The sequence below is a fragment of the Streptomyces sp. WAC07094 genome (assembly GCF_036320405.1).
GTDB classification, from domain to species: Bacteria; Actinomycetota; Actinomycetes; order Streptomycetales; family Streptomycetaceae; genus Streptomyces; species Streptomyces lannensis.
Map to the genome: position 1 here is coordinate 284,301 of NZ_JAVMJZ010000003.1, position 56,534 is coordinate 340,834.

52 protein-coding genes and 1 pseudogene are annotated in these 56,534 nt (G+C 67.8%); 28 read left to right on the top strand and 25 right to left on the bottom strand.

Annotation, left to right across the window (positions count from 1 at the left end; translation table 11 throughout):
- Positions 1-517: 517 nt before the first annotated feature.
- From RCR19_RS40715 to RCR19_RS40730, 4 genes are all read right to left on the bottom strand, one after another.
- Positions 518-1,105 (bottom strand): TetR/AcrR family transcriptional regulator, encoded by a 588-nt coding sequence (locus RCR19_RS40715; RefSeq protein WP_331270134.1) that lies wholly within the window; start codon positions 1,103-1,105, stop codon positions 518-520.
- 137 nt (positions 1,106-1,242) lie between these two features.
- The gene (locus RCR19_RS40720) at positions 1,243-3,474 is read right to left on the bottom strand and encodes a SpoIIE family protein phosphatase (RefSeq protein ID WP_331270135.1); all 2,232 of its coding nucleotides are present in this window, start codon (positions 3,472-3,474) and stop codon (positions 1,243-1,245) included.
- Between the two features lie 325 nt (positions 3,475-3,799).
- On the bottom strand, positions 3,800-5,938 hold the full coding sequence (locus RCR19_RS40725) for a GAF domain-containing SpoIIE family protein phosphatase (protein ID WP_331270136.1): 2,139 nt from the start codon (positions 5,936-5,938) through the stop codon (positions 3,800-3,802).
- 199 nt (positions 5,939-6,137) lie between these two features.
- Complete coding sequence (locus RCR19_RS40730; protein ID WP_331270137.1) at positions 6,138-6,668, bottom strand: MarR family transcriptional regulator; 531 nt, start codon at positions 6,666-6,668, stop codon at positions 6,138-6,140.
- A 138-nt stretch (positions 6,669-6,806) separates the two neighbouring features.
- Here RCR19_RS40730 and RCR19_RS40735 point away from each other — a divergent pair, with 138 nt between their 5' ends.
- The 6 genes from RCR19_RS40735 (at position 6,807) to RCR19_RS40760 (ending at position 13,374) form a co-directional block, all read left to right on the top strand.
- Positions 6,807-7,769 carry a zinc-binding alcohol dehydrogenase family protein gene (locus RCR19_RS40735; RefSeq protein WP_331270138.1) on the top strand — a complete coding sequence of 321 codons (963 nt, stop codon included), beginning with the start codon at positions 6,807-6,809 and terminating at the stop codon, positions 7,767-7,769.
- Positions 7,770-7,780: 11 nt separating this feature from the next.
- Positions 7,781-8,059 (top strand): hypothetical protein, encoded by a 279-nt coding sequence (locus RCR19_RS40740; protein ID WP_331270139.1) that lies wholly within the window; start codon positions 7,781-7,783, stop codon positions 8,057-8,059.
- Positions 8,060-8,111: 52 nt separating this feature from the next.
- Positions 8,112-8,576 (top strand): hypothetical protein, encoded by a 465-nt coding sequence (locus RCR19_RS40745; protein ID WP_331270140.1) that lies wholly within the window; start codon positions 8,112-8,114, stop codon positions 8,574-8,576.
- 251 nt (positions 8,577-8,827) lie between these two features.
- Positions 8,828-10,531 (top strand): NAD-dependent malic enzyme, encoded by a 1,704-nt coding sequence (locus RCR19_RS40750; RefSeq protein WP_331270141.1) that lies wholly within the window; start codon positions 8,828-8,830, stop codon positions 10,529-10,531.
- Positions 10,532-10,670: 139 nt separating this feature from the next.
- The gene (locus RCR19_RS40755) at positions 10,671-12,440 is read left to right on the top strand and encodes an FUSC family protein (protein ID WP_331270142.1); all 1,770 of its coding nucleotides are present in this window, start codon (positions 10,671-10,673) and stop codon (positions 12,438-12,440) included.
- Between the two features lie 10 nt (positions 12,441-12,450).
- Positions 12,451-13,374 carry a LysR family transcriptional regulator gene (locus tag RCR19_RS40760; protein WP_331270143.1) on the top strand — a complete coding sequence of 308 codons (924 nt, stop codon included), beginning with the start codon at positions 12,451-12,453 and terminating at the stop codon, positions 13,372-13,374.
- A 57-nt stretch (positions 13,375-13,431) separates the two neighbouring features.
- Here RCR19_RS40760 and RCR19_RS40765 read toward each other — a convergent pair whose 3' ends face one another.
- The 3 genes from RCR19_RS40765 to RCR19_RS40775 all read right to left on the bottom strand — a co-directional run bounded on the left by RCR19_RS40765 (position 13,432) and on the right by RCR19_RS40775 (position 15,724).
- Positions 13,432-14,463 (bottom strand): aldo/keto reductase, encoded by a 1,032-nt coding sequence (locus RCR19_RS40765; RefSeq protein ID WP_331270144.1) that lies wholly within the window; start codon positions 14,461-14,463, stop codon positions 13,432-13,434.
- Entirely contained in the window at positions 14,460-15,293 is an 834-nt protein-coding gene (locus RCR19_RS40770) for an amidohydrolase family protein (protein WP_331270145.1), read from the bottom strand. Before RCR19_RS40770 ends, RCR19_RS40765 begins: the two co-directional genes overlap by 4 nt.
- A gap of 107 nt (positions 15,294-15,400) precedes the next feature.
- Positions 15,401-15,724 (bottom strand): L-rhamnose mutarotase, encoded by a 324-nt coding sequence (locus RCR19_RS40775; protein WP_331270146.1) that lies wholly within the window; start codon positions 15,722-15,724, stop codon positions 15,401-15,403.
- A gap of 404 nt (positions 15,725-16,128) precedes the next feature.
- Here RCR19_RS40775 and RCR19_RS40780 point away from each other — a divergent pair, with 404 nt between their 5' ends.
- The 6 genes from RCR19_RS40780 (at position 16,129) to RCR19_RS40805 (ending at position 24,783) form a co-directional block, all read left to right on the top strand.
- Positions 16,129-16,956: an FCD domain-containing protein gene (locus RCR19_RS40780; RefSeq protein ID WP_331270336.1), complete on the top strand. Its 828-nt coding sequence runs from the start codon at positions 16,129-16,131 to the stop codon at positions 16,954-16,956.
- A gap of 113 nt (positions 16,957-17,069) precedes the next feature.
- Positions 17,070-20,357: a discoidin domain-containing protein gene (locus tag RCR19_RS40785; protein WP_331270147.1), complete on the top strand. Its 3,288-nt coding sequence runs from the start codon at positions 17,070-17,072 to the stop codon at positions 20,355-20,357.
- Positions 20,358-20,413: 56 nt separating this feature from the next.
- On the top strand, positions 20,414-21,511 hold the full coding sequence (locus RCR19_RS40790; RefSeq protein WP_331270148.1) for an enolase C-terminal domain-like protein: 1,098 nt from the start codon (positions 20,414-20,416) through the stop codon (positions 21,509-21,511).
- 49 nt (positions 21,512-21,560) lie between these two features.
- A complete protein-coding gene (locus RCR19_RS40795; protein ID WP_331270149.1) occupies positions 21,561-22,952 on the top strand; it encodes an extracellular solute-binding protein in 1,392 nt (463 codons plus the stop codon).
- Entirely contained in the window at positions 22,949-23,881 is a 933-nt protein-coding gene (locus tag RCR19_RS40800) for a sugar ABC transporter permease (protein WP_331270150.1), read from the top strand. Before RCR19_RS40795 ends, RCR19_RS40800 begins: the two co-directional genes overlap by 4 nt.
- Positions 23,882-23,898: 17 nt before the next feature.
- Complete coding sequence (locus RCR19_RS40805) at positions 23,899-24,783, top strand: carbohydrate ABC transporter permease (RefSeq protein ID WP_331270337.1); 885 nt, start codon at positions 23,899-23,901, stop codon at positions 24,781-24,783.
- 194 nt (positions 24,784-24,977) lie between these two features.
- Here the strand turns inward: RCR19_RS40805 and RCR19_RS40810 are convergent, their stop codons facing one another.
- The gene (locus RCR19_RS40810) at positions 24,978-25,286 is read right to left on the bottom strand and encodes a hypothetical protein (RefSeq protein WP_331270151.1); all 309 of its coding nucleotides are present in this window, start codon (positions 25,284-25,286) and stop codon (positions 24,978-24,980) included.
- A gap of 91 nt (positions 25,287-25,377) precedes the next feature.
- On the opposite strand from RCR19_RS40810, the gene RCR19_RS40815 reads away from it, so the two are divergent.
- The 3 genes from RCR19_RS40815 to RCR19_RS40825 all read left to right on the top strand — a co-directional run bounded on the left by RCR19_RS40815 (position 25,378) and on the right by RCR19_RS40825 (position 27,438).
- Positions 25,378-25,980 (top strand): hypothetical protein, encoded by a 603-nt coding sequence (locus RCR19_RS40815; protein ID WP_331270152.1) that lies wholly within the window; start codon positions 25,378-25,380, stop codon positions 25,978-25,980.
- A gap of 120 nt (positions 25,981-26,100) precedes the next feature.
- On the top strand, positions 26,101-26,595 hold the full coding sequence (locus tag RCR19_RS40820; protein ID WP_331270153.1) for a helix-turn-helix domain-containing protein: 495 nt from the start codon (positions 26,101-26,103) through the stop codon (positions 26,593-26,595).
- A gap of 75 nt (positions 26,596-26,670) precedes the next feature.
- On the top strand, positions 26,671-27,438 hold the full coding sequence (locus tag RCR19_RS40825) for a GNAT family N-acetyltransferase (protein ID WP_331270154.1): 768 nt from the start codon (positions 26,671-26,673) through the stop codon (positions 27,436-27,438).
- On the opposite strand, the gene RCR19_RS40830 is transcribed toward RCR19_RS40825, so the two are convergent.
- The 4 genes and pseudogenes from RCR19_RS40830 to RCR19_RS40845 all read right to left on the bottom strand — a co-directional run.
- Complete coding sequence (locus tag RCR19_RS40830; RefSeq protein WP_331270155.1) at positions 27,422-28,033, bottom strand: MarR family winged helix-turn-helix transcriptional regulator; 612 nt, start codon at positions 28,031-28,033, stop codon at positions 27,422-27,424. The two genes, RCR19_RS40825 and RCR19_RS40830, sit on opposite strands and share 17 nt — an antisense overlap.
- A gap of 270 nt (positions 28,034-28,303) precedes the next feature.
- On the bottom strand, positions 28,304-28,615 hold the full coding sequence (locus tag RCR19_RS40835; protein WP_331270156.1) for a hypothetical protein: 312 nt from the start codon (positions 28,613-28,615) through the stop codon (positions 28,304-28,306).
- Positions 28,612-28,797, bottom strand: a complete 186-nt coding sequence (locus RCR19_RS40840; RefSeq protein WP_059132629.1) for a hypothetical protein — start codon at positions 28,795-28,797, stop codon at positions 28,612-28,614. The genes RCR19_RS40835 and RCR19_RS40840 overlap by 4 nt, the downstream gene beginning before the upstream one ends.
- A gap of 278 nt (positions 28,798-29,075) precedes the next feature.
- Positions 29,076-29,473: pseudogene (locus RCR19_RS40845) on the bottom strand (FAD-dependent monooxygenase); the annotation flags it as partial.
- Between the two features lie 238 nt (positions 29,474-29,711).
- Between RCR19_RS40845 and RCR19_RS40850 the strand changes: the two are divergent.
- On the top strand, positions 29,712-30,230 hold the full coding sequence (locus RCR19_RS40850; RefSeq protein ID WP_331270338.1) for a suppressor of fused domain protein: 519 nt from the start codon (positions 29,712-29,714) through the stop codon (positions 30,228-30,230).
- 31 nt (positions 30,231-30,261) lie between these two features.
- Entirely contained in the window at positions 30,262-31,203 is a 942-nt protein-coding gene (locus RCR19_RS40855; protein ID WP_331270157.1) for an NAD(P)-dependent oxidoreductase, read from the top strand.
- 217 nt (positions 31,204-31,420) lie between these two features.
- On the opposite strand, the gene RCR19_RS40860 is transcribed toward RCR19_RS40855, so the two are convergent.
- The 4 genes from RCR19_RS40860 to RCR19_RS40875 all read right to left on the bottom strand — a co-directional run bounded on the left by RCR19_RS40860 (position 31,421) and on the right by RCR19_RS40875 (position 34,930).
- Positions 31,421-32,218, bottom strand: coding sequence for a hypothetical protein (locus RCR19_RS40860; RefSeq protein WP_331270158.1), 798 nt, complete (start codon positions 32,216-32,218; stop codon positions 31,421-31,423).
- Between the two features lie 250 nt (positions 32,219-32,468).
- Positions 32,469-33,497 carry a peptidase gene (locus RCR19_RS40865; RefSeq protein WP_331270159.1) on the bottom strand — a complete coding sequence of 343 codons (1,029 nt, stop codon included), beginning with the start codon at positions 33,495-33,497 and terminating at the stop codon, positions 32,469-32,471.
- A 4-nt stretch (positions 33,498-33,501) separates the two neighbouring features.
- Positions 33,502-34,017, bottom strand: a complete 516-nt coding sequence (locus RCR19_RS40870; RefSeq protein ID WP_331270160.1) for a hypothetical protein — start codon at positions 34,015-34,017, stop codon at positions 33,502-33,504.
- Positions 34,018-34,477: 460 nt separating this feature from the next.
- Positions 34,478-34,930 (bottom strand): DUF5707 domain-containing protein, encoded by a 453-nt coding sequence (locus RCR19_RS40875; RefSeq protein ID WP_331270161.1) that lies wholly within the window; start codon positions 34,928-34,930, stop codon positions 34,478-34,480.
- A 954-nt stretch (positions 34,931-35,884) separates the two neighbouring features.
- On the opposite strand from RCR19_RS40875, the gene RCR19_RS40880 reads away from it, so the two are divergent.
- Positions 35,885-37,420, top strand: coding sequence for a CYTH and CHAD domain-containing protein (locus RCR19_RS40880; RefSeq protein ID WP_331270162.1), 1,536 nt, complete (start codon positions 35,885-35,887; stop codon positions 37,418-37,420).
- A 91-nt stretch (positions 37,421-37,511) separates the two neighbouring features.
- Here the strand turns inward: RCR19_RS40880 and RCR19_RS40885 are convergent, their stop codons facing one another.
- Positions 37,512-38,444: an AraC family transcriptional regulator gene (locus RCR19_RS40885; RefSeq protein WP_331270163.1), complete on the bottom strand. Its 933-nt coding sequence runs from the start codon at positions 38,442-38,444 to the stop codon at positions 37,512-37,514.
- A gap of 70 nt (positions 38,445-38,514) precedes the next feature.
- Here RCR19_RS40885 and RCR19_RS40890 point away from each other — a divergent pair, with 70 nt between their 5' ends.
- Positions 38,515-39,195: a methyltransferase domain-containing protein gene (locus RCR19_RS40890; RefSeq protein WP_331270164.1), complete on the top strand. Its 681-nt coding sequence runs from the start codon at positions 38,515-38,517 to the stop codon at positions 39,193-39,195.
- 909 nt (positions 39,196-40,104) lie between these two features.
- Here the strand turns inward: RCR19_RS40890 and RCR19_RS40895 are convergent.
- A complete protein-coding gene (locus RCR19_RS40895; protein WP_331270165.1) occupies positions 40,105-41,088 on the bottom strand; it encodes a tetratricopeptide repeat protein in 984 nt (327 codons plus the stop codon).
- Positions 41,089-41,695: 607 nt separating this feature from the next.
- Between RCR19_RS40895 and RCR19_RS40900 the strand changes: the two genes are divergently transcribed.
- From RCR19_RS40900 to RCR19_RS40925, 6 genes are all read left to right on the top strand, one after another.
- On the top strand, positions 41,696-42,706 hold the full coding sequence (locus RCR19_RS40900) for an aldo/keto reductase (RefSeq protein WP_331270166.1): 1,011 nt from the start codon (positions 41,696-41,698) through the stop codon (positions 42,704-42,706).
- Positions 42,707-42,749: 43 nt separating this feature from the next.
- Positions 42,750-43,166, top strand: a complete 417-nt coding sequence (locus RCR19_RS40905) for an SRPBCC family protein (protein WP_220296065.1) — start codon at positions 42,750-42,752, stop codon at positions 43,164-43,166.
- A 52-nt stretch (positions 43,167-43,218) separates the two neighbouring features.
- Positions 43,219-44,214, top strand: a complete 996-nt coding sequence (locus RCR19_RS40910; RefSeq protein ID WP_331270167.1) for an aldo/keto reductase — start codon at positions 43,219-43,221, stop codon at positions 44,212-44,214.
- A gap of 160 nt (positions 44,215-44,374) precedes the next feature.
- A complete protein-coding gene (locus RCR19_RS40915; protein ID WP_059132644.1) occupies positions 44,375-44,806 on the top strand; it encodes a hypothetical protein in 432 nt (143 codons plus the stop codon).
- 9 nt (positions 44,807-44,815) lie between these two features.
- Positions 44,816-45,676 carry an alpha/beta hydrolase gene (locus RCR19_RS40920; protein ID WP_331270168.1) on the top strand — a complete coding sequence of 287 codons (861 nt, stop codon included), beginning with the start codon at positions 44,816-44,818 and terminating at the stop codon, positions 45,674-45,676.
- A gap of 213 nt (positions 45,677-45,889) precedes the next feature.
- On the top strand, positions 45,890-46,663 hold the full coding sequence (locus tag RCR19_RS40925) for an SDR family oxidoreductase (protein WP_331270169.1): 774 nt from the start codon (positions 45,890-45,892) through the stop codon (positions 46,661-46,663).
- Between the two features lie 229 nt (positions 46,664-46,892).
- Here RCR19_RS40925 and RCR19_RS40930 read toward each other — a convergent pair whose 3' ends face one another.
- Positions 46,893-47,834 carry a polysaccharide deacetylase gene (locus RCR19_RS40930; protein ID WP_331270170.1) on the bottom strand — a complete coding sequence of 314 codons (942 nt, stop codon included), beginning with the start codon at positions 47,832-47,834 and terminating at the stop codon, positions 46,893-46,895.
- A 423-nt stretch (positions 47,835-48,257) separates the two neighbouring features.
- Between RCR19_RS40930 and RCR19_RS40935 the strand changes: the two genes are divergently transcribed.
- Entirely contained in the window at positions 48,258-49,445 is a 1,188-nt protein-coding gene (locus RCR19_RS40935) for a lipase (RefSeq protein ID WP_331270171.1), read from the top strand.
- A 40-nt stretch (positions 49,446-49,485) separates the two neighbouring features.
- Here the strand turns inward: RCR19_RS40935 and RCR19_RS40940 are convergent, their stop codons facing one another.
- Entirely contained in the window at positions 49,486-50,442 is a 957-nt protein-coding gene (locus RCR19_RS40940; protein ID WP_331270172.1) for an oxidoreductase, read from the bottom strand.
- A 176-nt stretch (positions 50,443-50,618) separates the two neighbouring features.
- On the opposite strand from RCR19_RS40940, the gene RCR19_RS40945 reads away from it, so the two are divergent.
- Complete coding sequence (locus RCR19_RS40945) at positions 50,619-51,041, top strand: MerR family transcriptional regulator (RefSeq protein WP_331270173.1); 423 nt, start codon at positions 50,619-50,621, stop codon at positions 51,039-51,041.
- A gap of 187 nt (positions 51,042-51,228) precedes the next feature.
- Here the strand turns inward: RCR19_RS40945 and RCR19_RS40950 are convergent, their stop codons facing one another.
- The 4 genes from RCR19_RS40950 to RCR19_RS40965 form a co-directional block, all read right to left on the bottom strand.
- Entirely contained in the window at positions 51,229-51,582 is a 354-nt protein-coding gene (locus RCR19_RS40950; protein ID WP_331270174.1) for a VOC family protein, read from the bottom strand.
- Positions 51,583-51,931: 349 nt separating this feature from the next.
- Positions 51,932-52,351: an SRPBCC family protein gene (locus RCR19_RS40955; RefSeq protein ID WP_331270175.1), complete on the bottom strand. Its 420-nt coding sequence runs from the start codon at positions 52,349-52,351 to the stop codon at positions 51,932-51,934.
- Positions 52,352-52,413: 62 nt separating this feature from the next.
- Positions 52,414-53,424, bottom strand: coding sequence for an aldo/keto reductase (locus tag RCR19_RS40960; RefSeq protein WP_331270339.1), 1,011 nt, complete (start codon positions 53,422-53,424; stop codon positions 52,414-52,416).
- Between the two features lie 529 nt (positions 53,425-53,953).
- Positions 53,954-54,832 (bottom strand): helix-turn-helix transcriptional regulator, encoded by an 879-nt coding sequence (locus tag RCR19_RS40965; RefSeq protein ID WP_331270176.1) that lies wholly within the window; start codon positions 54,830-54,832, stop codon positions 53,954-53,956.
- A gap of 181 nt (positions 54,833-55,013) precedes the next feature.
- On the opposite strand from RCR19_RS40965, the gene RCR19_RS40970 reads away from it, so the two are divergent.
- Positions 55,014-55,940, top strand: a complete 927-nt coding sequence (locus tag RCR19_RS40970) for an alpha/beta hydrolase (protein ID WP_331270177.1) — start codon at positions 55,014-55,016, stop codon at positions 55,938-55,940.
- Between the two features lie 206 nt (positions 55,941-56,146).
- Here RCR19_RS40970 and RCR19_RS40975 read toward each other — a convergent pair whose 3' ends face one another.
- A complete protein-coding gene (locus RCR19_RS40975) occupies positions 56,147-56,509 on the bottom strand; it encodes a DUF488 family protein (protein WP_331270178.1) in 363 nt (120 codons plus the stop codon).
- Between the last annotated feature and the right edge of the window lie 25 nt (positions 56,510-56,534).

The window sequence follows — 56,534 nt, forward strand, 5'->3', positions numbered from 1 at the left end:
CGTCTCCTCCGCATCGGTCACACGCCGGCGAGTCATCGCTCGCCAGGAATGCTCCTTCGACTCTAGATCAGCCGGTTGGTGATCGCTCGCATCGACGGATTAGGGCTTGTCGATCGGCTCCGCGGCACACAGAGCTTCGTCAGTTGACGCGGCGGACCTGCCAAGGGTGTATCAGCACCCCAGTGGATAGCGCCCCCACACGTCACTCGCAGCACCAGCCGCAGGGCGGGAGCGTGACGAATGCCAGTCCCGTGGCTGCTGGCCAATAAGAGCTCGTAACACGATCTTGTTGAAGCGTCCTGGTGGGGCGTGACTGGCGTGGTGATCCAGCAGTTCGTCATATGTGAGTACTCGGCCGTGGACCGTGGACGACGACCTGGTGGGGTAGATCGAGCCGTTGCTGCCGCCGTGGACAGAGAAAGCCACCGGGTCCGCGGCCGGTGGTGGACCGGCTGTGTCTGCAGGGGATTCCGTACGTCCCGCAAGGAAGCCCCGAATATCAAGGGCGTCTCAAAGGTCAGGGGCGCGGAAGATTTGCCAGCGCGGAGCGGCCGATCTCAATGAGAGCCGAGGCATCCATGTCGGTCTTGGCAAGAAATTCGATGCCCTGCAGGACCGCCAGCAACAGATTGCCCACTTCCTCTGGGCTGACATCCACTGCCAAGTCGCCTTCCTCTTGCGCATCCTTCACGCAGGCCGCCAAGAGGTTCTGTATCTCTTGGTACGTCGTACGGGCGCGAGCGGTTACCTCCGAGTCCTGCCCGTGCAGTTCGGAGGTGCTGCCAGCGAGGAAGCAGCCGCGCCGCTGGGCGTCATTTGCGTAGCCGTGGGCAGCACCGTCAAGGAGGTGACTGAGGCGCTCCAGCCCCGTGCCCGGTCCGGTGAGTATCTGCCGGACGCCGCTGAGCTGCTCGTCGCGGTAGTCGTCCAGGGTACGGAGGAAGAGTTGACGCTTGTCGCCGAATGCCCCGTACAGGCTCCCCTTACCAAGTCCAGTGGCGGCCATGAGGTCATCCAGGGATGTTGCGGTATAGCCCTGATTCCAAAACTGCTCGCGGGCTTTTCGCAGTACCTGGTTTTCGTCGAAGCGTCGTGGGCGACCCATCGAGCCAGCATACCAGTTGTTGACTCTTCGGTCCATTAGGCAGGTCGCCGCGTCTTCCGCGCCACCTCAAACGGCTTCGGTGCAACGCCGTCCGATACGAGGAGACCACCCCTCCGATATTCGGGACCTTCATGCACTCATTCAATGGGGATGGGCTGGTCCAGAAAAACGGTCTTGCCACGGCCGTTGGGGGAGGTGTTCCACTGCCCGGCCAGGGCATCCACGATGAGCATGCCCCGGCCATGCTCGGCCTCGGCGTTCTCCTCCTCGCGCAGCACCAACGGCGAGGGGACGGGAGGGTTACTGTCGGAGTCGCGTACTTCCAGTCGGATGTGGTCGTCGAAGGCCCTCAGCCGGACGTCGACATCACTTCCTGCATGTATGAGGGCATTCGTCACTATCTCGGAGACCATGAGCTGCAGGTCATCCGACATGTCTGCAAATCCCCAGGAATGCAAGTGGTCGTCGACGAAGACGCGGGCAGCCCTGACCCCGTGAAGATCGCGACGTTGTATGTACAAGCTGGCCGTCCGAGGCGCTCCGTCTTCCAACGCGCCTTCATACCGAGCCAGGAGCAGCACCGCGTCGTCAACATGCTGCTGAGGGTCCGGATCAGCTATAAGACGGTCGGCCAACGGCTCCAAGTCGGCACTCGCCTCGCTGCTGACCGCGCCCAGCAGGGACCGCGCGGACTCGCTGAGGTGCCCGGTGGCGAAATCGGTCAGACCGTCGGAGTACAGCAAAAGGACGGATCCGGGAGCAAGCATGTACTCACGACCTCGGTAGGCGTGCCGTGTAGTGATACCCAGGGGAAGGTTCGAGGGCGCGTGAAGGGTTCCACTGCTGCCGTCCGGCCGTTGCACAAGTGGTTCGGGGTGACCTGCCAGGGCTACTTCGGCCGTTCCGGCCTCGATGTCCAATTCGACGACGCAGCAGGTCACCAACAGCTGAGTGCCAAGTTCGGTAAGCAGCCTGCCGGTGCGATCGATCACCGTGGCGGGGGGATGGCCTTCGGTGGCATAGGAGGTCAGTGCGGTGCGGACCTGGCCCATGACAGCGGCGCTCTCCAGGTCATGGCCTTCCACATCGCCGACGACGAGTGCGATGCGGTCATCGGACACTTTGATCACGTCATACCAGTCTCCGCCTACCTGGAAAGCCGATGTCGCGGGCCGGTAACGGGCAGTGACGGTAAGCCCCGGCAGCTCCGAGAGCGCGGCTGGCAGGAGGATGCGCTGCAGATGTTCCGCGACCTCGCGATGCCTGGTCGCCAGGTCGACGCGCTCCACCGCTGCACCCAGCAAGCCGGCCATCATGCCAAGGACGGCCCTCTCTTCTGGCGGGAAGTTACGGGGCCCCTCAAAGGACAGGCAACATACGCCTATGATTTTGCTTCCTCCGGCGATAGGCAAATCTATTGCCTGCGTGCCTCCCGTGAGAGGCAGGTGTGCCTCGACCTGCTCACCGTCAGGACCAATAGATGGAATGGGCCATGATTTACCGGTGGAGGAGAACAGTGGTCGGCCGTGGATCGCCTGCGATGCGGGGCTGGGAGCATCGATTGGTGCGCCGTGCAAGTTCCGCGCCATGTCGAGGGAGTCCCCGCTATGCCCCAGCACCCAAAAGCGGCCCTCTCTGGACAGGGCCAGTACCAGAGCCTTCGCGCGGAAAGGTTCCATGAGACAGTGCCGTGCAGCCCGTACAACGTGGTCCATAGCCGTAGCTTGATTCAGCAATTCGGATAGACCACGCAGCGGGTACATCATGCTTATGCCGGCCGAACCGGGGAAGTCGGAAAGCCCCCAACCCGGGCTGTCCACACTCGCTTCGTACGTTGGAAGGAGTATCGGGGCAGGGCCTGCTGTGATCGCTGTACCGCTTGCTGACAGATCGGCCAAGGCGTCGGCCAGCGTTTCCGCGACCTCCTGCAAGGCCGTGCAATCTCCGCTTTCGTAGGCTCCATGAGTATCGAGCCTCAGAACCGTCAGCGTCCCGAAGCGCTGACTTCCCTTACCGACAGGTACGGCGAGGGCCACATACGGGGACGGTCGTGGACCTAGCTCCTCCGCATCGACAGGATCAGGATCGCATACTGCACCGTTGACTGAAGTCAGCGCTCGCGCTGAGGCAAAAGGTGCGTCAATATTTATGTGCCCCGGGAACGCGAAGAAGGAAGGTGGGCTGCCGACAATCGTCCCCACTTTCAGCTCGGTATGGCCTGCGTTCAGCAAGTAAACGGCTGCAGCTACGGCGTCAAGTCGATGCAGGGCCTCGCATACGGAACCATGCAAGATCTCCGCCAGATTCCTGCCTGTGAACTCGATGGCCGCTGAATCACGGCCATATCCTCCGGCTGTGCTTCCACTCATGGCGACCCCCTTCTCCAAAATTGTAAGTTCAGGGGTGCCAGGTTGCTTCGGCGTGAGACGTGCAGGCCAGCTGGAATCAGAGCCGCTCCTGCCTCGTCGCGGTCGAGCGCATTTCGGATATCGAGCTCTCTCAGCGACGCAGAAGATCTTGGAACACAATGAGCTGAGACTCGCCTGCGCCTGCCCCGCCCGCGAGATGCGGATTTTGTAGCGATGCGCTGGACAGACACCACCGCCTGTCGACTTCTGTCGCCGTCACCTCGCCGCTGCCTCCGAACAGGAATGATCCGCCGTCCCGGCTGACCTTCCTGATCAGAGCACCGGTCTAGTCCTGATCGTCTTCACGGCGGATGAGGATCAACGCCACGTCGTCGGTGCCGGCGGTGGAGCCGGGTGCCTGGCGGAGCAGTCCGTCGGCTATGGCGTCCGGTGGCGACCCGGCTGTTCGTCGCAGGTGGTCGGCGAGTTCGGCGAGGGAGACGTCGATGTCGGTCCCGGGGGTCTCGACCAGTCCGTCGGTGTAGAGCAGCAGAGCGCTGCCGGGCGGCAGCGGTGTCTCCATCGGGGTGTATAGGGCGTCCGGCTCGATACCGAGAAGCGGTCCCGGGGGCACGTCGAGGATGGTGACCTGACCCTCGGGATCCAGCAGCAGCGGCGGTGGATGACCTGCAGTGGCCAGCACGGCACGGTGGGTGGCGAAGTCGACGTGGGCGTAGAGGCAACTGGTGAAGAGCCCGGCGTCCAGGTCCGTGAGCAGCTTGTTGGCGCGGGTGAGCACCTCGTCGGGGCGGGCGCCCGCGGTGGCGTGCACGGCGGTGCGTACTTGGCCCATGAGGGCGGCGGCGGTCACGTTGTGCCCCTGGACGTCGCCGATCGCGGCGGCGCAGCCGGAGTCGAGCCGGATGAGGTCGTAGAAGTCGCCCCCGATCTCAACTCCTCGGGTCGCGGGCCGATAGCGCGCGGCGACCTGAAGTCCCGGGATCTCGGGCAGGGCCGTGGGGAGCAGCAAGTCCTGGAGCCGTCGGGCGAGTTGGTGTTGGGTGTCGTAGAGCTGGGCCCGGTCCAGCGCCTGGGCGAGCAGTCCGGACAGCGAGGTGAACAGGGTCCGGTAGCCGGAGCCGAACCGGTGCGGCTCACGGTAGCCGAACGCCACACAGCCGACCGGTCGTCCCAAGGCCGTCAGGGGCATCATGGCGAAAGCGGACAAGCGACTGCGGGCCGACCAGCCGGAGAAGGCGTGGTCCATCTCCTGCGGACTCGAGAAGTACAACGCCTCCTGCTCCAGGATGCAGCGGGCGGCGGGGGTGGCGATGTCCACCAGGCGGCCGTCGATCATCCTGGTGGCCTCCTCGGGGAGTCCCCGGTGGCCGAGAAGTCGCAGCCTGGCCCCGTCCACCGTGAGGAGGGCGATGCCTTCGGCATCGAAAGCCGACATCACGGGACTGCATACGATCTTGACGACGTCCTGCACCTCGACCGCCTGGCTGAGGACGGTGGCCAGTTGCATCAGGTGGTACAGAGACCCGACCCGGGTGGGGGCCTCGTCCGTCGTCGGCGTGAGCGCCGCGGCCTCGGTCGTACGTGCCGGGATGCCTGAGGTCGCGGTCCCGGCGGGGGCAGCGGTGCGCTTTAGACGGACGCTGATACCCGACGCGCCGGGGAAGAGGCGGAAGGACAGCCAGACATCGGGGGGCCGCAGCGCGGTGAACGAGGTCGGCAGCCGGGTGAACAGAGCCCGTCGGTAGCTGTCCTCGTACACGAGATCGCTCAGCCACGGCAGAGCCTCCCAGGGCAGCGCCCCGATCAAGTCGCCTCTCGCAGTACCGAGGAGATCCGCGGCGGCCGCGGTCACGAAGGTGACCTCACCTTCCAGATTCATCCCCAGGCCGCCGCCGGGGAGCCTTTCCGCGAAGTGGGCACCCGCACGTGCCTCGTCCGCCCTGTAGTGGTTCGCTTCCTGCCGGTGGACGACGAGCGGCCGGCGGTGGGGCCTCACAGGGCGCCCGTCCTCGGCGCACCGGTTGAGCAGTTTGCTCAGCCGGTGGGCCCCCGCGTCGACCACCTTCAGTTCCTCCGGAACGGGCTCGGGCGGGTGGGAACCGGGCCAGAGGAGGTTGAGGACGCCCCACAGGGTGTCGCCGGTGACCAGGGGTGTGTCGACGACGGCGTACGGGTACGGTGCCGCGACGGCGGACTCGGGGTAGAGCAGTGCCCGCTCGCTCGGGCCCATCCAGATCTGCCGGCGCTCACGCGCCGAACGGGCGATGGCGAAGTTCGACTGCAGCCAGATCCGTGTCCACGGGCCGACGTACTTGGCGGGAAAGCCGCTGAGGAGGGCGGCGAAGAGCATGGGTTCGCCCGGCGGGAGCAGCAGGAGCAGTCCGCCATGGGCGCCGCTCTCCTCGACCACCTGGTCGAACAGCGGGCCGAGCACCTCGGGCCCACGGGTGGGCAAGTCCGGCATAAAGTACATTATGTAACTAGTCGCAGATGAGTAAAGCATCGCAGCAGGCGGCAGTCTCACCCCGCGGCGCGTCACACCTCCCCCTGTAGGCAACCTTCGGCTCGCGCCACAATGCAGAGCGTAAGGATCGGGCGCGCCACGAACGCTGCCGACATCCACCACGACCACGTCGGGCGTTCGCCGAACGACCGTCTGCGCGTCAGATGGTCATGTGGCCGGCGACGAGCGCGCTTGCGAGCCGGGAGAGTTGGGAGCGTTGCGCATCGGTGAGATGTGCGGCGAGGGCGCGGATCTGCCGGTCAGCCTCGGCAGCGCCCTGGCGGGCCAGTTCATGCCCTTGCGGGGTCAGTGACACCAGCACGGCACGCCTGTCGTGGGGCGAGGCGGTACGACGGACGAGTTCGCGGCGTTCGGCGCGATCGACGAGGCCGGTCATGCTGGATTTGTCGAGCCCCAGATGGCCGGCGAGTTCCTGCATACCGGGCGTGCGGTCGCGCAGGACGCCGAGGAGCCGCAGTTGGATGATCGACAGTCCGTGCTCCGCGGCGACCTTGCCCAACGCGGCCTGCACCAGGAACGACAATTGGGCCAGGCTGTCCACGATCCCCAGGTCCTCGACCTGTGCCGCCGCCCCGACCCCTTCCCGATCCACCGACGAAGGCGCAACCGCGTCAGGCGCGTCGCTGCGCCGTCGCGATGCCGATGAGGCAGGGGTGAGGTCGTCGGGCATGTCCCCATCCTAGGGCGATGTAGTACGCGACACAAACCACTTGCCTTAGTACGTGACACCAACTACTTTGGTTGGTGCCACGTACTAATTGCGTGGCGGACCCTCCAGCAAACCCCACCCACCCCTCAGGGAGTCACCATGCGTGCTGCCGTCGTCCGCTCGTTCGAGAATCCGCCCCGCTACGAGGAATTCACCACCCCCCGGCCGACCGAGGGGCAGGTCCTGGTCGACATGCTCGCCGCCGGCCTGCACCCCCGGGTCCGCTCCGGCGCCAATGGCACCCACTACACCAGCGACGGGCGTCTGCCCCTGATCCCCGGCGTCGACGGGGTGGGCAGACTCCCAGACGGTCGGCGCGTGTACTTCGTGGCCGACGACGGCGCTCCCGGAACGATGGCCGAACAGGCACTTCTCGACCCCCGCCGATCCGTCCCGCTGCCCGACGACGCCGATCCGGTCACCATCGCCGCCGCGATGAACCCCGCCATGTCCTCCTGGGTGGCGCTGCGCCGCCGGACCGAGTTACGGCCCGGCCGGAGCATCCTGGTGCTCGGTGCGACCGGGAACGCCGGCCGGATGGCCGTGCAGATAGCCCGCCACCTGGGCGCGGACCGCATCGTCGCCGCAGGGCGCGACCCGAAGCGCCTGGCGCTCCTCACCGATCTCGGCGCAACCGACGTCGTCTCCCTGGCGGGCGATCCGGCCCAGTCCGCCGACAAGCTCGCAGAGGCCGCCGCGGACGTCGACGTCGTCATCGACTACACCTGGGGGGCTCCGACCGAACGGGCCATCCCCGCCCTGCTCAGCCGCAGGACCGATCGCAGCGCTCCACTGGACTGGATTCAGATCGGCTCCATGGCCGGGCCGGACATCACTCTGCCTTCCTCCGTCCTCCGCGCCGCCAATCTGCGGATCATGGGCAGCGGGCAGGGCTCCGTCACCGCCGCCGGGATCATCGCCGAACTGCCGTCCCTGATGACCGAACTCTCCAAGGGCACCCTCACCGTCGCCGCGCTGCCGCGCCCGCTGGCGCAGGTGGAAGACGCATGGACGGCTCCCACCGAGCCCGGGCAGCGTGTTGTACTCACCGTCACCGCCTGAGCGCCTTGGGCATGAGGGCGTTCGAGCTGACCCTTGCCGTCGATCCCGCCCGCCGACACATCGACCTACCACTGATCGACACGGCTCCGCACCCGGTCATCGGTTCGCGCGGCAGGCGGATCCAGCCCCGCCGACAAGAGGTGTTCGAGGATCTCGGCGTGTTCGACAAGATCGCCGTCTCCGGCCGGGCTTGCCCCGGCGGCCGACTCCACATCGACGACGCGCCGGCCGAGCGGACCGCCGTCATGATGCCGACACCGGACGCCATCGCCCTCCACTCCGTGAGGTGACGACGGTCCGGAGACGCATCACGAATCATCCGTCCGTCTCGTCATAACGGGTATGAGCATCAAACTTCGACGGACACTGCTGGCGGTCCTGGCCCTCGTGGCCGCCTACACAGGGGGATGGGCCTACTTCGCGCCGGAGAACTGGTACGCCAATTTCCCGGGCTTCGGGCTCAGCTGGCTGCCGCAGCTCGGTCCGTACAACATGCATCTCGCGATGGACGACGGCGCCATGTTCCTTGCCATGGCGGTCCTGAGCCTTTTCGCCATCCGGTACGCACACAACATGCTGGTGGTGCAGATCACGGCCTGCACCTGGCTCGTGTTCAACGTCCTGCACTTCACCTTCCACATGCGCCATCTGTCGGTCTACAACACCATGGACAAGATCCTCAACGTGGTGGCGCTCAGCCTGCTTGTTCTGATCACAGTCGCTCTCTTCGCGAGACAGTCCGAGGGAGAAGTGACGCGGGAAGAGTCTCGTAAGCCCTCCGTCGGAAGCACCTCCGGAGAACGCTGACTCCGCATCGGCGCGTATGTGATGTGTTCGATGCCTGGGAAGCTCATCCACCCCCCTCAGGTAATGCCCCTCGGACCTGCCATCCCCGTCACTCTGATTGCAACGTTCTGACCCGCTTGCTACGAAACCCCGCACGTCAGGCCATCAAATGCTCCACATGCATGAATCTCGCGGGCTTTAGGCATTGGACGCATGCTTCGTCTGCGTCGACTCTGGTTGCATCCATTCGGAGATCCGACAGGGAGTCGAGAATGAAGACGAGGTGGAACGCCGTGGAAGGGCAGCTGGAGACGAAGGCCCGCGGGCGTGCCGTCCTGGCCGATCCCCGGCTGAACCGCGGTACGGCGTTCACCCGTCAGGAGCGGCGGGAGCTGGATCTCGTGGGGCTGATGCCGCCGCAGGTCCTCACCCAGGACCAGCAGGCGGTGCGCGCCTATCAGCAGTACCGGGCGCAGCCGAGCGACCTGGCCAAGAACGTCTACCTGACCGCGCTTCACGACCGTAACGAGGTGCTGTTCTACCGGCTCCTCGGCGATCATCTCGCCGAGATGCTGCCCATCGTGTACACCCCCACAGTCGGCACCGCCATCGAGCGCTACAGCTACGAGTACCGCCGCCCCGCCGGCGTCTACCTGTCGGTCGACACGCCCGAGGACATCGAGCGGTCTCTGACGGCATCTGGGCTCGGTCCGGGCGACGTTGACCTGATCGTGGCCACCGACGGCGAGGCCGTTCTCGGGATCGGCGACTGGGGTGTGGGCGGCATCGACATCGCCGTCGGCAAGCTCGCCGTCTACACCGCCGCCGCAGGCATCGATCCGCGTCGCACACTGGCGGTGATGCTGGACGTCGGCACCAATCGTCGGGAGCTCCTCGAGGACCCGCTGTACCTCGGCAACCGGCATGAACGCGTCGACCAGACGGCCTACGACTCCTTCATCGACTCCTATGTCACCACGGCCACGAAACTCTTCCCGGGCGCCATGCTGCACTGGGAGGACTTCGGCCCGGCCAACGCCCGTCGTGTCCTGGACCGTTACCGGGAGACGGTCTTCACATTCAACGACGACATCCAGGGCACCGGGGCCGTCAACCTCGCCGCCCTGCTCGCCGGTGTCAAGGCCAGCGGCATCCCCCTGACGGATCATCGCGTCGTCGTCTTCGGTGCGGGCACCGCCGGTATCGGAGTCGCCGACCAGTTGCGCGACGCCCTCATCGCCCACGGTCTCTCACCCGAACATGCCGCCGCCCGCATCTGGGCCGTCGACCGATACGGACTGCTCACCCAAGGCCAGCACGGCATGCGCGACTTCCAGACCCGCTATGCCCGTCCGGCGGTCGAGGTGGCCGACTGGCAGGGCGCCGACGACCCGGGCGGGATCCCGCTCGCCGAAGTGGTCGGGCGGGTGCGGCCGACCGTCCTGATCGGCACCTCCGGCCAGGGCGGCGCCTTCACCGAGGACATCGTCCGCACGATGGCCGCACACACACGGCGCCCGATCATCCTGCCCATGTCCAACCCGACCCGCCTGGCCGAGGCCGTCCCCGGTGACCTGCTCGCCTGGACCGACGGCCGCGCCCTGATCGCCACCGGCAGTCCCTTCGACCCGGTGGAGCACGACGGAGTCACCTACCGGATCGGGCAGGCCAACAACGCCCTGATCTTCCCCGGTCTGGGGCTGGGCGCCATCGTCGCCGGCGCCGATCGTGTCACCGATCGCATGCTCGCCGCGGCCGCCGACGCCGCGGCCGGGCAGATCGACGACACCGGCCCCGGTGCGCCCATCCTGCCCCCCATGGACGAACTGCACGAGACGTCGGTGGCTGTGGCGGTGGCCGTGGCACGCGCCGCCGCGCGCGACGGTGTGGCGCATCGTCCCGTCGACGACACCATCGAGCAGCGTGTGCGTGCCGCCATGTGGATCCCGGCGTACCCACCGATCAAGGCCGTCTGAACACGCTCTTGCTCGCAGTGACGGGCACCCGGAGAACCGATGGGCGGTCGAGCGGAGCCGCCGACGACGAATGCCCTTCCACGGCCGGAACCACGGCCGCTCCTTGGCCATCGCACCACGAAAGGTGGAACAGCCCCGCATGACACCGGCGATGCGGACCGGCCCCGGCCCCTCATCGGGAACGCCCGCGCCGGCACGACTGCTGCGCGCCGTCGGCCCGCCGCTCTCCTCGTTGCCGCTCGCAGCGGCGGTGCGGGGGGCCGTCGCGCTCGCCACTCCGCTGCTCGTAGGCGTACTGACGGGTTGGGTCGTGCCTTCGGTGATCGCGGCCATCGGTGCCCTGTGGGCCGTGGGACAGGACGGTTCGGACCCCTACCCGTCGCGGGTGGGGCGGTTCGTCGCGCTGGGCTTGTCGGCCTCGCTGGGCCTGGCCGGCGGTGAACTCGCGCTGCGCAGTGGGCCGTCGGCGGTTGTGACGGTCTGTCTGGTCGTGGCGGCGCTGGTCGCGGGGGCGATCGGTCTGCGCGGGCGGATCTGGTCGGTGGCGGGCATGCACCTCCTGCTCGGCGTGACGATCGGCGGCGGGATCCCGGTTCCGGGGCCCTGGTGGCAGGCGCCCATCGCTCTGTTCGCGGGCGTGAGCTTCGTCCTGGTCCTGTCGGCGGCCCCTTGGCTGTGGCAGCGGCACCATATCGAGCGTGCCGCTCTCCTCGCCGTATTCCGGGCGGCGTCCACCGCGTTGGCGGCGGCCGGTACTCCCGGTGCCGCCGAGACCCGGCGGCACCTCACGGACGCCCTCGACAACGCCCACCAGACGATGGACCGACACCTGACGAGCTCCCGGCGTCAGCCGCCCGACGCGCGGGTCGAGCCGCTGCTTCGGGCGTTCCGGCTCGCCGTCCGCCTGGGCGAGGCGGTGACCACACTCCAGTGGGAGGCACGCCCGCTCCCGGCAGTCGTGAGCAGGGCGCCGCTGGTGATGTCCGCTCGGCTGCTGCCGGTGCGTAAGGACAGGGCCGTCGTCCCCGTGCTGCCGGACTTCGGGCCGCACTCACCAGGACTGCATGCCCTCGCGCAACTGAGCGTGGCGGCGGACGCGGAACGGGTGGACACCGCCTTGGCCGCCCCGGCCTCTCCACGCCCGACCCGGCAGGCACATCTTCGGTACGCCGTCCTGCTCGCCCTGTGCGTACTGGCCGCGCAGGTGTGCGCCGACCTCCTGCACAGCCCTCGCGCCTACTGGCTGCCCATGACCGTTGCCTTCGTGTACAAGCCGGACTTCGGACCGGTGTTCCGCCGGGCGTTGAACCGATGTGTCGGAACGGTCGTCGGTGCGGCGGCCATCGGGGCGGTGTCGACGGCGGTCCACGGCACGCACGCGATCATCGGCGTGGTGGCGTTCTTCGGTGCGCTGATGGCCGTCGGGGTGCGCCATCACTATGCGCTCGCCACCACGGGTCTGACGGCCGTGGTGTTCGTCCTCGTCGACCTGCTGGGTGATCACCGCGCGCTCTACGGTGCGCGCATGCTGGACACCGCGCTGGCCGCCGCCCTGGTGCTCGTCGTCCACTTCGTCGCCTGGCCCCGCTCCGCCGTCAGCCGTGCGGACAGCCGGACCCAGGCGGCGCTCGCCGCCGCCCATCGCTATCGGGACCTCTCCCCCACCGTCGGCCCCGATCGGCGTCACGCCCTGCGTCGCGCCGCCTACCGCCAACTGGCCGACGCACGCAGAGCCGCAGTTCACGCCCGCCGTGAGCCGGTCCTGCGCGGAGCGGAGCCACCGGACTGGGAGAGGGCCATCACATCGGCGGAAGAGCTCTGCGACGCCGTGACCGCGCGCGCTCTGCATGCCGCACCCGGTCCTGCGGCGCAGACCACTGTGACCGTCGCTTCGAGCGACGCGATGTGAGAATGAGGAAATGGATCTCCAGGTGCTGCGCTCCTTCCAGGCCGTGGCCGAGGGTGCGACGGTGACCGATGCGGCGGCGGAGGCGCACATCACCCAGCCGGCCCTGTCGCGGGCCTTGAACCGGCTGGAGAAGGAGGCCGGTGCCGAACTCCTCCAGCGTGTCGGCCGTGTCCTCCAACTCACCCCGGCAGGACGTGTGTTCAAGGAGTACGTCGACTCCGTGCTGGACAGCTACGACCGCGGTCTGCGGGCCGTCGCCGAGGTCGTCGACCCGGACGCGGGGGTCGTGTCGGTGGCCTTTCTGCACACTCTGGGCACATGGCTCGTCCCCAGACTGGTCACGGGCTTCCGCGAGTCAGCCCCGAAAGTCCGGTTCGAACTCCATCAGGACGGTGAGATCGGCCTGGTGCAGCACCTCCTCGACGCCACCGCGGACCTGACCATCACCAGCAAGGATCCCGGCCACCCGTTGATCGCGTGGCGTCGCCTGCTCGTCGAACCGCTCTGGCTCGCCGTCCCCGCGCGCCACCGCATGGCCCAGCGCCAACGGGTCCGCCTGGCCGAGGTCGCCGAGGAACCCTTCATCGTGCTCAAGACCGGCTACGGGCTGCGCAGCGTCACCGAGACCTTGTGCCGTCAGGCGGGCTTCACGCCTGTGGTCGGCTTCGAAGGCGAGGAGGTCGAGACCCTGCGCGGGCTGGTCGCGGCCGGCCTCGGCGTCTCTTTGATCCCCGCCTCGTCCGGGACCACGGCTGCGGAAGGCAACCCGCTCCTGCCCATCCGCTACTTGGAGGTGACCGATGTCGACGCCGCCCGCGACATCGGCGTCGCCTGGCTTGCCTCGCGCACCCTCCCACCGGTTCCACGGCGGTTCATGGACCACGCGCTGAGTGCCACCGCCGACAGTCGCGGACCACTCGCGCCCGGGGTGTGACGGGAGCGGCCCCGGAGCCCGGTGAAGCGCCGCGGCGTCGGAACGCGGAGCATGCCGTCATTCACCATGCTTTCGGCCTTGCCGGGATGTGCCCTCGCCCGTGTACACCGTCCCGGATTCCGGAGGGTCGATGGCGGCGGCTTCCAACTCCTCCCAGGCCCGGGAGGGAAGGTCCCGCCCAGCCCAACGGGCCGCGGAGCGTACTTCCTGCGGCGTACGGAATCCGGGGACGACACTTGCCACGGCGGGGTGCCGCAGCGGAAAGCGGATGGCCGCGTGCGGCAGCACCGTCGCGTGGCGGCGGCAGACCTGCGCCAGGGCGCGGGCTCGGGCCAGCAGGTCCGGAGGTGCCGATCGGTAGTCGAAGGAGGCGCCGTCCGAAGGATCGGGGTCACTGAGGAGGCCGGAGTTGAAGGGTGCGGCAGCGACGACGGAGACCCCCCGGTCGGCGCACTCGGTCAGGAGCGGCAGCGCGGTCCGGTCGGCGAGGGTCCAGCGGCCGGCCACCATCACGACGTCCACGTCGGTCTCGATGACGAACCGCATCAGGGGTGCGACCGAGTTCATGCCCACGCCGACGGCTCCGATGACGCCCTGTCGTCGCAGTTCCGCGAGGGCGGGCAGGGCCTGTGCGACGGCGGTGTCCATGTGCTCGTCCGGATCGTGGAGGTAGACGATGTCGATGCGGTCGACCCCGAGCCGAGCACGGCTCGCCTCCAGACTGCGCAGAACTCCGTCGCGGGAGTAGTCGGCCCGCCGGGTCAAGGCGTCGGGCACGGCGAAACCACCTGCCGGCAGATCGGAGCCGGTGGGGTGTGGATTCGGCTCCAGCAGCCGGCCCACCTTGGTGGAGATGGTGAATTCGTCCCGTGGCCGATGCGCGAGTGCCCGGCCCAGTCGGAGTTCGGACAGTCCGAGCCCGTAGTGCGGAGCCGTGTCGAAATGCCGTACTCCCTCGGCCCACGCGGCCTCGATGGTGGTGAGTGCCGCGTCGTCGTCGACGGCGCGGTAGAGGTTGCCCAAGGGGGCCGCGCCGAAGCCGAGTCGGCTGACGCGAACCCGGGTGCGGCCGATCGTGCGTGCGTTCATATGTCCGTTCCGTACCAGCGTGCCGCCGTGCCGCCGTACACTTGGGCGCTCTCGTCGGGGCTGAGTGCTGCCGTCAGCGATTCGGCGACGGTCACGGTGCCGGTGTAGTCGGTGGCACGCAGGCAGACGGGCCAGTCTGACCCGAACATCAGCCGTTCGGGGCCGAGTTGTTCCAGGAGTACATCGGCGTAGGGGCGCAGGGACGGTCCGTGGGGCGCCGGGGCGCGGGTCACCAGGCCGGACAGTTTGACGGCGATGTTGTCGCATTGGCCGAGTCCGGTCATGAGGGCCGCCCAAGGTTCCAGGCCGCCCGGTTCGACCTCGGGGTTGCCGGCGTGGTCCAGGACGAAGCGCACATCGGGCATCTCACGTACGGTCCTTACGGCCGCGGGCAGTTGGTCCGGACGGACGAGCAGGTCGTAGGCGAGTCCCGCCGCGCCCACGGCGGCCATACCGCGACGCGCGTCCGGGCGGTTCAGCCACTGCGGGTCCGGCTCGTCCTGGATGCCGTGGCGGATGCCGGCGAGGGCCACTCCGCCTGGATGCTCGAGCAGTTCGGAGAGGTGGTCGGTGATCCCGGGATCGGTCAGGTCGGTCCAGCCGACGACGGCCAGGATGAGCGGGTCTCGGTCGGCGAGGGTGAGGAGTTCAGGGGTTTCCTCCGGGATCGGGAGAGTCTGGACGACCACGGTGGCGTCGATGGCGGATCGGTGCAGTTCCGGTCGTAGGTCGTCCATGGTGAAGCTGCGTCGCAGCACGGGGATCGTGCGGGTCCAGGGCTGGTCGCGTACGTCCAGGTCCCAGAGGTGGTGATGAGCGTCGATGCGCACACTCGGTCCCTTGTGTCGCAGGTGTGGATGGATGGCCAGTGGTCCGTCGCGTTCGGGTTTCGCCCGGCGCCGGGGTCGCCGGTCCCGTGCTCCGTCGGCGACTGCCATCAATCGAGGTGGAAGACCTCCTCGGCCGGCGCCCACCACTCGCCGTCCGCGGCGCTGTCCAAGGGCTGCTGGCAGGGGTCGGTGAGCGCCCACCAGGCACGGCTGACCGGGTCGTCGGCGATGGCGGCGGTGTCCGCGGCGTAGTTCTCGCCGCTGTACTCCAGGTAGCTGAAGAGCAGTCCGTCCCGCAGGAAAATCGAGTAGTTGGCGATGTGGGCCCGTTTGAGCGCTGCCTGCACTCCGGGCCAGCAGTCGGCGTGCAGCCGGCGGTATTCCTCTTCCTTCTCCGGCTTCAGCCGGATGACCGCTGCGAATCGTTGCATGTGTCAGCCCTTCGAGCGCCGCCTCAGGCCGGCCCCGCCTTCCGGCGACGGCCGGGGCCGTGCCGGTGACGGAGGCGGCCGCCGGGGAGGCGAGATGACAGATGGCGGCCTCGTCCCGCCGTCTGGCGACGGGAACACGCCTCAAGTAATCAGACTCATTTGACGTCCGGAGGTTGGCCGGACCGGACGGACCATAGGCATCTCCGAGCTCGTCGCGCAATCAAGTGGACGCCACTCAACGGCTTTTATCGGTAAAATCTCTTCATGATCCCTAAGTCGGGGAGTTCCAGGGCCATATCGATGAGTATGACTCTTGCCGGGCGCTCCTCGCGGTGCCATAGTGACCCCTCAAATGAGTCTGATTCATTGTGGACCTGGAGGGTGTTCCCGTGTCTGAAGAGCGCATGGTCTCGGCCAAGAACGGCGGTGCGACCGGGCGTTACCGGCCGGGATACGAACTGGTCGCCGAGCAGCTGCTCGCCTATATCGGCGAGCAGGACCTGCGGCCCGGTGACCGGCTGCCCACGGAAGCCGGGCTCGCCGAGATCCTCGGAACCTCGCGCAACGTCACCCGCGAGGCGGTCAAGGTGCTCGCCGCCCTCGGACGGCTGAGCGTCCGACGAGGGGCGGGCATCTTCGTCGCCGAATCACCAGGCGGCCTGGCGGAAGATCACCTGACCCACTTTCAGCCCACCAGCATGGAGCACGTGCTGATGCTCCTGGACTACCGCACACTCATCGAGTCCGAGACGGCACGCCGGGCGGCGGCCCAGGCCACTCCGATCGAGGTGCGCGACATCAGGGAGCGCGCCGAACGTTCCCTGGACGCCGGCCGGGAGAACAACGTCGACGCCTTCGCCGCGGTCGACAAGCAGTTCCACGACGCCGTCGGTGTCGCCGCCCACAATGTCTTCCTGCGGTCCAGCGTCGCCAACGTCCGGCGCCTGGCCGCCCAGTCCGATGTGCTGCTCTTCCACGGTGACACACCCGGATCCCTGGAGGTGGCGGGCCATCAGCACGTGGCGATCGCAGGGGCCATCGCCTCCGGAGACCCGGACCGGGCCGCCGAGCTGATGGGCGAACACATCGCGACCACACGGCACCAGTTCGAGCGCCGCATCCGCGACCGCCTGTTCAACGTGGCGCCCCGAAACGACGCCGCCGACGCCTCGGAACACCCGGACGGCGTCGGCCCCACCGATACCACCCCGCCGGTGACTTCCGCATCCTGACCGAAGGTCCCCGGCGGGGCCCAAGGAATGAGCCGTCCATTGCCTGGACGACCCTGCCGAGTTCCGGGTCGTCCACTTCCTTCACCTCGCCAGGCGATTGGATTCCCATGTCCATGTCCTCACCTCCTCCTCGCCGTTCACGACGAAGAAGCGCGCTCGCGGCCCTCTCGCTGGCCGTTGCGGCACTGCCGCTCACAGCGGTCCAGGCCCGGGCGGCGGCAGACCCGGGGCCGCCCCCGCTGAAGGTCTACGTCTCGCCCGACCACGGCCGTGACACCGGAGCGGGCAGTGCGCGGCATCCGTTCAAGACGCTGGAACACGCACGGGACTTCGTACGTGGCATCAACCGCGACATGCACCGCGACATCGATGTCGAGCTGTTGTCGGGCACCTACCGGCTGTCCGACACCTTCACCCTGACCTCCCGCGACTCGGGCACCAACGGCCATCGCATCGTCTACGAGGCGGCACCCGCGGCCTACCCCGTGATCAGCGGTGGCACCCAGGTCACCGGCTGGGCCCCGGTCGACGCAAGCCACAAGGTGTACAAGGCGCACGTGGGCGACCTCGACACCCGACAGCTGTACGTCAACGGCGAGTTGGAGACCCGAGCCCGCGGTCAGGAGAATCCGCCCGGCTTCTCCAAGACGTCGACCGGTTACAGGATCACCGACACCGGCCTGGACACGTACAAGAACCAGTCCGACATCGAGGTCGTCAGCAAGTGGGGCTGGATGATGATGCGCTGCCCCGTGCAGTCCATATCCGGCACCGCGATGACCATCCAGCAGCCCTGTTTCCACAATGCCAACCTCCACGAGGGTCAGGAGATCCAGAACCCGACCTGGCTGGAGAACGCCCGGGAGCTGATGGACACCCCGGGTGAGTGGTACCTCGACAAGAGCGAGGGCACCCTCTACTACATGCCCAGGGAGGGCCAGGACCTCTCGGCGGCGACCGTGACCGTGCCCCGGGTGCAGGACCTCGTGGACCTGAACGGGACCGCGGGCCACCCGGTCGCCAACGTGTCCTTCAAGGGCATCACCTTCTCCTACTCGACGTGGCTCGCTCCGAGTTCGGACGACGGGTTGATCGAGGGGCAGGCCGGCTTCCGCATCGTCGGCGACGACAACCCGGACTTCGACTCCACCCGTCTGAAGTGGGTCAAGACCCCGGGCGCGGTCAACATCAGCCACGGCCACGACGTCGACTTCGAGGACAACACCTTCACGCACCTCGGCGCGGTCGGCCTCAACCTCAACACCGGCACCCAGCGCACCGGGATCAGGGGCAACGTCTTCAAGCAGATCGCCGGCACCGGTATCCAGGTCGGCGGCACCGACGTCATCGACGCCCACCCCGACGACCCGCGGGACATCACCAAGGACAACACCGTCGACAACAACGTGGTCACCCATGTCGCCGACCAGTACAACGGTTCGCTCGGCATCTTCGCCGGCTACACCGACCACACCGTCATCAGCCACAACAAGGTGTACGACCTGCCCTACAGCGGCATCTCGGTCGGCTGGGGCTGGGGGCTGACCGACAAGGGCGGCGACAGCAACTACCCGGGCAACTCGGGAGTACCCGTCTGGGACACCCCGACCACGGCACGGGACAACAAGATCACCGACAACGAGGTCAGCGACATCATGAAGTCGCAGGCCGACGGCGGCGCGATCTACACACTCAGCGCAAACCCCGGCGGGATCGTCTCCGGCAACTACATCCGGAACATTCCCGAGCATGCCTACGGCGCGATCTACCAGGACGAAGGCAGCCGCTACTGGCACACCACCGGCAATGCCTTCTGCAACATCGCCTACCAGTGGCTGCTCCTCAACCACGGCATGGACATCACAGCCGACTACAACTTCACCACCACGCCGAAGTTCAGTGCCCAGTTCAACAGCACCGACGACACGATCCTCAACAACGCCACCGTCGACGGCTGCGATCAGCTTCCCGCGTCCATCGTCGACAACGCCGGTCTCCAGCCGCGCTACCGGCACCTCGACCCCGATCCGGAACCCGGTGACCACAAGGCACCGACCGCTCCCGGCAAGCCCGGCGCCGTCACCGACTTCCCCACCGTGGCCGGCCTGACCTGGCCGGCGGCGACCGACGACACCGCCGTCACCGGCTACGCGGTCCACCAGGACGGCAAGCTCGTCAGCGCCTCCAAGGGCACCTCCGTGCGCGTGCCGAACCTGACGGCCGGCAAGAGGTACACCTTCACCATCACCGCACGCGACGCGGCGGGCAACGAATCCCAGGCGAGTCCGCCGCTCACGGTGACCATGCCGTCGGGCGAGGACCTGGCGCTGCACAAGCCGTTGACGGTTTCCTCCTACTCCGATCCCAACACCCCCGAACTCGCCGTCGACGGCGACCTGTCCACCCGCTGGGCCCAGGGCCTCGGCCTGCCCGACCCGTCCTGGATCCAGGTCGACCTGGGGGCGCAGTACGACGTCTCCGGCGTGATCACCACGTTCGAGAAGAGCAGCGGTTACAAGTACCGCATCGAGGTCTCCCCCGACGAGGCGCACTGGACCATGCTGGACGACCACACCGGCAGTGACACCACCGAGCAGACCGACTACTCGGCTTCCGCCAAGGAGACCGACGGCCGGTATGTGCGGCTCACCGTCACCGGATCCAACTTCAACGGCGGCAGCATCTACGAACTGCAGGCGTACGGTTCCGCCCTGCCGCCCAGCGGCGATCACACCGCACCGAACGCCCCGGCCCGTCCCCAGGTCACTCCGCTGCTGCCCAGCGTCGCCGACGTGAGCTGGTCGGCCGCACCGGACGACCAGGGCGTCACCAGCTACGTCGTCTACCAGGACGGCAAGCGGATCGCCGTCACGGACAAGACGCAGTTGCGGGTCAGCGGCCTGTCCCCCGAGAAGCAGTACACCTTCGCCGTCGTGGCGAGAGACGCCGCGCTCAACGCCTCCGAGCCCGGTCCCGGAGCAGCGATCACCATGCCGGCCGACACCGACCTCGCCCTCAAGGCGCCGGTCACCGTCTCCTCCTTCTCCGATCCCAACACCCCCGAACTCGCCGTCGACGGCGACCTGTCCACCCGCTGGGCCCAGGGCCTCGGCCTGCCCGACCCGTCCTGGATCCAGGTCGACCTGGGCAAGGTGACCACCGTCTCCGGCGTGGTCACGACGTTCGAGAAGCCCAGCGGCTACAAGTACCTCCTGGAGTACTCGGCCGACGGTGTCCACTGGTCGACGTTCGAGGACCACACGGCCGACTACACCGCCGCACAGGCGAACTACTCCCTCACCGACTCGCCGGTGGACGCCCGTTACCTGCGTCTGACCGTCACGGCCTCCAGTTGGAACGGCGGCAGCATCTACGAGCTGCAGGCCTACGGCGGCTTCTAGGCCGCCGCGGCCCCCTCCCGGCCTGTAGTACTCGACCACAGGAACAGAAAGCGCCAATGAAGATCACACATGTCGAAGTCCACCCGATCGACGTCCCCGCGGCCGACCCGCCCTTCTTCTGGCGGCAAGGCCTCAGCGGCAGCGCCCCGGTGGGCGACGGCGCGGTCCTGCACATCGGCACCGACGAAGGCGCCGAGGGGGTGGCGGTGTTCGCGCGGCCGGGAGCGGCCGTCACCCTGCGGGATCTGGTCGACCGGGTCTTCCGGGAGGAACTCCTCGGAGCGGACCCCTTTCAGCGCGAATGGCTCTGGCACCGTATCTGGGAACTCGACCGCATCCATGAACTGCCCCTGCCCGCGCTGGGCCTGATCGACGTGGCGCTGTGGGACCTGGCGGGACGGGTGCAGAACCGCCCCGTGTGGCAGTTGCTCGGCGGCTTCCGCGACGCCATTCCCGCCTACGCCTCCACCTCCACCTTCGCCACCACCGACGAGTTCCTCTCCGTCGCCGACCAGTGCCTCGAACTGGGCTACCGCGGCATCAAACTGCACGCGTGGGGCGACGCCCGCAAGGACGGCGCTCTGTGCCAGGCCCTGCGCGACCGTGTCGGCCCGGACATCCCGCTGATGTACGACGGCTCCGCCGGCTTCGATCTCCCCGACGCCATCTACCTCGGCCACGCCCTGGCCGAGGCGGACTACCTCTGGTACGAGGAGCCGATGCGCGAGTTCAGCATCAGCGCATACCAGCGGCTCGCCTCCTCCGTCAGCGTCCCGCTGCTGGTCGCCGAGACCTCAGACGGCGCCCACATGAACTCCGCCGACTTCATCAAGAGCGGAGCCGCCACCTTCGGGGTACGGGCCAGCACCACCCTGCGCGGCGGCATCACCGGTGCCATGCGCACCGCCCACCTGGCCGACGCCTTCCGGCTGCGCGCCGAGGTGCACGGCTCCGACATCCCGAATCACCACCTGTGCATGGCCATCTCCAACACGACCTTCTACGAGTCGCTGGTCACCTCCACCACCGTCGTCCGCGAACGTCACGTCGACGACCGGGGACTGGTGCACGCACCTGCCGGGCCCGGCATCTCCCTGCCCCTCGACTTCGGCTACGGCAACGGGCTCCAGCGGTTCGTGGAACAGCCCCGCTGACTCCGCCCCACCCGACTCCGCACGATCCCGAACCACGAAAGGCAAGACGATGACGTCTTCCCGTTTTGCAAGAACCGGCCGGCGTGCCGCATCGGTGCGTGTCCTGGCCGCGGCCTGCACTCTGGCCTCCGCCACCGTGCTGGCCGGATGCGCCAGCGCCGACCCCTCCACCGGTCCGGCCGCCAAGGGCGGCACGTCCGCGTTCAAGCCCGTCGCCCAGAAGTCCGGCGCGCAGATCACCGTCTGGGCCGACTCCACGCGCCTGCCGTCCGTTCAGGCGTACCAGAAGTCGCACCCTGACGTGAAGATGAAGATCGTCACCTACGACGGCGGTGCCGACGGCTCGACCTACCTCCAGACGAAGGTCCAGTTGTTCGACCGCACCGGCGAGGGCTGGCCCGACGTCGTCTTCGGCACTCCCACGGATGTCACCTGGGCCTCCGCCCCCACCAAGCCCGGTGCCACCCCGTTCGCCGCGCCGTTGGACGACAAGCTGGTCCCCAAGAACACCCTGGACGGCTTCGCCAAGGGCTCACTGACCCCGTGCCAGTTCAACGGACACACCTACTGCATGCGCAACGACATCGCGCAGGTCGTCCTCTGGTACAACAAGTCCCTCATGGACAAGTGGGGTTACCGGCCCCCCACCACGTGGGCGGAGTACGAAGCCCTGGGACAGAAGGTCGCCAAGGACCACCCCGGATACCTCGTCGGCTCCGTGGGTGACACCAACTCCCACGAGTCGTACTTCTGGTCCAGCCAGTGCCCGGCGTTCAACCTGACCAAGGCCGACACTCTGCGGGTGAACCTCCAGGACCCCAAGTGCACCCGGATGGCGACGCTGCTGGACAAGCTGATCTCCGCCAAGGCCGTCACCACCCAGGGCTTCTTCAGTCAGGGCTTCGCCAAGAACAGCGGCTCGAAGGTCCTGATGGCCTATGGCCCGTCCTGGTACGGCCAGTATGTGTTCAAGGCCGCGTTCCACACGCCCGCCAAGCAGATAGCGGCGGCACCGCCCCTGACCTGGCCGGGCGAGACGACCGCGAGCACGGGCAACGTCGGTGGCGGAGTCTGGATGGTCTCCTCGCACAGCGCCAACCTCAAGGCGTCCACCGACCTGGTGACCTGGCTGACCACGTCCAACGAGAACCAGGCCTCAGCCCCCACATACCCGGCCTATGCACCTGCCGCCAAGGCGTGGCTGGCGAACCCGGCCAACAGCAACTATTTCGCCGACGACGTCAGCGGGCCCTTCCAGCAGGCGGCCGACGAGGTGTGGACCGGTTGGTCCAACACCAAGTTCTCCGACGCCACTTCCTGGTCGAGCGTCGTCCTGCCGGCCCTGACCGGTGGCAAGTCGCTCGTATCGACACTGCCGGCCTGGCAGAAGGCCATCAGCGACCAGGCCAAGGCCAACGGATACAAGGTGACCGACCGATGACGCTGCTGGACTCCCAGCCCGTCGCCGTCGCCGCCCCACCCCGCCACGGCGTACTGCCGCGGCGGCGGGGCGGCACCGCGGGCTATTTCTTCGTCGCCGGCTACACCCTGCTGCTGCTCGTCTTCGGCGTCTTCCCCACCGGCTACGCCTTCTACCTGGCGTTCACCAACGACCATGGCCAGTTCACCGGCATCAACCAGTTCACCAGGGTCGCGCAGGACTACCGCTTCCTGCCCGCGTTCGGCCACATCCTGGTGTACCTGCTGCTCTGGCTGGTGGTACTCGTGGTGCTGACGGTGCTCACGGCCGTCGTCCTGCGCAGCCGTCTACGGACATCGGTCTCCGCGCTCCTGCGGTTCCTCTACTACATCCCCGGCGCGCTCGCGGGGGTGGCGAGCGTCCTGGTCTGGCTGTTCATGCTCGACCCGGACGTCAGCCCCGTCTCGTGGCTGCTGAGAGGGCTGGGGATGGACAGCTTCGCCGCCGTCCTGTCCCCCAGCAACCTCCCGGTGATCTTCATGTTGATCGCCTTCTGGACCGGTGCCGGAGGCTGGATGGTGGTGATGTACGGAGCGCTGAACAACATCCCCGACGAGGTGATCGAAGCCGCCCGCATCGACGGTGCGGGGCCCTGGCGCACCGCCTGGTCCATTCAGATCCCCATGATCCGGCAATGGATCACCTACATGACGATTCTCGCCTTCGCCGCCGGCACCCAGCTGTTCGTCGAGCCGCAGTTGCTGCAGACCGCCAGCCTGGGCAGGGTCAGCCCGACCTGGTCCCCCAACCAGCTCGCCTACGTCTACGCCTTCCAGCAGGGCGACTTCAACGGCGCCGCCGCCATCTCCGTCTTCCTCCTGGTGCTGGGCCTGCTGTGCGCCGGGCTGCTGGTGTGGCGTTCGAACATGTTCACCTTGGATGAGAAATGACCTGGAACCCGGCGCCCATGCGCCTCCGCACCACACCCTCGAGAACCGCATCCGCCGTGATCATCGGCCTGCTGCTCGCCGTCCTGCTGGTCTTCTTCGTGCTGCCCGTGATCTGGCTGCTCCTCGCACCGAGCAAGACGGCCGGCCAGATCGTCCATGACAATCCGCTGTCCTTCGGCTCGTTCGGCCGGATCGGGGACGCCTGGCGGCACCTGTTCTCCTTCGAGAACGGCGCCGTTCTGACCTGGCTGCGCAACTCGGCCGTCTATGCGCTCGGTTCGCTGGTTCTGACGCTGCTCACCAGCGTTCCGGCCGGCTATGCGCTGGCTCTGACCCGATTCCGCGGCCGCAAAGTACTGCTCGCCATCACCCTGGTGACGATGATCATGCCATCGGCGACGCTCGTACTGCCGGTGTTCCTCGAACTCAACAAGTTCCAGCTGATCGGCACGGCGTGGTCGGTGATCCTGCCGTTCTCGTTCTACCCGTTCGGGGTGTACCTGGTGTACATCTACTTCGCTACCAGCATGCCCCGCGACCTGCTCGCCGCGGCCCGCATCGACGGCTGCTCGGAATGGCAACTGTTCATCCGGATCGCTCTGCCTCTGGCCAAGCCCGTCATCGGACTCGTCGCCTTCTTCAGTTTCGTGGGCAACTGGAACAACTTCTTCCTGCCCTATCTCGTGCTCCCGAACAGCGACGAATTCCCCATCCAGGTCGGCCTGAACCAACTCCTTTCCTCCACACCGTCGTTCAACCCGGTGGCAGGCGCGGGTCTAGACATCACCATTCCGGAGCTCGCCCTCGCCATCATCATCGCCATCCTGCCGGTCCTGGTCCTCTTCCTCTTCTCCCAACGCGCGCTGGTGTCCGGGATGCTCGCCGGCGCGACCAAGGAATGAGCGACTGCTGTCGAGGAGGACGGTGACCACCTCGCCATGCACGGCATCACCAGCCTTCGCGTCCTTCTGGGAGCCGACGCCGCCACGCTGCACGCCGTACTCATCCACGGGAGGGGCAGCGCCGGCCCCTCACCCCGCGACCTGGCGGCCAACCGGCACCCGAAGAGCCGGGCCGTCCAGAGATGGCACCGAACTCAGGAGCCTTCCGGCAGCACCTCGTATCCGGCGAGACAGAGCCTCATACGACACTGGTCCTCGGCTTCGACGAACACCTGCTGCCCCCAATAGCCACTGAGGCGGTGTGCGACCTCGACCAGGCGTCGGCGGTCCTCCGGGGTGTATGCCGGAAAACGCGCCCAACCCTGGTCGGCGATCTTGTTGCCGAGTTCGCTGAACAACACAGCCTGGAAGCGCCGCTCTTCCTCTTCGGTGAGTGACGCGTCAGCGTCCTCCACTTGCCGCACCCGGACGTTGTAGAGGTCTCGAATCACGCTGCGGCTCACAATCTGCTCAAGGTCCGTCCACTCGAGCCTACCGACCCACGTCGAACGACGGACCCCGGATCGGTTCGATCTCGGACGCCTCCTGAACGGCATGTCGAACCCTGGGAGCTCAGGACGGCTGCGGCGCAACGGCAGGCTGCGCCACAGCCGGGCTGCAGCGTGGATGCTGTCCCACTCGGCGGGCACGGTGAAGCCGTTCATCGAGCTCGCGAAGGCACAATTCACGGCGCTCCAGCTGCCGGCCCGTTCGCGAGAACTGGTGATTCTCACGGTGGCCGAATACACCGAAACCACTTTCGTCGCGGCCCAGCACAACCCCATGTCACAGGCGGCCGGTGTCGACGAACGGACCCGGCAACTCATACGTTCCAGACAACTCGACGACGCCGAATTGTCTCCGCATGACAGCGCACTGCTCCGCTTCACAGCCGAAATCGTGCAGCACCCGCGTATCGCCGACGACGTTTTCGACACCGCACGACAGTTCCTCAGCGAGCGGGAACTGGTCGAGGCGCTCCAGGTGATCGGGTACTACTGGACGTTCGGCCGCATCTCCACCGTGCTGGACGTCGAGGTGACCAAAATATATGGTGACGAACCGATACTGGACGCGCCCGACAACGGCACTTCCGGCAGACTCCCGGCGGTCCCGTCCCCGCCCCTGCGGAGCCCCGGGACCACTGGTCGGTCCTGAGGGTCGGAGCACCGGGATCCTGCACAGACAGCCCGACCGATGAAACCTTCCAAGGCTTCCATGGCACAACAAGCCGCAACGTCCCCGAAGCGGGCGGACGCACGCCGCAATCATGAGCGGGTGATCGTCGCCGCGGTGGAGGTGTTCCGCGAATGCGGCACTCAAGCGACCGTCCCGCAGATCGCGGCCAGGGCTCAGGTCGGTAAGGCGACGGTCTACCGCAGCTTCCCCACCAAGGAAGGTCTGGTCGAGACGATCACGCGGTTGTGCCTGCAGGAATTCGAGCTGCGCGCGGCGGAAGCAGTTCACGAGGCCGATCCCTACGAGGGCTTCCGCCGCTACGTCACGGAACTCTTCGAGACTCTGGCCGGTGACCGGCTCCTGGCGGAGCGGCTGGCGGACGCCGCGTCTCCGGCGGCCGCTTCCGTCCTGGAGAAGTTGGTGGACCTGATGAAGAGCGCGCGGACTGCCGGGGCACTTCGCGACGATGTCGGAGAGCAGGACCTCCGCGTGCTGCTGTGCGGCGCAGCGCTGCAATTGGTCCGGTACAACGAGCACGATCGGCAGACCTGGCGTCGCTACGGGGACATGGTGCTCCGCGCATTCCGTAACTGACCCGGCCCCGGAGTGCCGCTCAGAGGGGCCGCGGTCGGTGTCGATCCGGTCGACGAGAAATGGAAACACGCAGAAGTGAAGATATGGGACGACGCCGAATCCGCGCGGGTTTTCGCCAACTTTCGTCAGTACCTCACAGGATGGGACGAGGGTCAGCCCCACGAGCGTGAAGTCGACTACTTCCGCAGCGGGCTCGGCACCCCCCAGTTCAACGGTGTGGTCCGTGTCCGTTCCCTGAGCACGATCGAACAGGCGGTGGCCACGGCGCGAGCTCACCTCGCCGGAGTGCCCTGGTGGTGGTGGGTCGGCCCCGACAGCCCCGAAGGCACTCCGACCGCCCTCGAACAGAGCGGTGCGGCGGAGTTGACCGTTGTTCCGGTGATGGTGCGGCCGCTCGACCGAGTCACCCAACCGAGCGACGCACCGACCGACCTTCGCATCGAGGAGGTCAGGGACCTGGACCGGTTGACAGAACTCGTACGCACATACAGCACTTCCATGGGCATCCCGTCCAAGCTTGAAGCCGACATGGTGCGGATCGAGTCGAAGCGCCAGGACAACGCGGACATCGTCCGTCTGGCGGCTGTGCTGGACGGCCGAGTCGTGGGTACAACCGTGGTGATCACGGCGCAGGAGGTGGCGGGGATCTTCCTCGTCCATGTGGCCGAAGCCCATCGCCGGCGAGGCATCGGCGGAGCGTTGACGGCGGCAGCGCTTCAGGTGGGCCGCGAACGCGGGATGCGACTCGCCGCGCTCGTGGCGAGCCCCGCGGGTGAACCGCTGTATCGACGTTTCGGCTTCACGACGGTTTCCGAGTACCGCATCTTCACCGTCCCCGCCTGACCTTCGCTCTGGAGGGGCCGTCTGCTCCAGGGGCTCCGGAAGGGCTGACGTTCACGCGCTCGCCGACCCCGGGCGAGCCGACGCGGTCGGGCTGGGCAACGGCACCCGGGCGGAGCAGGACGGGCAGCCGACGGATGCGCGCGTCATCCTGAAGGGAACTCAGTCGAGCCGCGCGGCGACGGTCTCGAACTGCTCGGCCAGGGCTGCCATCGAGTTCTTGTCCAGGTGGTCGACGACGCGCCTTGCGCGCGCTCGCCAGGTTTGTCGGATAGGCAGCGGAAAGCCGCCGCCGGCCTTCGTCCGTCAGGCTCGCCATGCTGCCCCGGGCGTCGTGGACATCGCGTCGCTTCTCCACCCAGCCCCGTGCCTGCATCGCATTCACCACTCGCGAGATACGACTGACAGACAGAGCGGTCGCCGCGGCAAGATCTGTCATGCCCATCTCCCGTTCGGCGACCTCGGACAGGTGTACCAGGACCGCATACTCGGACATCGTCAGTCCGGTGGCTTTCAGGAGGTCGTCGTCCAGGGCCTTCGGCAGCGCAACCATCACCCGCATCAGCGCACGCCAGAAGCGCTCTTCTACGGGATTCAAGGGAACATCCGATGTCACCTGTGCAGGTGACCTCCCCCAAGTGCCCGTCGACGCTGCCCGACGGCGCCCCCGTCGCCGGTCCCGTTGACGGCCATGGGGCGCCGCGAACGGGCCTGAAGCGAAAGTCACCTGAAGCGGTGACAGTGCAGGGACAAGGCGGTACATGCGCCGGCGATGCCCTGTGCCGTGAAGTCCCGCCGCGTGCTCTGTCGTCGAGGACGATGCCCGTCGGGTCGTGTGGCCCGTGGGGTGCTGTCGACGCCTGGCGCGTTACAGGTCGAGTACAGCGCGCAACGCGTTGTCCACAAGCGCCTGCTGTTCGGGGCCCACATTGCCGTGCAGGGTGGCGGTGTCGAACCGCGAGGCGGCGAGCTGGAGCAGGTTGACGGCGACAACCGAGGCTTCGAGGGGGGAGGTCAGCCGCACGCTCATCGCCGTATCGGGGTGCGCGGCCGGGGCATGGAGGACGAGCGCGACCACTGCTCCGTACGCCTCCGCAAGCCCGTCGAGGCTGACGACGAGTACCGTGCGCACACCCTTGCCGGTGTCGACGTCAAAGACGTCGCCCTTGCGGATGGTCACAGGGCGTCGCCTTCACCCTCGAGGTCGAGGGGTTCGACAGCCGCCAGCTTGCGTCCGGCGTCAAGGGTCATCTGCCGACGTACCGCCTTGAGGATGTAGTCGTTCAGTGACGGAGCGTCCGCAGCGGCGTCACGCAGCTGCTTGTCCATGGCGTCGGGGATCCGCAGCGTGATGGCACTCATGACACCAAATTTAGCATCACTGGAGCCACCGTGGAGCATCTCTCTCCCCCGGCACAGCTTCCCGGCCTGGCACAGAACGGCGGCGGTGCTTGACAGGGCTCGCCACACGACCGGTGCAGTGCCGGTTCGCCGGAGACGTTCAGCCCTGCAAGAAGGGCCCGGATCCGCTCGCGATGGCGTCGACCAACCTCCCCGACGGGCGTCGACCCCGTCCGCGCATGCCGACCGGTTCCTCGAAGCCCGTGCGCCACATGCACCCACACGACTCCTGGCCCGGCTCATCGGGTCTGCTCGTGTCCGGAAAGCAGTCCGATGAGGCTGGGGGGCGCGTCGTCGCCGAAGCAGAGCTCGAAGTCACGGGCGGCCTCGGCGGCGGCGTCAGCGATGCGGAGGAAGAGGGCCCGCTCGTACTGGACAAGCGCGGCCTCGACGTCATCGGGGTGCGCGGCGATGGCCGTACCGAGCTCCGCACCGTCGTACATGGCCAGGTTGGCGCCCTCGCCGTTCGGCGCGGAGAGGTGGGCGACGTCACCCAGCAGAGTCACCGCGGGTACCCGATCCCACCGGTCCCGATCGGCAGGGCGTTGAGGGGACGCAGCACCGGTGCGGTGTCACTGTCGGTGATCAGCGCAGTGCGCTCCGGTGCCCAGCCGTCGAACTCCTGCGCAATCCGGGCGATCCAGCGACAGCGATCCCACTCGGCTTCAAACCCGCGCCCGGCCGTGTTCGACAGGCGCACACGGAAGGTGTAACGGGCATGCCCGCGGTCGGCCAGGTTCACGCGGTCGATACTCGCGACGCCATGACGCTGTGTCAGCGACGGGCAGCCGATGACGATCTGCGATGATGGTTCGGTGAGCGAGGCAAGGCTGCTGGCCGCGAAGGCCGTCGATTCACATGTCCGGGCGTTCTTCATGGGGCACAGCGTGGAGGCTGTCGACTTCGATCTCGGGCCGGAGCGACGGGAGTCAGTGCCCGATCTACGAGTTCTCGTCGTGGGTCCCGGTCCCCGTAGCGACAGTTGGGCCTATGTGACCGCCGGATGCTGGGCTTCGATGAACAAGCACGGCCATGGACTTGAGTTCGTCATGACCGCGGGCACCCGTGATAAGCGGTTCGTCGAAATCATGGCGATGATCGCCTTTTACCACTGTGGAAGGCACCAACTCGACCTCAGGCACAGCATGCCGATCGGCGAACCATGGGTGCCGGGTTCGACCTGCGATCACCTGCTGATCAGCCTGCCTTATCTCCATGGCCCCGACCTTGAACACTGTCCGCTGCCCGAGGGTCACGTCCGGATCCTGTGGACCCTGCCCGTGACGACAGCCGAGATCGAGTTCCGCAGGCGTCACGGACACGAGGCGCTGGAGCAGCTCTTCGACAAGGCGGAGATCATCCCCACGGATCCCTTCAGGGAATCGGTCGCGTGATCATTGGCCGGACGACCCGTAGGCTCGGGGCGTGTCGAAAATCGGGCTCATAGGACTGGGGCGCATGGGTGCCCCCATGTGCAACAACCTGGTCGCTGCGGGGTACGAGGTGGTGGCACACGACATCGACCCAGGGCGAGCCGAGACCGCCTTGGCCATGGGAGCACGTTGGTCCCCCTCCTCGGCGGCGGCCGCCGCCGAGGCCGAGGTACTCCTCACCGTGGTGCCGGGTCCTTCCGAAGTCGCGGCCGTGATGGACGATCGCGTAGTGGACGCCCTCCCGCCAGGGGCGACCTGGATCGACATGACGAGCAATTCGCCGATGGCGTCGGCTCCCAACCGGGAGCGCGTGCTCAAACGCGGGGTCGATGTGCTCGAGGCCCCGATAGGCGGGGGCCCCAAGGACGCCGAGGCGGGTTCGCTACGGCTTTTCGTGGGTGGTGATCCCGCCCTGCTTGCCAGGCACCGGCGAGTCCTGGAAGCCGTAGCCGATCCCGGCCGGATTGTGCATGTCGGGGGCCACGGCGCCGGCTACACGGCGAAACTCCTGGTCAATCTGCTGTGGTTCGGACAAGCCGTCGCCACGGCGGAGGCTCTGCTGGTAGGCAGCCGCATGGGGATCGACGTGGGCGTACTGCGCGACGTCCTCGCCGACAGCCCTGCTTCCAGTGCGTTCATCCGAACTGATCTGTCCGCGCTGTTCGCCGGGGACTACCTGGCGTCCTTCGGGCTCGACCACATCGAGGAGCAATTGGCGATGGTGGTGTCACTCGCGCGGGACAACTCGACGCCGCATACCGTGACCGAGGCTGTCCGACGCCTCTACGCCCAGGCGGGTCAGCGCTTCGGGACTGCCGACGGCGAGTTGCTCGCGGTGGCCCTGCTGGAAGAACAAGCGGGTCTGCTCCTTCGAGCCTCGTCCAAGGGAAAGAGAGATGGCACGCGCGCGACACCAGGGCCGGCGCTCCCGTGAACGGCCTTCTGCCGACCGTCTTGCAGCAGGTGGAGCCACGGTCACATCGTGGCCGACGGCTGGTGGGTGCCGTCTAGCTCGAACACCCCTGCCTCCTCTACTCGTTGACCAAGTCATTCACCTCCATCGGCGTGCGGCTCGCGATCGCCGACGGAGGTCCAGCAGGGCTCGTCGGTCTCGGCCCGTCTTCCGCTACGCCCACGCGGGCTGAGCATTTTCAGTGGTCGTGACGATCGCACCGGTCATGGCGCCTGTCGTGGCCGTCGTGCCCGCCGCCGTCACGCCCGTAGTGCTCGTGGTGCTTGATCGTCGTGGCGTCGGTGGCGGTGTGGGCGGTGGTGTCACCGCCTCCAGTGACGGTAGCGATATTGGTGACCCGCGCACGGGCGTTGCAGGAGACGTGGACCTTCAGGGAAACGGGCGGGTAGCTGTGCCCGGCAGGCAACACGTCGCTGCGGGTACAGGTGAGGGTGGCCAGAATGCAGTGCCATCCGCCGCCGGTGATCCTGTCGGCCCGCAGGCCTGCGGGGAGGATGTCATGAACGGTGACCGTGGAGCCATTGGTCGGGCCGGCCGCGGCGGCGGAACCCACGGTGACGGTGTAAACGCCGTCCTCGCCTTGAACGAAGGCGTTCGCGTGATTCTTGGTGATGGTCAGGGACGGTTGGCCGACTGGGATGACCGTGAATGTGAGGCCGGTGCTGGCATCGTTGTCGGTGCCGCCGGGGTCAGTGGTGGCGGTGCCACTGGGTTCGGTTCGGCCCGTGGTGGTGACGGTGTCGACCGTCGGCACCGTCCGCTCGTCGGCCTGGTCGACGTAGGAACCCTGATCCGTGGCGGTCCAGGCCGTGGCCAGGACGATCGCCGGGACGGCCAGCCCGGCTGCCACGGCCGCCCCTGACTTGCGGGCCCGTACCCTCAGCGACGATCGAAACATGCCGCCCATACCTCCCGTGCCGCGGCTTGCTCCAGCCCGCCCTCTCCCCTGCCTGAACACCGACATCTCCGCTTCCAAACCATCGATAGCAAGCCGTAGATACGCATCTTTTACGCTTCCGCGAGTGGGCTCGTGAATACGACACGACGGTGATCGCGGCGAGCACACGAGACTCGACAAACACAGCGGGTGGGCGAGTGGTACGCCGAGGTCGAAGCGCCGGCGAGGATGCCGTCGGCGCAAAAATGGTGACGCGCTCGATGACGACGTCATGCGTCGCCCGCGGAGCAGATCAGCCGGCTGCGGGGGCGGGGCTCGGTCGGAGTCGTCACCCGCGGCGCCGGAGGAACTTGGAGAGCAGATGGCACAAAGCGACGAGGACGAGGGCTGAAAGCCCTGCGACCACGAGGGTAGGCAAGTGCCCTTGCTGGGAGGCCGACGCGGCGACCGCTCCCGCGCTGCCAAAAGTCGTCGGGAAAGTGATGGTGGCACGCGTGGTGTGCTCGACCATGCCGCTTTTGAGCGTGAGCTTCACGGTCCATGGGCCGTCCGGCATCCGTGCGTCCAGCGGGACGACCGCCTCCGCACGGCCGCTCGGAGCCAGTGTGGTGCCCGTCTTGGCAGAGAACGGTCCAGCACGTAGTCCGCCCGGTCCGTCGAAGAGGGAGAGTGCCCCGCTGATGTCCAGGGCACGAGCCCCCGTGTTGTGGATCCGCGCGTGGAGCTCGCCCCGCCCGTCGCGGGCTCGGGTCGGATAGAGCCGCTCGATCTTGAAGTCCGAGGGCGGCTCACCACCGGGACCGACGTCGATGTACATCCGGACGCCCACCCGGCCCAGCATCGTCAGATTGTGCGAGCGGTCCGTGCCGGTGCCCGTCTGCGCCCAGATGACGCCGTATCGCTCCCCGGCGGCGGCGTCCCTGGGCACCCGGATGGTGGTCCGTACCCGCGCCGATTCGGAGGCCGCCAGGTCAAGGTCCGCCGTGTCGAGTGACGTCCAGCCGGTCAGCTCGTTGGGAGTGCGCTGCGGCGCGAAGGTGAACTTGTCCTTTGCGATGGTGGCCGCCGCGGCGTAGACGCTCACGTGCATCGGTGTGGCCGACTCGTTGGTCACCTCCACCCGCCGCTCGATGGTCGAGCCGGGTGCGAGGTGGTCGACGATGTAGGCATGGGCTCTTGGATCGGCACGTCGGCTCTCCGGAGCATCCAGCAGCCTGATACCGATGGTCCTGCCCGCCGCCGGGTGGCGGCCGGAGGGCGCTCCGGGGGCCTCGTGCCCCGCCGCCGGCACCACCCCGGCCGCCTGTACGAAGGCCAGCACCAGCAGCAGAACCCAGTACCGGCGCGCACCCTTCATTGCGTCAGGCAACGGACTGGGTCAGCGTTCCGGTGTAGTTCCCGCCGACGGCGCTGGGGGGCACGCTGACGGAGACTGTCGGGTTCCACGTCGCGGTGTTGTCTCCGACACCGCTGGTCCCGGTGACTACCGGCGTCGCGGTGCCGCTCAGCGTCACGGGTGTTCCGGTGGCGGTAATGGTGCCGGTCGTCGTAATCGACCCGGGATCGTAGCCGGCGTCGGTGGCGGGAATCGTCGACGCACCGTTCGTGAAGTCCGTCTCCGACGCGGTTACAGTCCAGGAGGCCGAGAGTAGGGCGCGATCGTCGGTGACGGTCACGGTACCGAGCGCGCCGCTGATCGTGGTGCCGGGCGCTCCCGAGCCGAGGTTGGCGCTGAGCGGTGCCGACATCGACAACGCGCCGGACGTGACGGTGTACGTGACTGTGGTGTTGGGGTCGTCCGCCGCGACGGCGAGGCCCGGCTGGACCAGGACGATGGCAGCGGCTACGGCCGCGACAGATAGGCTTCGTGCACGCACGACAACTCCCGAAGTAGCCGCCTGTCAGCGGAGATACCGGCCGACAGCGGACATGCTGGCTGACGCGACGCAGACAATCGGGCGTGGCCTGTTCACACAAGCCGACGCGCGCCGCACTCCGCCGTACGAATGACCACATTTCAGCCGGAGCGAAGCCCGGTCCGCCTCGTCGGCAGCGTCAGATCGCCCGGCCGCGATGACCAAGGATCACACGGAGTTCCGCGCTGCCGACGTCCACTCCGAGGGTTCTGGCTCGATCGCACCCCACCACTACCGCACAGGTCACAAGCGGGGCAGCCAGGTTGTTCTCCGCCGCTTACGCTTCGGCGAAGGTGTCGTGGTCGTTCGTCTGCCGCGTTCCATCGTTGCAGCCCGGTAGTCACATGATCTTCCGGGCAGAACCCGGTTAAGGGCGTGTCCGGTCACCCAGGTCGAGTGGTCGTTCCCCAGAGTGTCGTGTTCAGTCGACGGTGAACGCCGCCGCCTTGTCGTCCAGGGTCGTCGTGCCGTCCTTGGCGGTGGCGAGTACGGCAACGTGCCAGGCGCCGTGCGGGGACGCGGCGGTCTCCGCGCCTGTCACGCCGGTCTTGTAGGTGCACCGCACCGTGTCCGCACCGGCGGGCTGACAGGTCGCCGGCTCGGCTCCGGCCATCTCCTTGGCCGTCGGCTCCATCTTGGCGAGGGACGAATCCACCGGCCAGGCCATGACCTTCAGGCTCCTCAGACCCGAGGACGCCGTCACCTCGGTGGTGAAAGTGAAGTTGCCTTGACGGTCGCCTTCGGGGGCGGTGAAGCGGGCGGTGCTGTGCGCCAGGGCGGGGGGCTGTTCCTCGGCGTAGGCCAGGGCGAAGGTTCCGGCGCCACCGAGGACGACGACACCGGCTGCCACTGACAAGGCGATACGTCGGGACATGGCGTGTTCTCCGTAACTGTCTCAGCTGGATCGAACCGGCGCCGTCGGTCGAGCGCCTGCACCGATACTGGCGACGCGGGAGGCGTCGCACGTGAGCACAGGTACTCAACTCGGCCTAGGGGTATCACCCTGAGTCGTCACGTCCAGCCGGCGTGCGTCCCTTCTTCGAGCGCGATGAGTGGTACGTGAGCGGCGGCGCGCGACGGTCGTGATCTCCGAGCCGGCGGCCGTCAGCGGGCTGCGATCCCGGTCTCCGAATTGTTCTGCGACCAGACCGGACCAGACGAAGCCGAAGCACCTTGCGATTCCTCGCTCCGGACGCGCTGTCGGCGCTCCCCGCCGATGCCGGACGGTCAGTCTTCGCCGCGGCACCCCAACACCGCACATGCCCACTCCAGGTGACGTCGCCGCCCACTTCACGCTGCTCATCACTTCACCTCCCGATCTGGCTTTGAGCCAGTGGTTCCACGCGCTTCCGAGAACGATTCTCCGCAGCGGAGAGGGGTTCGGACATGCAGGGTATGTCGAAACTTCACGACGAATTGGGCACGCGTGGCCAGGGATACATCGAAGTCCGGCTGCCGACCGGCGAGTTCCCTTTACTGACGGCACCGGGGAGCCTCGCGATCCGGGTGAATGGTGCGAGTTGTAGCCACGGAATGATCAGTCGGCGCACAGCACATGATGGACGTCCCAAGAGGGCTTCGGCAGCATCGGAATCCGCGCGCCTGGGTAGGGCTCGCAGTCAGGGGCGGTCAGTCGGGGCAGCCGACACCGAGTGTCACCGTGCCCCGTCCGACGCTCTTGGCGTCGAAGGGCGGCTCAATCCTGAACGGAGTCCAAGAGATCCGCCCCGTTGCCTGCTCTCGCCACTCATGGAAAACACTCCCGCGGGGTGACCAAAACCGACGTACGTGCAGGTTTGAGGCCCGGGATTTCGTCTACGGGCACTGTATGGCCCAGTCGATACGAGAGACAGAACGCAAGTACACGGCACCCACGGACATCTCCTGGCTGCCCGATCTGACCGCGGTGGAGCCGGTCGCCACGCTCGCCGAGAGCGGGGTGCAGGAACTGGACGCCGTCTACTACGACACCGATGATCTGCGATTGACCCGTACCGGGGCGTCGTTGCGACGCAGGACGGGCGGTCCGGACGCCGGCTGGCACCTGAAGCTGCCGCTGCCGGACGACAGCCGGGAGGAGATTCAGGCCCCGCTGTCGTCGGAAAGCGTCCCCCCGGGCGAACTGTGCGAGCTCACCCTCTCCCGCACTCGCGGGGCACCATTGCGCCCGGTGATGCGGATCCGCTCCACCCGTTCCCTGCGCCATCTCCTGGACGCCGAGGGCGACGTCCTGGCCGACCTGAGCATGGATGCGGTGCGCGCCGACGCGCTGGTCGACGGCGGTGGCCACGGGGTGTGGACGGAGATGGAGGTGGAACTGGCCGGTGACGGTGACCCCGCCCTCCTGGACGGCATCGAGAAGGTGCTGCGGAAGAACGGAGTGGACCGTGCGCGGAACCCGTCCAAGGTGGTGCATGCTCTGACGGAGACGACGGGGCTTCTGGAACGCACGGCGGACGCCCGCGTCCAGGCTGCGCCGGGGTCGGCCGGCGCTCATGTGCTCGCCTATGTGGACCGGCTGGTCGACGACCTGATGGACCTCGACCCGGCCGTTCGTCGCGACCTGCCCGACGCGGTGCACCGGATGCGTACGACAGCCCGCCGTCTTCGCGGCTGCCTGCGCTCCTACCGTTCCGTCCTCGACCGTGAGTTCACCGACCCCGTGCGGCGGGATCTCGGGTGGCTCGCCGGGGAGCTCGGGGCGGAACGCGATCACGAGGTGCTCCGGGAGCGGCTGGCCTCAGGCGTGCGGGAACTGTCCCGCGAGCTGGTCCTCGGCCCTGTGACAGCACGGTTGCAGGCCTGGGATGTGGGGCGGCGGGCCGAGTGCCGTCGACGTACCCTCGACGCCCTCACTTCGCCACGCTACCTGGATCTGCTGGACAAGCTGAAGGGCCTGACGGACGCGCCGCCGCTGCGCGCCAAGGCGGCCCGTGAGCCCGAGAAGGTGCTGGCCAAGGCGCTCGTCAAGGAGTACGGCCGACTTGAGCGGCGTATGGGCCGTGTGCTGCAGATGCCCTCCGGCTCCGAACGGGACGCCGCCGTCCATCACGCCCGTAAGGCCGCGAAGAGGCTCCGCTACGCCGCGGAGGCGGCCCGCCCCGCCCTGGGAAAGCCCGCGCGGCGTCTCGGCAAGCGCGTCAAGGCCGTCCAGCAGGTGAGCGGTTCGCAGCACGACGGCGTTGTGGCTTGCGACGCTCTGCGCCAACTGGCCGTCTCCGCCCACGCGGCGGGCGAGCCCGGCTTCACCTGGGGCGTGCTCTACGGCCGGGAGAGGGCCGCGGCCGATGCCCGCGAACGGCAGCTTCCCGGAACGTGGGCTGATGCCCGCGCGGCGGCCCGCCGAAAGGCCCTTCTTCGCTGACGGCCTCCGTAAGAACTCGATGCGGCACCTTGCGCGTGCGGGCAGAGGTGCCGGTGGGTTCTGCGCCCTGAACGAAGACGAAGCGGCTCCCTCAGGGTCTTGGACCGCCTGCGGGATCGGCGCCGGCCCGCCGCCAACGGGCAGGGCTCATTCCGTGGACCTTGCCGAAGGTGCGGGCGAAGTAGCCGGCGTCGGGGAAGCCCACCCGCCTGCCGATCTCGCCGATCTGCAGTTCGGTCGCCGCAAGCAGCCGCCGGGCCTGGACCATCCGGCGCTCGGTGATCCACTCCTGCACCGTACGCCCGGTGCGACGGCGCACCGTCGAGGTGAGGTGCCCCGGGGAGATGTTCACCGCCGCGGCGACGTCACGCAGGGACAGCGGTTGCGGATAGCGCTCTTCGATGACCTGGAACACCTCCGCGAGCAGTGGTTCCCGGTTCTCGCGGAGGTCGCCCACAACATCTGCGGCCAGCCGTGACACTCCGACCAGCAGCAGGGTCAGGTGGGCCAGGGCCGCCTCACGGTAGCCGTCCTGACGATGCGTCAGCTCGTTGTGAAGTGCTTCGAGGCGAGCGGTCCAATCGGGCTGCTCCGGCTCGGGCACCCGCAAACGCAGGGCGCCGATCGCCCCACCGCGGACGAACGGGAACAGCAAGGGGTGCGTGCGCCAGGCCAGATGGGCGCCGGGGACGTCCGGGCCGAAGGCGTCGGCGGTGAAGAAGACTCCCCAGCCGTGGGCCTGGGCCAGGTCGGTGGCGGTGATGTGGCCCATCACGTCGCCGGGCGCGACGACGAACAGGTCGCCGGCCTCGATCGACCAGGACTGCCGGCCGGTGCGCAACAGCCCGCCGGCGGTCGGGAAGTACGCCAGGCCGGGGAAGTCGTGGGCGTGTTCCTCGAAGGTACCGGTGTTCTCCCAGCTGTGGTCCAGCCGCCTGGTCGCCACGGGCAGTTCGCCGGGTGCCGGCAGCATCGAGTACGTCGCCGGCCCGTCCCCGGCGGGCGCCCTTCTTACGGTCCGCACCGCCGAATCGTCCCATGGAAGCCGCATATCGGTACAGGTCCGCAGCCCCGGGCGCGGTCAGAATGACGACATGACCGAAAAACTGTCTCAGTCGCGTTCCGAGCGTGACTACATTCCGGGCTTGGGCCGCCAATTCCTGACGCCGCTCTACGACGTGGCGCACCGGGTGTTCGGGCTGCACTCCGTCCACAACAAGATGATCGAGCTTGCCGAATTGAGGGGCGGGCACCGGGTACTGGATGTCGGCTGCGGAACCGGAAACCTGCTGAGGGCGACCGGTCGACGTCATCGGAGCGTGGATCTCGTAGGTCTTGACCCCGATCCGAAGGCGCTGATCCGCGCCGAACGCAAGGCACGACGGGCGGGCCTCACCATTCGCCTGGACCGCGGGTTCGCGCAGGAACTGCCCTATGAGGACGGCTCGTTCGACCGGGTCTTCTCCAGCCTGATGCTGCACCACCTGGACAGCACATCGAAGGACGCGCTGCTTGCCGAGGTGCGGCGGGTGCTGCGGTCCGACGGGCAGCTGGTCCTGGCCGACGCGGTCCTCGACGAGCAGGGGCACCACCACGGGCACCGGCAGGGCGGGATGCGTGGCCGGATGCGCGAGCAACTGCAGGACAACGTAGGCGATGCCGTGGCGCAGCGGATCGCCGATGCCGGCTTCACCGTGGAGCCGACCCGTACCGTGGCGCTGCGGATCGGCGGCTCGATCGGCATCGTGTCGGCGCGCCTTGACGGCAACTCCTGAGCCGGAGACCGGAAGTACTCAGCGATGCACAAACCCTGGCCCCGGCGCCACCCTCCGGCCGACATGGGGGACGGAGGGAACATGAACGGGCTTCTTGGATGTGTCGCCGGTGCGGTGCTGCTCTCGGCGGTGGCCTGTACCGCAGGGGGTGGCCCGTCCAGGGCGAAGCCGTCGTCGAGGACCTCTTCGACGCGCGCGGCGTTGCCGCGGGCCGCCACAGCCGACTCGGGCCAGGTGGTCGACGCGTCCAGAGCCAACCTCACGGCAAAACTGTCGATCAAGGACCTTCCGGGCCCGCACGGGATGTTCACCGCCGCTGTCGGCCGGAGCGCCGCCACGTTCGTCTGGGAGTCCGCCGACGGGCGCCTTCTGCTCCGGTTCGGCCGCCACGGACGACGGGTTCACCTCGACGTCGTGCGTCTCCGACCGCCGTGACACCCCCTTCTCCGTCCGTCCCACGCTCGTTCCCCTGCTCAGTACGTACACGTTCGCCGAGGTCCATGTGTTCGGCGCGAACCGTGAGATCGTCCGGACGGTGACGTGCAACGGCAGACCTCTCGTGGTCCGCCGAACTGCCACCCGTCCTGGACGGTCGGCGTGCGCTCTACGCCTTCGCCCTCTCGGAACCGACGCCCGGACGGGTCACCGTCACCGTCGTCCGCGGTCGTGCCACGGCCACGGAACACGTGGAGCTGTTGGGCGGGCACCTCCAGCACAGGGCGTCGTGCCGCTGACGCGGGACGGGTGCGGTGGCCGGTGGTGAGCGCCCGGGGCTCCGGACGTGCGCGGGGGCGCCGCTCTCCCGACCGTTAGCCGTTGCGGATGCAGGCGGGGCTGGGCGTCCCGGCCCCGGAGAAGTGACGAGGGGCCCACTCCCGACGGCGGCCGTTGTCCTCGAGGAGCGACGACTCAGCTGTTCTGGATGCGCCGGGCCTCGGCCACGAGCTCGGCAGGCAGAGCGGGTCCCGCACATGCGTGGTCGATCAGCAGGTCCCTGTAGGAGCCGTTCGCCAGGTGGGGGGCCAGTTCGATGAGCTCGTTCAGATCGGCTGGCGAGCCGGTGAGCCGTGCCCGGTAGGCGGCCGCCGCCGCGCGCAGAGTGGGTTCGGTCGGACGGAATTTCATTCCGTGTTCGGTCAGCCGGATCGCGGCGAGGAAGTCCCCCTGTTCGGCGCGCACATCGGCCAGGTCCAGACACAGCGACCAGTTGGCCGGGTCCAGGGCCAGTGCGCGCTCGAACGCCGCCGCGGCCTGTTCGAGTGAACCCAGCTTGCGCCACGTGCCCGCTCGCACCACCTCAGTCAGCATGATGCGCTGAACGGAATCCGCCCGGTTGCAGAGGGCCAGCGAGGCATCGGTGAGCCCACATGCCCGGAGCAGAATCGCCATCTTGGCCAAGGCCTCCGGCGCGGGCCGCCGGAAAGAGACCACGTCGATGGCCCGGAACCAGGGCCGGAAACGCTCCCGCATGGCCTCGGTGTCCAGATCATGGCCGTAGTCCATCGTGCGCATCGCGGCCTCGGCCAGCGCCTCGGCACTCACCCAACCGACAAACCGTTCTTCGTTGAACCACGGGGCTTTTGCCCAGGCGATGTCGGGTTGCGCGCCCGTGACCGATCCGATCGCGAGCGCCGCGGCGTCCATGTCGCCCTCAAGGAAACTGACGTAGGCGTGCGCCAGTACCGCCCGCCAGGAGTCGGCATCCCGAACGATCTCGGCCAGGTCCGCGGGCTTGTCTCTCCACAGCTCGGCAAGGACCGTGTACGGTTCCGGACTCTCCGGCGCGGAGGCCATGGCGGCCGTCAGGTAATGCAGGGCCGTCGCCAGGTTGCCTCCGCAGTGCGCCACCACCCGTGCGATGCCCAGTCCGGCTGCTCCTGCCCGATTCGACACCGTAAGAGAGTATCCCCTGCTCGAGCCGCCTGTCGGCCCCACTTGGGCTTGCCGGACACGATTCCGTGATCACGATCGATGAAGAACGGTGGTTCGACACGCCTGGCCTGCTCGAATCGCTGTTCGCCGAGTCGGCCCGCCCTCGGGCCTGCGACCAACATCACGAGCCCCCGCCGGCCCACCGGCGTTTGCCGTGGCGCTCTGGTGGTACTCGCCGTCACGGCCTGTCGTGGCGTCCAACCGCTCCGGCTCGTTGTGCTGCGCTCCTCGGTCCGGCACGCCGCGATGTGAGTGGCCGGCCACCCAAGCACGTCGGCCCGGCCTTGCGGCTCCCTCACCGACGGGCCGCCCTGGACCCTCGGTGTCGCACGGGCAAAGCGCCGACAGCCGGCCCTGCGTCAATCACGGTCGTGGCGGGCGGCGGGCGGTTCGGGCCGCCTGGCCGGAGCGCGCGCCGAGTCTCGTCGCTCTCACCGTCCTCGGGCTCATACACAGACATCCGCACGTCGGAAATCACGGCCCGGCGGACGACCCTCCGGTCGCAGAGCTGTCGACACACCCCGGACCCCCGGACACCACCACGAAGCAGCTTCGAAAGGACACCGCCGTGAAGCTCAGAGAGATCATCCCCGACCGGATCGGCTTCGGAACCGCACCACTGGGCAACATGTTCCGCGCGGTCCCGGACGACGAGGCGCGCGCCACCGTGCAGGCAGCATGGGACGAGGGCATCCGCTACTTCGACACGGCCCCGCTCTACGGTGCCGGTCTGGCCGAGCTACGGCTGGGCCAGGTGATCTCGCAGCAGCCCCGCGACGCGTACGTGTTGTCCAGCAAGGTCGGTCGAATCATCCTCGACGAGGAGGAAGTCGGCGCCCGGGACCTGGGCGAGAAGGGCGCCCTCTTCGAGCACGGCCGCAAGAACAAGATCGTGCACGAGTGGACGGCAGAGGCCACCGAGCGCTCCCTCGAAGGAAGCCTGACACGACTGGGCGTCGACCGGCTCGACATCGTCTGGGTCCACGACATCGCACAGGACTTCCACGGTGATGCGTGGCTGCAGAAGTTCGAGGAGGCGCGTACCGGCGCGTTCCGCGTGCTGTCCCGCCTGCGCGACGAGGGTGTCATCAGAGCCTGGGGACTCGGCGTCAACCGCACCGAACCCATCGAGTTGACCCTCGCCCTGGACGAGCCCCAGCCCGACGGCTTCCTGCTGGCCGGACGTTACACCCTGCTCGACCATGAACACGCACTGCAACGACTGCTGCCCATGGCCGCAGAGCAAGGGGTGGGCATGGTCGTCGGAGGTCCCTACAGCTCGGGGATACTCGCGGGTGGCACCCACTTCGAGTACGCGGACGCCTCCCCGGAGATCGTCGAAAAGGTGCGGCGCATCAGGGAGATCACCGACCGGTACGCGGTGAGCATCAAAGCCGCCGCCCTGCAGTTCTCCCTCGCCCACCCCGTCTCCGTCGCCGCCGTTCCCGGCGCCACGAAGCCCAGTCGTATCGCCGAGGACATAGCTGCCGTCCAGGAGAAGATCCCCGCCGGCTTCTGGGTCGACCTGCGTCAGTCCGGTCTGGTCAGCCCTCAGGCGCCTCTCCCGGAAGGTGCCTGATGGACACCCGTCAGAGTCGACCGACAAGCCCGAGGGAAACACCATGGCATCCACATCCGTAAGCCGACTCGTACCCGCGTCTCCCGAACGCGTATGGAAACTGATCGGCGGTTTCGGCTCCCTGCCCGACTGGCTCCCCTACATCCCCGAGAGCACTCTCCTGGAGGGAGGACGCGTCCGGCAGCTGAAGAACCCCGACGGTGACGTCATCATCGAGCGTCTGGTGGACTTCGACGACACCGAACGCCGCTACAGCTACGCCATCGCACAGGCGCCTTTTCCCGTGGTCGACTACATCTCCACACTGCGGGTGCATTCGATCACGGGCCGGGACGACACCGCCGAAGTGCAGTGGTCGGGACGCTTCGTCCCCGACGGAGCCACCGACGAAGAAGTCGTCACCCTCTTCACCGGCATCTACCGCGACGGCCTCGACTCCCTTCACAAGGCACTCGGCTGAAATGGAAGTCAGGCAACTGGGCCGGTCCGGCCTGCGGGTTTCGGTGCTCGCCATGGGAACCATGACCTTCGGCGGCAGTGACGTCTTCGGAAATGTCGGCCACACCGACGTGGCCGGCGCCAGGCGCCAGATCGACATGTGCCTCGATGCGGGCGTGAACCTCGTCGACACCGCCAACATGTATTCGGCGGGCGCCGCGGAGGACATCCTCGGTCAGGCGATCGCGGGCCGGCGCGATCGTGTGCTGCTGTCCTCGAAAGTGCGCCTGCCGATGGGCGAGGGACCCAATGACGAAGGCCTGTCCCGCTCTCACATCCTCGAGCAGATCGAGGGAACTCTGCGTCGTCTGAGGACCGACCACGTGGACATCTACCATGTGCACCAGTGGGACGGACTCACCCCGCTCGAAGAGACGTTGGAGACGCTCGACTTGCTGGTGCGTTCCGGCAAGGTCCGCTACCTCGGGGTCTCCAACTACTCGGGCTGGCAGCTCATGAAGGCGCTCTGTGTCGCCGACACGCACGGCTGTCAGCGCTTCGTCAGCAATCAGATCTACTACTCGCTCGAGTCGCGTGACGCCGAATACGAGCTGGTGCCGCTGTCACTGGATCAGGGACTGGGCATCATGGTGTGGAGCCCGCTGGCGGGCGGACTGCTCTCGGGCAAGTACCGGCGTGGGCAGGACGCCCCCGACGGCCGGCATGTCACGGAATGGTCCGAGCCCCCCGTGCGCAACGAGGACAAGCTGTACGACACCATCGAGACCGTTGTCGACATCGCGTCCGCGCATGACGCCTCCCCCGCTCAGGTCTCCCTTGCCTACCTACTGGCAAAGCCGGGCGTCACCTGCGTCGTCGTCGGTGCCCGCAAGGACGAGCAGTTGGCCGACAACCTCGGCGCCCTTCATGTGCGGTTGGCGGACGAGGATGTCGACCGGCTCGACAGGGTCAGTGCGCCGGACCTGATCTATCCCCACTGGCACCAGGCCGACTTGGTCGCCGGCCGGTTCAGCGAGGCCGACCTCGCCCTGCATCGGCCCGCCAGATGATCGAGCACATGCCGAAGCGCTCGGCATCCCTCGGTATCCCGCACGGCACACGCTCGGATTGCGGAGCGGGAGGCAGCGTGCAAGCTGAGAAAAGGAACGCCCCGTTTCACAGCGCTGGGCTCGCCCCGAGGCCCGAGCGACAACACCCCGAGGGATGGGCATGACATCACCAACCACGTCGGATGCGGTGGGCGAGTTCCGCAGGCTGAGCAATGGCGACCCGGAGCTGCAGGCGCACGGCAAGTACTACTCCTGCAGTTTCCTGCTGGACATGGAGCACCATCGGTTCCTGGTGCGGATGCACAAGGGCACGGTCGAAGAGCTGGTCACCGATCCCGAGCCTCTCTCGTCGTACGACTTCGCGATCCGCGCCGATGCCGAGACCTGGCACGGCTTCTGCCAGGAAGTCCCCCCACCCATGTGTCACGGCATCTGGGCGGCCACGTTCCGGCGCGGCATGCGTCTGGAGGGCGACCTGCTCGTCCTCATGCAGAACCTGCGCTGCGTGACCCGGCAGCTGGAGCTGCTCCGGATCACGGGCCCACTCGGCGGCGCAGGCCGGGACACTGCCCGCCGAGACGCACGAAGGTGAGGTGTTCCCATGGCCAGCGGCAGGATCTCCCCGGTGACCGGCCATTACGTCACCATCGATGTGGAGGACGCCGAGTACAAGGTCTTCTACCTGGAGAACGGGCAAGGTCAGCCGCTCGTCTGCCAGCACACCGCGGGCTGCCACAACCACCAATGGCGGGGCCTGCTCGAGGACGAGCAGATCACCGGCCGGTACCGGGTGATCGCCTATGACCTCGCTCGTCACGGCAAGTCCGACCCTCCGCTGAACCAGGAGTGGTGGAAGGACGAATACCGGCTCACCGCAGACCATTTCACGGCGTTCGTCGTCGCTTTCTGCGACGCCCTCGAGCTTGAGAACCCGATCTTCATGGGCTCGTCGTTCGGAGGGAACGTCGCGCTGCAACTGGCCCTGCGACATCCGGACCGGTTCAAGGCGGTCATCCCTGTCGAAGGAGCCGACTACTCCCCCGGCTTCTACCTCGACTGGTGGCAGCACCCCCACGCCAACGCCGCCCAGGTGTGCGCCAGCGGCGTCTGGGACCTCATGGCTCCGCAGTCGCCTGATCAGGACCGCTGGGCCACCTGGTTCTACTACACCCAGGGATCCGAGGCGTTCAAGGGCGACCTGTACTTCTACTCCGTCGACCACGATCTACGGCACCGCCTGAGCGAGATCGACGGCGAGCGATGCCCCGTGATCATGCTCACCGGTGAGTACGACTACCTCACCACACCCGAGGACGGTCGCCGTACCGCGAACGCCATCCCCGGAGCGGAGTTCATCGAGATGAAGAAGATCGGCCACTTCCCGATGAGCGAGAACTACCCGCGCTTCGCCCAGTACCTCAACCTGGCACTCCACCACATCCACGAACGAACAGACACGTGAAAACGGGGCCGCGGAACGCTCTTGCACCCTTGGCGGGGACGACTCGATGTGCCGGGGGGTGTACACGCGGCCGACCGGGCACGGCCATCGGCGAGTGTGCCGCCCATCCGTCTCCCCCACATCTGATCCCTCGCCTTCCATCACCGGCCCGCGCTCCACACCACCAGCCCGCAGCGCCGAGGGCCGCGCCGCCATCGAAGGGAAGCCCGGCTGATGAAGATCGATCTGAGTGGACGCATCGCACTGGTCACCGGCTCGACCGCCGGTATCGGCGAGGCCGCTGCACAAGCGCTGGCATCCGCTGGAGCCGACGTCGTGGTCAACGGTCGAAACGCGGACCACGTCAGTGAGACGGCCGAACGACTCGGAGCCCGTGGGATCGCAGCAGACGTCAGCAGCGACGAAGGTGCCGCCGCCCTGATCGAGGAACTGCCCGATGTGGACATCCTCGTCAACAACACAGGCATCTTCTCCACCCAACCGGTATTCGAGATCCCCGATGAGGAATGGCTGCGGTACTTCCGGATCAACGTGCTCTCCGGGGTGCGCCTGGCACGGCACTACGCGCCGCGCATGAAGGACCGCGGCTGGGGACGGGTGATCTTCGTGAGCAGTGAAGCCGGAATCCAGACCCCCACGACCATGGTCCATTACGGCATGACCAAGACCGCCCAGTTGGCGGTCTCGCGCGGAATGGCCCAGGAGCTGGCAGGCACCGGGGTCACCGTCAACTGCGTGTTGCCGGGCCCGACCCTCAGCTCCGGTGTCCTGGAGATGTGGGCAGAGCTGTACCCCGGCCTGGACCCCGCCGAGCAGGAACGGCGGTTCGTCGCCGACGGGCGCGCCGCGACGTCGCTGCTCCGCCGACTGATCCGGCCGGAGGAAGTGGCGAACCTGATCGCCTATGTCGCATCGGAGCAGTCGACGGCGACCACAGGTGCGGCACTGAGCGTCGACGGCGGCCTGGTCCCCACCATCTTCCCCTGAGCGGCACTGCGACAAGGTGCCGCAGCCGCCCGCTCGAGGTGCTCAACGGTGATGCCGACCGGTCCGGCTCAGCCGGTGCCACGACAGCGGGCGAAGTGTTCCGCCCTGCCGCTCGGGGCGCCGGGCGGCCGGTGCCGACAAGCCGATCGCCTACAACCGCGAAGAGGCGCGATGCGCTGTCGGCAGTCCTCTCCGGGAACCGGGGAAGGAACCGTGCGGGTGCCGCGTCCTATGCGGGGTCGTACCGGGTGTCCATGCCTGCCTGGGTCGCGACGTACCGGGCGATGTCTGCGTGGGTGGCGAACCAGACACCGGGATGCGCCGTGATGTGGTCGAGGAGTTCGGCCAGCACGACCAGGCGTGAGCGGTGGCCGATGATATGGGGATGCAGCGTGAGCTGGAAGACGCCACCTTCGCGGTATGCCTGGTCGAACTCGTCCCGCCAGATACCCAGCACCGACCGGGGCGGTGTGTAGGGGCGCAGGCCGGCATAGCGCTCCATCATGAAGTAGGGAGCATCGTCGCGAATCCACTCCACGGGAATCTCCACGATCCCGGTCGGCCGACCGTCCTCCACGAGTTCGTACGGGTCGTCGTCCGCCATGAGGGACGAGTCGTACAGCAGCCCCATGTCGCGGGTAATGCGCAGGGTGTTGTCGGAGAAGTCCCACGACGGGGTGCGGATACCGACCGGACGGACACCGGTGATCTGCTCCAACGTGTCGGCACTGCGCTGTTGCAGCTCCCTTTCGTCCTCGGCCGTCAGCAGCATGTTGCGCTCGTGGATCCACCCGTGGATTCCGACCTCGTGGCCCTCTGACACATATGCTCGGGCCTCTTCCGGATGGAGCAGGGCGGAGACGGCCGGCATGAAGAACGTGGCGGGGGCCGCGTGCCGGCCGAGCAGACGGAGGATCTTGGGCGCGGCCACCCGGGATCCGTACTCGCCCTGGGCGAGCCTGCCGGGGCGTGTCTCCCCGTCGCGAAGTGCGGGGGTCTCGTGGTCGGAGTCGAAGGAGAGGGCTACGGCCACACGCGCACCCTGCGGCCACACGGCGGGAGCCAGCGAGCGTCCGGCTCGCACCCGTTCCACATGCCCCCGCCAGGTGGCCTCGGTCCACTGCCACGGATCCCCGCCCACGTCCGCCGGACCTTCGTGCTTCTCCGCCATGACCAACTCCCGCTTCCTTTGACGTGCTCCCTGGTCTGGAGTCCCAGGATTCCGGCCTGGACCATCCAACGCCTCGGGCGGCTCCCTTTTTCAACGCACTGCGCGGACACATGTACCCCTCTTGCTGACGCTCCACAGGTGTTCGGCGCCCCCACCCGTTCGTCGGCAATGTTTCGACGCCGCCGACAGCGCCCGCAAACACCCGCCTCGATGGGCGGCACGGTCCGGTCGAAGGACGTCGCGCGGACGGCGAAGGCAGCGACGGCGTTCACCGGTAGGGAACGGTGAGAACCGATGGATAATCTGGTCTCCCGCGCCAAGTGATCTAGACTTCAAGGCACTTGACGATGAGCAGGCCGGACGATGGCGTCCCCCTTTGCCGTTTTCACCGTGCGCCTCGGGCCCGGTCACGGAAGGAGCGCAGTGCGTCCCGTACGCCCGAATCGACGTTGCCTCATAGCCGGCGGCCTCGCAGCGGCAGCCGCAGCCGCCGTTCCCCTGTCGGTGTCCACGCCCGCGATGGCGGCCGAGCTCATCCCCATCCGGCTGGCCGGGCCGACCGGTCCCGCGCCGGTGGGCGCCGTGGAGCTGCACCTGGTCGACCCGTCGCGAACCGACCCCTGGTCGGGGCAGGCGCGCGAGGTGATGGTGACGGTGACATACCCGGCCGCCAGCGTGTGCGACCGTGCGAGGCTGCCCTGGCTGCCGGCGGGTGCCGAACGGGCCCTGAAGGCCCGCTTCGGAGGTGCGGTGGACGGCTACGCTCTCCCGGAGACCCACACTGCGGACCGTGCCCCGGCCCGGCCGGGCCGCAGGCCGGTGCTGCTCCACTCTCCGGGCTACCAGTCGGACCGCACCTACAACACGCTGGTCATCGAGGAACTGGCGTCCTGGGGCTATGTCGTGGCCGCGGTCGACCATCCCTACGACTCGGGCGAGGTGGAGTTCCCGGACGGCCGTGTGGTGGTCAACCGCCCCGACGACGCGAGCGACGAGGCCCGCACGGCCGCGGTCGCGCTGCGCGCCGACGATCTGCGGTTCGTCCTCGACCAGCTGACCGTGCTGGAGCGGGGCGGCAACCCCGACGCCGAGGGACGCCCCCTCCCGCGCGGGCTGCACGGAACACTGGACCTCACGCGGGTCGGCGCCTTCGGACACTCCCGGGGCGGCGCCGCGTCGGCGTCCGTGATGTATCTGGACAGGCGGGTTCGGGCCGGTATCGATATGGACGGCGCGCTGTACGGGCCGGTGATCGAGCACGGTCTCGACCGGCCGTTCCTACTGATGGACACCGCGGTCCACGACGGGCTGAACAAGGACGGGTCCTGGCAGCCGTTCTGGGGGCACCTGAAGGACTGGCACCGCTGTCTGCGGCTCGCGGACGCGGACCACAACTCCTTCACCGACATCGTGGCCATCGCACCGCAGATCCCCGAGGCGGTGCGCAACACTCTGCAGATCGGGACGATCCCCGCCGACCGGGCGGTGGCCGCCGTACGGGCGACCGTGCGGGCCTTCTTCGATCTCCAACTGCGCGACCGCCGGGACACCCGGCATCTGCTGTGGGGAGCTGCGCCGCGCTACCCCGGGATCGAGTACATCGCCGGTTGACAACCGGCACCGGAGCCCTCTCGGACCGTGTACCGCACGTTCATACTGTGGCCGTGTGCCAGCGGATGCCGGTCAGCTGCTGCGAGCGCTCCCACAGGCGGCGGCCGAGTTCCGGATCGCGTGCCGCCGCCGACAGCTGGACGAGGGTGGGATGTCCGGACCGTCCACCCCGACCGTCAGGGCCGACGTACGAGCCGCCCGCGAGATCGGGCTCGGTCGCAGCGAAGAGCTGGGGCAGGGCTCCCATCTCCGGGCTCTGCGCGAAGAGCTTGCCGGAGACGCGCATGGCGATCCCGATGACCCCGCTGCCCTTCTTCTGCATCGGCGTGTTGCTGTAGCCGGGGTGCGCGAGGACGCTGGTGATCGGCGCCGAGGACGACTGCTCCCGCCGGGCGAGCTCCGCCCCGAAGACCGCGTTGGCCAGCTTCGATGCCGAATAGGCGGCCATAGGTGTGTACCTTCGCCGCCACGCGACATCCTCCAGATCGAGTTCGCCCTTCTCGTGCATGTAGGACGTCACGGTGACCACGCGCGGTGCCGGCGACCTGCGCAGCGCCGGTTCCAGCAGCGCCGTGAGCGCGAAGTGGCCAAGGTGGTTCGCGGCGAGATGGCGCTCGGCACCCTGCTCGGTCACGGAGTGCTCGACCATGGAGATGCCCGCGTTGTTGATCAGGACGTCGACGGCCTCTTCCTCGTCGATTTCCTCGGCCGCCCGGCGGATCGACCTGAGATTCAGCAGATCGACCTGCCGCACCTCCACGTCGGCGCCTGGATATGCGCTGCGCAGCGAGGAGGCCACCTCGTCTCCCCGGGGAGCATCACGAACAGCGAGCAATACCCGCGCGCCGCGCGCCGCAAGCTCACGCGCGGTCACCAGACCGAGACCGCTGGTCGCACCCGTCACGACGAAGGTGCGCCCCTGCTGGTCGGTCATACGGTCCGTGGTCCACCCACCGCCGCTGCGCCTGCCCGCTTTCGTTGTGGAACCCGTGGTCATCTCTTGATCTCACATTCCTGGACACGATCTCGATCGACCCGCTTCCGCAGGTCTGGGAATGTCGAGAAAGCTAAACCTTTCCATTAGTGTGAAGGTCAAGCGGCCGACGACGAGGTCGCCCATCCGTGTCCAGTGGGGCGCACCGTCGGTATGGATGACTGGTCGAGGAGAGCGATATGAAGATCGGAGAGCTGTCCGAGAAGACGGGTGTCGCGACGCGACTGCTTCGCTACTACGAAGAGGTCGGCATCCTGCATCCGTTCCGGAGCGGCAACGGTTACCGCACCTACGGCGAGCCCGCCATCGATCGGGTACTGCAGATCCGTGAGCTTCTCGAAGCCGGCCTGACGACGGAGATGATCCGCGAGGTCCTGCCCTGTCTCGACGCCGCGAAGGAAGGAACGGAAGCTGAGTCGTGCCCGGTGGACGACAAGGATCTGGACGGACTGCGGCGTCAGCTCATCAGCATCGAACGACGGATCGACGTGCTGCAACGCAACCAGCGTTCGATCAAGTCGTATATCCACGCCTGGGAGAAAGCCGGAGTCGCTTCGCCCTCAGCCACGGCTGGTCCGCAAGAGGCCGATGTCCGTCGATAGCACCGTGGATACGGCGTGTTGAGCGGGGCGACACTCGATGACCGACGCAGACCAGGCAGTCCGTGGGTCTCCCGAGACATTCCACAGAAGGTGAAGTGGGGCCCTTTGCACCGGGGTTCGGCACATGCCCGCACTTCACCGACCCGGATGGTTACCGGACCTGCCCCAAGTCTGTGTGATGACGCGGTCAGGCGGGCTGCCACAACTCCAGCCGATTGCCCTCGGGATCAGTGACCCAACCGAATCGACCGACGCCTTCCATGTCCTGGGTCTCCTCGGCCACGTCCGCTCCCTTGGCACGCAATTGCGCGAGCATCGCGTCCAGGTCACGGACCCGGAAGTTGAGCATGTTCTGCTGGGCGCGGGACCCGAAGTAGTCGGTCTCGGACTCGAACGTCGCGAACACCGTCATCCCTGGTTCCTGATGCCAGATGCCGTGCTCATCGGCGTCCAGACCCAGGCAGTCCCGGTACCACGCGCCCAGCGCCCCCGGGTCGGTGGCCCGCACGAAGTATCCGCCGATTCCAAGCACACGTTCCATGTCGCCATCATGCCAGGACGGTGATCGTGCGGGCAGACACCACACCATCACCCGCTTCACAACCCCGTATCGATCGTGCGGGAGGTCCCCGCTCTCGGACCACGGCATCAGCGTTGTCCTGGCGGTGCAGACACGCGGACCGTGGAAGTCCCGCGGCGATCGGTCGTCCGGAGGCCCCGTCACTCTCCATGGGCACAGCGACAGGGCGTCCACATCGAGTCGGCGCCGACTGGGAAATCACCGTCACGGTCCTGTCCAAGCCTGACTCCCCCGTATCCCCCGGTGCCCGATGGAGACACTGAGTGCGGACCATGGCGAGCCGGCGAGGCACACTGTCATCCACCGGCTATCAGCCGGAGAGAGCCTTGTGAAGAGCGTCCAGTCCGTCACGGTAGATGCCGGTGAACAACTGAACGGCCTCGGCGTCACTGACACCCTGGGGCACAAAACGGCCGCTCCAGACGACCTCGGCGGTGTCCGGCCGTCCTGGGACGTCGAAGACACGCAGGGTGGACAGGTAACCCGTCACCGGGAAGGGCGCTTCCAGGATGGCGTAACTGTAGTGCCGCTCCTGCTCGTTGGCGTTCACCAGCCGTTCGACGATCACTTCGCCGTCGGGGTTGGTCAGCCTGCGGACGCGGCCGCCCTGCAGTGCGGTGCTCTCGCTGATGTACGGGAGCCAGTCCGGCAGGGCGTGAAAGCCGCCGATGAGGTCCCAGACGCGTTCCCCGGACGCCGGGACGATCCGGCTGACCGATGTGGATGCCATGTGCTTCCTTGTCTTGACTCGTACCGCCCTGTGGGCAGTGGGGTGAGGGCGCTGACGCATGATCAGGCGCCGTGCGGCAGGGGGGCCTTGTCGGAGACCAGACGCGTGGCGCGCAGGTCGGACCAGAGTTCCGCGGGGATCGCCTCGTTGAGGGCGGCGCGGTCCTCGGCGATGCGACTCGGCTGGGTGGCGCCCGCTACGACCGCAGCGGTCACCGGGTGGGCCAGGGGGAACTGCAGGGCCACGGCCTTGAGGCTCACTCCGTGCTTGTCGGCCAGCGTCTTCAGGGTGTCGACCTTCGCGAGGATCTCCTGTGAGGCGGGCTGGTACTCGAAGTGCTTGCCACCGGCGAGGACTCCCGAGCTGTAGGGGCCGCCGACGACCATGCCGACACCCGCCTCCTGAGCCATGGGGAGAACGCGTTCCAGGGCGTGCTCGTGGTCGAGGAGGGTGTAGCGGCCGGCGAGGAGGAACCCGTCGGGGCGGGGCTCGTCCAGTCCCAGCGTCAGCTCGATCGGCTCGGTCTTGTTGACGCCCAGACCCCAGGCCCTGATGACTCCCTCGTCACGAAGACGGTCCAGGACGCGGAAGGCTCCCGTGCGGGCCTCCTCGAACTTCTGGAGCCACAGGTCACCGTGGAAGTCCTGAGCAATGTCATGCACCCACACGACGTCGAGCCGGTCGGTGCGCAGACGCTTCAGGGAGTCCTCGATGGAACGCTCGGTTGCCTCGGCGGTCCATTCGTGGACGATCTTGTTCTTCAGGCCGTCCTCGAAGACGCCGCCCTTCTCGCCCAGTTCGCGAGCCCCTTCCTCCAGTTCGTCGAGGATGACACGGCCGACCTTGGTGGACAGCACATAGGAGTCACGCGGCTTGTCGGCCAGGAACTCGCCAAGGCGCAGCTCGGAAAGGCCGGCGCCGTAGAACGGGGCCGTGTCGTAGTAGCGGATGCCCTGGTCCCAGGCGGCCTGAAGGGTGGCGCGGGCCTGATCGTCGGGGACGGCGCGGAACATGTTGCCAAGAGGAGCGGCGCCGTAGCCGATCCGGCCCGGGAGGATGTCCTTGAGCGGCATGTGGATGCCCTTTCGGGTGACTGCCCAGAGTGCGAACACCTCTGGGACGCTTGTGAAACTGATCGTTCGACCTTGGGCGCCGTCGGAGCCGATGACTCCGAGCGATTCGCCGGGCCCGCTCCGACGTCAGGACGGAAACGGATGGTCCCTAACCTGTCCGAAGGTCCCCGTCATGAGGGCCGCTCGGCTCTCCGGCCCCTTCGGAGCGGAGACGGGCGCACCAACGTCTTACCGCGGACGACATTAATTGCAGACGCGCTCTATTGCAAACGCTGCATAATGGCTATGTGGAACTATCGCCGCCCGGCACCCGGTGGTTGCTGTTCGTATATAGTTGGCCACAGAACGTAAACGTCAGGACTGCGGGTCGCGTCCGAGGTGTCGTCTACGGCCGCCTCGATAGGAACGGACCAGGGGTCGCCCCGCGCCAGGACACACGCCGAACCCCGCGCCAGAGCGGTCCCGGGCTCCGGCACTGCGGTCGCGAGCGAGGCCGATGCGGCGATCTACTCCGGAGGCGACCCAGCGGTCACTGGTTCCGGCCTTCCGTCACGTTCTCGCTCGGCTCCTCGGCCGTCCACGAGGTGAGGATGCGCAAGGCGTCGTACGACGGACTGCTCGGCTCTGCGGTCAACACCATCAGGCGCTGCCCCGATCCGTCCGGGCTGCTCCATGTGTCGCAGTCGAGGGTGAGTTCACCGACCAGGCGGTGCCGGTAGCGCTTGGTGCCGTAACTGGAGGCGATGACGCGGTGTTCGGCCCACCAGGAGCGAAAGTCGGCGTCCTGGACGGACAAGTCACCGACGAGCCGGGCGAGCTCGGGGTCATCCGGGTCTGCCGCAACCTCCATACGCAGTGCGGCGACCGCGTCGCGGGCGTCATGCGCCCACTCCAGGTGCATGTCTCGGACGATCGGGTCCGTGAACAGCAGGCGCACGTAGTTGCGCCGACCGGCCGGAATTGACGAGAAGTCCCTGTAGAGGGCCGCGGCGGCGATGTTCCAGGCCAGGATGTCCATACGCTTGCCGAGCACGACGGCAGGCGTTTCCGTGAGCTGGTCGAGCAGGCGCTGCATCGCGGGGCGCACACGCTGCGCCGTCCGTCGGCGACGCGGCCGCGCGTCGGTCCTGCCCGCGAGTTCGTACAGATACCTCTGTTGATCGTCGTCGAGGCGCAACGCCCGCGCCAAAGTGGCGAGCACCGAGGCGGACGCCCGGACCCGGCCCTGCTCCAACCGCGTGTAGTAGTCCACACTGATCGCCGCGAGCTGGGCGACCTCCTCGCGGCGCAGCCCCGCGACCTTGCGGGCGGAGTCCGCCTGCGGCAGGCCGAAGTCGAGCGGTGCCAACTGTGCGCGGCGCGCTTTGAGGAAGGCTCCGAGAGCACGCGGGTCGGATGCCGAAGTCATGCTCCTCATTGTCGCGCGAGCAGCGCGGGGACAAGGGGGGCAGGTTTTTCCCCAGGCACGAACTCGCCTCTTTTGCGCGCCCCGGCCTTCACCGACGGTGGAGACGTGCCCGGGACAGTGCTGGGCACACGGCCGATCGGATGGGTACGGCCGGTCCTGAAACTGCACCACGGAGAATCCTGTGACGAAGACCGATGTCACCTTCGACAGCGCCGGCATCCCGCTCGTCGGCCATCTCTACCTCCCCGAAACACCGACAGCGGGTCCGCGTCCCGCGATCGTCGTCGGTCACCCCGGCAGCGGCGTGAAGGAGCAGACGGCCGGGCTGTACGCGCGGCGCCTTGCGGAGCGGGGTTTTGTCACGCTGGCCTTCGACGCGGCCTACCAGGGCGAGAGCGGTGGCGAGCCCCGCGGCCTGGAAGACCCCGCCCAACGGGTGGAGGATCTGAAGGCCGCCGTATCCTTCCTCACCAGTCGTGGCGAAGTGGACACGGACCGCATCGGCGCGCTCGGCATCTGCGCCTCCGGGGGATACGCGCTGGCCGCCACGGCCAGTGATCACCGCATCAAGGCCGTCGGCACCGTCAGCGCCGTCGATGTCGCCCGGCAGTTCCGCCTGGGAGCCGACGGCACCCAGGACCCGGCCGTCTTCCAGTCAATGCTGGATGCCGCCGCCCATGCACGCACTGCGGAGGCCCGTGGTGAGGAACCTCCGGTCCTGACGCTGTTCCCCGAGACCGCGGAACAAGCCCGCGCGCTCGGCGGCGAGCACGGCGCCGAGGGCTTTGACTACTACCGCACACCACGTGCCCAGCACGCCCGCTCCGCGAGCTTCTTCACATGGTCCAGCATCGACAGGATGGCGGCCTTCGACGCCTTCGCCCCGGTCCCCCTGATCGGTCGGCGGCCCATGCTCATGATCGCCGGGACCCGCGCAGTCACCGCTTGGATGAGCATCGAGGCGTTCCAACTCGCCACTGGGCCCAAGGAATTGCTGTGGATCGACGGTGCCGGCCATGCCGACCTCTACGACAAGAAGCAGTACGTGGACCTCGCCATCGACAAACTCGACGGGTTCTTCGCCGAGGGCCTCGGCCCGGCCGCGTAGCGGGCGGGGCCGGCATGTGCGGGAGTTGACGGCGGATCTGTCGGCGGCTGCGATCGCGGTGGACCTCACCTCGGTCGACGCGCAGCCGCTCGGCAGTCGCCCGCATCCGGCGGGGCTGCTCGGCCCGGTCCGGCCGGAGACACCTGGCCACCGGGCAGGGCACCGGGTTCGTCCGCGATCGGTCGGAGTGACCGAACCGGTCCGTGTCAGCGCTTGCGGCCCAGCCATTCGGCGAGTACGGCGGCCTGACTGTGGTCCACGTCCTTGGTGGCGGTGAGCAGCGTCAGCCTGTCGTGTGCCGCCAGATCTCGCAGGTGTGCGGCCGCCTCGCGGTGTCCGGCGTCGCGCAGTTCCGCCAGATAGCGTCGGCGGAACTCGGTGAACCGGTCGGGATCGTGGCCGTACCAGTGGCGCAGATCGCTCGACGGGGCCACATCGCGCAGCCACTCGTCCAGGTGAGCGTCCTCCTTGCGCATGCCCCGCGGCCAGACACGGTCGACGAGAACCCGCTTGCCGTCTTTCGGGGACGTCTCTTCGTAGACCCGCCGATAGGCGATCCGTTCGGTCATGACGGCGCCCTCCACATCACCTCGG

Excerpts from the sequence above, each read along its gene's own strand:
- RCR19_RS40780 (WP_331270336.1), top strand. The coding sequence starts at position 16,129 with ATGGTCTCGGCCAAGAACGGCGGTGCGACCGGGCGTTACCGGCCGGGA.
- RCR19_RS40840 (WP_059132629.1), bottom strand. The coding sequence starts at position 28,797 with ATGAGTGCCATCACGCTGCGGATCCCCGACGCCATGGACAAGCAGCTG.
- RCR19_RS40745 (WP_331270140.1), top strand. The coding sequence starts at position 8,112 with ATGAGCATCAAACTTCGACGGACACTGCTGGCGGTCCTGGCCCTCGTG.
- RCR19_RS40735 (WP_331270138.1), top strand. The coding sequence starts at position 6,807 with ATGCGTGCTGCCGTCGTCCGCTCGTTCGAGAATCCGCCCCGCTACGAG.
- RCR19_RS40925 (WP_331270169.1), top strand. The coding sequence starts at position 45,890 with ATGAAGATCGATCTGAGTGGACGCATCGCACTGGTCACCGGCTCGACC.
- RCR19_RS40975 (WP_331270178.1), bottom strand. The coding sequence starts at position 56,509 with ATGACCGAACGGATCGCCTATCGGCGGGTCTACGAAGAGACGTCCCCG.
- RCR19_RS40865 (WP_331270159.1), bottom strand. The coding sequence starts at position 33,497 with ATGAAGGGTGCGCGCCGGTACTGGGTTCTGCTGCTGGTGCTGGCCTTC.
- RCR19_RS40905 (WP_220296065.1), top strand. The coding sequence starts at position 42,750 with ATGGCATCCACATCCGTAAGCCGACTCGTACCCGCGTCTCCCGAACGC.
- RCR19_RS40850 (WP_331270338.1), top strand. The coding sequence starts at position 29,712 with ATGGGGCACAGCGTGGAGGCTGTCGACTTCGATCTCGGGCCGGAGCGA.
- RCR19_RS40730 (WP_331270137.1), bottom strand. The coding sequence starts at position 6,668 with ATGCCCGACGACCTCACCCCTGCCTCATCGGCATCGCGACGGCGCAGC.
- RCR19_RS40945 (WP_331270173.1), top strand. The coding sequence starts at position 50,619 with ATGAAGATCGGAGAGCTGTCCGAGAAGACGGGTGTCGCGACGCGACTG.
- RCR19_RS40920 (WP_331270168.1), top strand. The coding sequence starts at position 44,816 with ATGGCCAGCGGCAGGATCTCCCCGGTGACCGGCCATTACGTCACCATC.
- RCR19_RS40785 (WP_331270147.1), top strand. The coding sequence starts at position 17,070 with ATGTCCTCACCTCCTCCTCGCCGTTCACGACGAAGAAGCGCGCTCGCG.
- RCR19_RS40805 (WP_331270337.1), top strand. The coding sequence starts at position 23,899 with ATGCGCCTCCGCACCACACCCTCGAGAACCGCATCCGCCGTGATCATC.
- RCR19_RS40965 (WP_331270176.1), bottom strand. The coding sequence starts at position 54,832 with ATGACTTCGGCATCCGACCCGCGTGCTCTCGGAGCCTTCCTCAAAGCG.
- RCR19_RS40750 (WP_331270141.1), top strand. The coding sequence starts at position 8,828 with ATGAAGACGAGGTGGAACGCCGTGGAAGGGCAGCTGGAGACGAAGGCC.
- RCR19_RS40930 (WP_331270170.1), bottom strand. The coding sequence starts at position 47,834 with ATGGCGGAGAAGCACGAAGGTCCGGCGGACGTGGGCGGGGATCCGTGG.
- RCR19_RS40775 (WP_331270146.1), bottom strand. The coding sequence starts at position 15,724 with ATGCAACGATTCGCAGCGGTCATCCGGCTGAAGCCGGAGAAGGAAGAG.
- RCR19_RS40890 (WP_331270164.1), top strand. The coding sequence starts at position 38,515 with ATGACCGAAAAACTGTCTCAGTCGCGTTCCGAGCGTGACTACATTCCG.
- RCR19_RS40795 (WP_331270149.1), top strand. The coding sequence starts at position 21,561 with ATGACGTCTTCCCGTTTTGCAAGAACCGGCCGGCGTGCCGCATCGGTG.
- RCR19_RS40955 (WP_331270175.1), bottom strand. The coding sequence starts at position 52,351 with ATGGCATCCACATCGGTCAGCCGGATCGTCCCGGCGTCCGGGGAACGC.
- RCR19_RS40910 (WP_331270167.1), top strand. The coding sequence starts at position 43,219 with ATGGGAACCATGACCTTCGGCGGCAGTGACGTCTTCGGAAATGTCGGC.
- RCR19_RS40755 (WP_331270142.1), top strand. The coding sequence starts at position 10,671 with ATGACACCGGCGATGCGGACCGGCCCCGGCCCCTCATCGGGAACGCCC.
- RCR19_RS40790 (WP_331270148.1), top strand. The coding sequence starts at position 20,414 with ATGAAGATCACACATGTCGAAGTCCACCCGATCGACGTCCCCGCGGCC.
- RCR19_RS40950 (WP_331270174.1), bottom strand. The coding sequence starts at position 51,582 with ATGGAACGTGTGCTTGGAATCGGCGGATACTTCGTGCGGGCCACCGAC.
- RCR19_RS40725 (WP_331270136.1), bottom strand. The coding sequence starts at position 5,938 with ATGCCGGACTTGCCCACCCGTGGGCCCGAGGTGCTCGGCCCGCTGTTC.
- RCR19_RS40815 (WP_331270152.1), top strand. The coding sequence starts at position 25,378 with ATGTCGAACCCTGGGAGCTCAGGACGGCTGCGGCGCAACGGCAGGCTG.
- RCR19_RS40960 (WP_331270339.1), bottom strand. The coding sequence starts at position 53,424 with ATGCCGCTCAAGGACATCCTCCCGGGCCGGATCGGCTACGGCGCCGCT.
- RCR19_RS40720 (WP_331270135.1), bottom strand. The coding sequence starts at position 3,474 with ATGAGTGGAAGCACAGCCGGAGGATATGGCCGTGATTCAGCGGCCATC.
- RCR19_RS40760 (WP_331270143.1), top strand. The coding sequence starts at position 12,451 with ATGGATCTCCAGGTGCTGCGCTCCTTCCAGGCCGTGGCCGAGGGTGCG.
- RCR19_RS40940 (WP_331270172.1), bottom strand. The coding sequence starts at position 50,442 with ATGACCACGGGTTCCACAACGAAAGCGGGCAGGCGCAGCGGCGGTGGG.
- RCR19_RS40765 (WP_331270144.1), bottom strand. The coding sequence starts at position 14,463 with ATGAACGCACGCACGATCGGCCGCACCCGGGTTCGCGTCAGCCGACTC.
- RCR19_RS40715 (WP_331270134.1), bottom strand. The coding sequence starts at position 1,105 with ATGGGTCGCCCACGACGCTTCGACGAAAACCAGGTACTGCGAAAAGCC.
- RCR19_RS40915 (WP_059132644.1), top strand. The coding sequence starts at position 44,375 with ATGACATCACCAACCACGTCGGATGCGGTGGGCGAGTTCCGCAGGCTG.
- RCR19_RS40875 (WP_331270161.1), bottom strand. The coding sequence starts at position 34,930 with ATGTCCCGACGTATCGCCTTGTCAGTGGCAGCCGGTGTCGTCGTCCTC.
- RCR19_RS40740 (WP_331270139.1), top strand. The coding sequence starts at position 7,781 with ATGAGGGCGTTCGAGCTGACCCTTGCCGTCGATCCCGCCCGCCGACAC.
- RCR19_RS40800 (WP_331270150.1), top strand. The coding sequence starts at position 22,949 with ATGACGCTGCTGGACTCCCAGCCCGTCGCCGTCGCCGCCCCACCCCGC.
- RCR19_RS40880 (WP_331270162.1), top strand. The coding sequence starts at position 35,885 with ATGGCCCAGTCGATACGAGAGACAGAACGCAAGTACACGGCACCCACG.